At 62.2% G+C, this 56,114-nt stretch carries 53 protein-coding genes and 3 pseudogenes (2 of these 56 running past the window's edge); 26 read left to right on the top strand and 30 right to left on the bottom strand.

The genetic code is table 11. The features are described 5' to 3' along the window. Together rho and trxA are read right to left on the bottom strand one after the other, a co-directional pair. Positions 1-484: the 5' end (the start) of a transcription termination factor Rho gene (rho, locus tag AC0T4W_RS23095; protein WP_090254678.1), read on the bottom strand. It extends 776 nt beyond the left edge of the window; the window shows 484 of its 1,260 coding nt (coding positions 1-484); the start codon lies at positions 482-484; its stop codon lies off the left edge, out of view. A 256-nt stretch (positions 485-740) separates the two neighbouring features. Further along, the gene (gene trxA / locus AC0T4W_RS23090; RefSeq protein WP_296130339.1) at positions 741-1,067 is read right to left on the bottom strand and encodes a thioredoxin TrxA; all 327 of its coding nucleotides are present in this window, start codon (positions 1,065-1,067) and stop codon (positions 741-743) included. Positions 1,068-1,345: 278 nt separating this feature from the next. On the opposite strand from trxA, the gene ppx reads away from it, so the two are divergent. Further along, positions 1,346-2,848: an exopolyphosphatase gene (gene ppx, locus AC0T4W_RS23085; RefSeq protein ID WP_476323274.1), complete on the top strand. Its 1,503-nt coding sequence runs from the start codon at positions 1,346-1,348 to the stop codon at positions 2,846-2,848. Positions 2,849-2,867: 19 nt separating this feature from the next. Here the strand turns inward: ppx and ppk1 are convergent, their stop codons facing one another. The 3 genes from ppk1 to AC0T4W_RS23070 all read right to left on the bottom strand — a co-directional run bounded on the left by ppk1 (position 2,868) and on the right by AC0T4W_RS23070 (position 7,572). Next, on the bottom strand, positions 2,868-5,072 hold the full coding sequence (gene ppk1 / locus AC0T4W_RS23080) for a polyphosphate kinase 1 (RefSeq protein ID WP_476323271.1): 2,205 nt from the start codon (positions 5,070-5,072) through the stop codon (positions 2,868-2,870). Positions 5,073-5,090: 18 nt separating this feature from the next. Further along, positions 5,091-6,104, bottom strand: coding sequence for a porphobilinogen synthase (hemB, locus tag AC0T4W_RS23075; RefSeq protein ID WP_476323269.1), 1,014 nt, complete (start codon positions 6,102-6,104; stop codon positions 5,091-5,093). Between the two features lie 232 nt (positions 6,105-6,336). Further along, positions 6,337-7,572: a sterol desaturase family protein gene (locus tag AC0T4W_RS23070; RefSeq protein ID WP_476323266.1), complete on the bottom strand. Its 1,236-nt coding sequence runs from the start codon at positions 7,570-7,572 to the stop codon at positions 6,337-6,339. A 175-nt stretch (positions 7,573-7,747) separates the two neighbouring features. Between AC0T4W_RS23070 and elbB the strand changes: the two genes are divergently transcribed. From elbB to AC0T4W_RS23055, 3 genes and pseudogenes are all read left to right on the top strand, one after another. Beyond that, positions 7,748-8,410: an isoprenoid biosynthesis glyoxalase ElbB gene (elbB, locus tag AC0T4W_RS23065; protein ID WP_476323263.1), complete on the top strand. Its 663-nt coding sequence runs from the start codon at positions 7,748-7,750 to the stop codon at positions 8,408-8,410. A 194-nt stretch (positions 8,411-8,604) separates the two neighbouring features. Further along, positions 8,605-8,802 (top strand): annotated as a pseudogene (locus tag AC0T4W_RS23060) (hotdog domain-containing protein); the annotation flags it as partial. 89 nt (positions 8,803-8,891) lie between these two features. After that, complete coding sequence (locus AC0T4W_RS23055; RefSeq protein WP_476323260.1) at positions 8,892-11,015, top strand: putative bifunctional diguanylate cyclase/phosphodiesterase; 2,124 nt, start codon at positions 8,892-8,894, stop codon at positions 11,013-11,015. A gap of 74 nt (positions 11,016-11,089) precedes the next feature. Here the strand turns inward: AC0T4W_RS23055 and AC0T4W_RS23050 are convergent, their stop codons facing one another. From AC0T4W_RS23050 to AC0T4W_RS23040, 3 genes are all read right to left on the bottom strand, one after another. Continuing rightward, the gene (locus tag AC0T4W_RS23050; protein WP_476323257.1) at positions 11,090-11,989 is read right to left on the bottom strand and encodes a LysR family transcriptional regulator; all 900 of its coding nucleotides are present in this window, start codon (positions 11,987-11,989) and stop codon (positions 11,090-11,092) included. A gap of 14 nt (positions 11,990-12,003) precedes the next feature. Further along, the gene (locus AC0T4W_RS23045) at positions 12,004-12,723 is read right to left on the bottom strand and encodes a cysteine hydrolase family protein (protein WP_476323852.1); all 720 of its coding nucleotides are present in this window, start codon (positions 12,721-12,723) and stop codon (positions 12,004-12,006) included. 207 nt (positions 12,724-12,930) lie between these two features. Further along, positions 12,931-13,392: a YaiI/YqxD family protein gene (locus AC0T4W_RS23040; RefSeq protein ID WP_476323254.1), complete on the bottom strand. Its 462-nt coding sequence runs from the start codon at positions 13,390-13,392 to the stop codon at positions 12,931-12,933. 158 nt (positions 13,393-13,550) lie between these two features. Here AC0T4W_RS23040 and AC0T4W_RS23035 point away from each other — a divergent pair, with 158 nt between their 5' ends. Continuing rightward, entirely contained in the window at positions 13,551-14,324 is a 774-nt protein-coding gene (locus tag AC0T4W_RS23035) for an SDR family NAD(P)-dependent oxidoreductase (protein ID WP_476323251.1), read from the top strand. Positions 14,325-14,339: 15 nt separating this feature from the next. Here AC0T4W_RS23035 and rhtB read toward each other — a convergent pair whose 3' ends face one another. The 3 genes from rhtB to AC0T4W_RS23020 all read right to left on the bottom strand — a co-directional run bounded on the left by rhtB (position 14,340) and on the right by AC0T4W_RS23020 (position 17,552). Next, on the bottom strand, positions 14,340-14,969 hold the full coding sequence (gene rhtB / locus AC0T4W_RS23030; RefSeq protein WP_476323248.1) for a homoserine/homoserine lactone efflux protein: 630 nt from the start codon (positions 14,967-14,969) through the stop codon (positions 14,340-14,342). 67 nt (positions 14,970-15,036) lie between these two features. Beyond that, the gene (locus AC0T4W_RS23025) at positions 15,037-15,633 is read right to left on the bottom strand and encodes a mechanosensitive ion channel domain-containing protein (protein WP_476323849.1); all 597 of its coding nucleotides are present in this window, start codon (positions 15,631-15,633) and stop codon (positions 15,037-15,039) included. Positions 15,634-15,641: 8 nt separating this feature from the next. Continuing rightward, a complete protein-coding gene (locus tag AC0T4W_RS23020; protein ID WP_476323245.1) occupies positions 15,642-17,552 on the bottom strand; it encodes an ATP-binding cassette domain-containing protein in 1,911 nt (636 codons plus the stop codon). 384 nt (positions 17,553-17,936) lie between these two features. Here AC0T4W_RS23020 and AC0T4W_RS23015 point away from each other — a divergent pair, with 384 nt between their 5' ends. Next, complete coding sequence (locus tag AC0T4W_RS23015; protein WP_476323242.1) at positions 17,937-18,401, top strand: TIGR02444 family protein; 465 nt, start codon at positions 17,937-17,939, stop codon at positions 18,399-18,401. Here the strand turns inward: AC0T4W_RS23015 and AC0T4W_RS23010 are convergent. After that, entirely contained in the window at positions 18,398-19,216 is an 819-nt protein-coding gene (locus AC0T4W_RS23010) for an AlgP family protein (RefSeq protein WP_476323239.1), read from the bottom strand. The genes AC0T4W_RS23015 and AC0T4W_RS23010 overlap by 4 nt on opposite strands. A gap of 125 nt (positions 19,217-19,341) precedes the next feature. Between AC0T4W_RS23010 and AC0T4W_RS23005 the strand changes: the two genes are divergently transcribed. Continuing rightward, a complete protein-coding gene (locus AC0T4W_RS23005) occupies positions 19,342-19,986 on the top strand; it encodes an FKBP-type peptidyl-prolyl cis-trans isomerase (RefSeq protein ID WP_476323237.1) in 645 nt (214 codons plus the stop codon). 12 nt (positions 19,987-19,998) lie between these two features. Here AC0T4W_RS23005 and rsd read toward each other — a convergent pair whose 3' ends face one another. The 8 genes and pseudogenes from rsd to AC0T4W_RS22965 form a co-directional block, all read right to left on the bottom strand. Then, positions 19,999-20,472, bottom strand: coding sequence for a sigma D regulator (gene rsd / locus AC0T4W_RS23000; RefSeq protein WP_476323234.1), 474 nt, complete (start codon positions 20,470-20,472; stop codon positions 19,999-20,001). A gap of 196 nt (positions 20,473-20,668) precedes the next feature. Continuing rightward, positions 20,669-21,211 carry a DUF3833 domain-containing protein gene (locus tag AC0T4W_RS22995; RefSeq protein ID WP_476323231.1) on the bottom strand — a complete coding sequence of 181 codons (543 nt, stop codon included), beginning with the start codon at positions 21,209-21,211 and terminating at the stop codon, positions 20,669-20,671. 24 nt (positions 21,212-21,235) lie between these two features. Beyond that, positions 21,236-22,486 carry a heme biosynthesis HemY N-terminal domain-containing protein gene (locus tag AC0T4W_RS22990; protein ID WP_476323228.1) on the bottom strand — a complete coding sequence of 417 codons (1,251 nt, stop codon included), beginning with the start codon at positions 22,484-22,486 and terminating at the stop codon, positions 21,236-21,238. Beyond that, entirely contained in the window at positions 22,483-23,691 is a 1,209-nt protein-coding gene (locus AC0T4W_RS22985; RefSeq protein WP_476323846.1) for a uroporphyrinogen-III C-methyltransferase, read from the bottom strand. Before AC0T4W_RS22985 ends, AC0T4W_RS22990 begins: the two co-directional genes overlap by 4 nt. Positions 23,692-23,724: 33 nt before the next feature. After that, a pseudogene (locus tag AC0T4W_RS22980) lies at positions 23,725-24,480 on the bottom strand (uroporphyrinogen-III synthase); the annotation flags it as partial. Beyond that, positions 24,477-25,415: a hydroxymethylbilane synthase gene (gene hemC / locus AC0T4W_RS22975; RefSeq protein ID WP_476323225.1), complete on the bottom strand. Its 939-nt coding sequence runs from the start codon at positions 25,413-25,415 to the stop codon at positions 24,477-24,479. The gene hemC and the pseudogene AC0T4W_RS22980, both read right to left, overlap by 4 nt. Before the next feature lie 157 nt (positions 25,416-25,572). Further along, positions 25,573-26,319, bottom strand: a complete 747-nt coding sequence (locus AC0T4W_RS22970; RefSeq protein WP_476323222.1) for a LytR/AlgR family response regulator transcription factor — start codon at positions 26,317-26,319, stop codon at positions 25,573-25,575. Beyond that, a complete protein-coding gene (locus AC0T4W_RS22965; RefSeq protein ID WP_476323219.1) occupies positions 26,316-27,398 on the bottom strand; it encodes a sensor histidine kinase in 1,083 nt (360 codons plus the stop codon). Before AC0T4W_RS22965 ends, AC0T4W_RS22970 begins: the two co-directional genes overlap by 4 nt. Positions 27,399-27,816: 418 nt before the next feature. On the opposite strand from AC0T4W_RS22965, the gene argH reads away from it, so the two are divergent. Together argH and AC0T4W_RS22955 are read left to right on the top strand one after the other, a co-directional pair. Beyond that, the gene (argH, locus tag AC0T4W_RS22960; protein ID WP_476323216.1) at positions 27,817-29,211 is read left to right on the top strand and encodes an argininosuccinate lyase; all 1,395 of its coding nucleotides are present in this window, start codon (positions 27,817-27,819) and stop codon (positions 29,209-29,211) included. Positions 29,212-29,269: 58 nt separating this feature from the next. Next, complete coding sequence (locus AC0T4W_RS22955) at positions 29,270-30,424, top strand: NnrS family protein (RefSeq protein WP_476323214.1); 1,155 nt, start codon at positions 29,270-29,272, stop codon at positions 30,422-30,424. Positions 30,425-30,473: 49 nt separating this feature from the next. On the opposite strand, the gene AC0T4W_RS22950 is transcribed toward AC0T4W_RS22955, so the two are convergent. Then, entirely contained in the window at positions 30,474-31,187 is a 714-nt protein-coding gene (locus AC0T4W_RS22950) for a Crp/Fnr family transcriptional regulator (RefSeq protein ID WP_476323211.1), read from the bottom strand. Between the two features lie 103 nt (positions 31,188-31,290). On the opposite strand from AC0T4W_RS22950, the gene AC0T4W_RS22945 reads away from it, so the two are divergent. The 8 genes from AC0T4W_RS22945 (at position 31,291) to AC0T4W_RS22910 (ending at position 40,111) form a co-directional block, all read left to right on the top strand. Then, complete coding sequence (locus AC0T4W_RS22945; protein WP_476323208.1) at positions 31,291-32,238, top strand: ABC transporter substrate-binding protein; 948 nt, start codon at positions 31,291-31,293, stop codon at positions 32,236-32,238. After that, positions 32,235-33,008 carry an ABC transporter permease gene (locus AC0T4W_RS22940; RefSeq protein WP_476323205.1) on the top strand — a complete coding sequence of 258 codons (774 nt, stop codon included), beginning with the start codon at positions 32,235-32,237 and terminating at the stop codon, positions 33,006-33,008. The genes AC0T4W_RS22945 and AC0T4W_RS22940 overlap by 4 nt, the downstream gene beginning before the upstream one ends. Beyond that, positions 33,001-33,702 (top strand): ABC transporter ATP-binding protein, encoded by a 702-nt coding sequence (locus AC0T4W_RS22935; protein WP_476323202.1) that lies wholly within the window; start codon positions 33,001-33,003, stop codon positions 33,700-33,702. Before AC0T4W_RS22940 ends, AC0T4W_RS22935 begins: the two co-directional genes overlap by 8 nt. Beyond that, complete coding sequence (locus tag AC0T4W_RS22930) at positions 33,699-34,142, top strand: CopD family copper resistance protein (protein WP_476323200.1); 444 nt, start codon at positions 33,699-33,701, stop codon at positions 34,140-34,142. Before AC0T4W_RS22935 ends, AC0T4W_RS22930 begins: the two co-directional genes overlap by 4 nt. Positions 34,143-34,173: 31 nt before the next feature. Then, on the top strand, positions 34,174-36,276 hold the full coding sequence (locus AC0T4W_RS22925; protein WP_476323197.1) for a TonB-dependent receptor family protein: 2,103 nt from the start codon (positions 34,174-34,176) through the stop codon (positions 36,274-36,276). Between the two features lie 98 nt (positions 36,277-36,374). After that, on the top strand, positions 36,375-36,650 hold the full coding sequence (locus tag AC0T4W_RS22920) for a hypothetical protein (protein ID WP_476323194.1): 276 nt from the start codon (positions 36,375-36,377) through the stop codon (positions 36,648-36,650). Between the two features lie 167 nt (positions 36,651-36,817). Further along, positions 36,818-37,063 carry a TIGR02647 family protein gene (locus tag AC0T4W_RS22915; protein WP_090254617.1) on the top strand — a complete coding sequence of 82 codons (246 nt, stop codon included), beginning with the start codon at positions 36,818-36,820 and terminating at the stop codon, positions 37,061-37,063. 192 nt (positions 37,064-37,255) lie between these two features. Then, the gene (locus AC0T4W_RS22910; RefSeq protein WP_476323191.1) at positions 37,256-40,111 is read left to right on the top strand and encodes a class I adenylate cyclase; all 2,856 of its coding nucleotides are present in this window, start codon (positions 37,256-37,258) and stop codon (positions 40,109-40,111) included. Between the two features lie 9 nt (positions 40,112-40,120). Here AC0T4W_RS22910 and rnk read toward each other — a convergent pair whose 3' ends face one another. From rnk to AC0T4W_RS22890, 4 genes and pseudogenes are all read right to left on the bottom strand, one after another. Further along, positions 40,121-40,531: a nucleoside diphosphate kinase regulator gene (gene rnk, locus AC0T4W_RS22905; RefSeq protein WP_476323188.1), complete on the bottom strand. Its 411-nt coding sequence runs from the start codon at positions 40,529-40,531 to the stop codon at positions 40,121-40,123. Between the two features lie 117 nt (positions 40,532-40,648). After that, positions 40,649-40,855 carry a DUF1289 domain-containing protein gene (locus tag AC0T4W_RS22900; RefSeq protein WP_476323186.1) on the bottom strand — a complete coding sequence of 69 codons (207 nt, stop codon included), beginning with the start codon at positions 40,853-40,855 and terminating at the stop codon, positions 40,649-40,651. Beyond that, positions 40,836-41,168 carry an iron donor protein CyaY gene (gene cyaY / locus AC0T4W_RS22895; RefSeq protein ID WP_476323183.1) on the bottom strand — a complete coding sequence of 111 codons (333 nt, stop codon included), beginning with the start codon at positions 41,166-41,168 and terminating at the stop codon, positions 40,836-40,838. Before cyaY ends, AC0T4W_RS22900 begins: the two co-directional genes overlap by 20 nt. A gap of 75 nt (positions 41,169-41,243) precedes the next feature. Further along, positions 41,244-41,413: pseudogene (locus tag AC0T4W_RS22890) on the bottom strand (helix-turn-helix transcriptional regulator); the annotation flags it as partial. A gap of 213 nt (positions 41,414-41,626) precedes the next feature. On the opposite strand from AC0T4W_RS22890, the gene lptM reads away from it, so the two are divergent. From lptM to AC0T4W_RS22860, 6 genes are all read left to right on the top strand, one after another. Beyond that, the gene (gene lptM, locus AC0T4W_RS22885; RefSeq protein WP_476323180.1) at positions 41,627-41,752 is read left to right on the top strand and encodes an LPS translocon maturation chaperone LptM; all 126 of its coding nucleotides are present in this window, start codon (positions 41,627-41,629) and stop codon (positions 41,750-41,752) included. Between the two features lie 9 nt (positions 41,753-41,761). Next, the gene (lysA, locus tag AC0T4W_RS22880) at positions 41,762-43,015 is read left to right on the top strand and encodes a diaminopimelate decarboxylase (RefSeq protein WP_476323177.1); all 1,254 of its coding nucleotides are present in this window, start codon (positions 41,762-41,764) and stop codon (positions 43,013-43,015) included. 12 nt (positions 43,016-43,027) lie between these two features. Beyond that, a complete protein-coding gene (dapF, locus tag AC0T4W_RS22875) occupies positions 43,028-43,858 on the top strand; it encodes a diaminopimelate epimerase (protein ID WP_476323174.1) in 831 nt (276 codons plus the stop codon). Next, positions 43,855-44,550: a DUF484 family protein gene (locus tag AC0T4W_RS22870; RefSeq protein WP_476323171.1), complete on the top strand. Its 696-nt coding sequence runs from the start codon at positions 43,855-43,857 to the stop codon at positions 44,548-44,550. The genes dapF and AC0T4W_RS22870 overlap by 4 nt, the downstream gene beginning before the upstream one ends. A gap of 159 nt (positions 44,551-44,709) precedes the next feature. Further along, positions 44,710-45,606 carry a tyrosine recombinase XerC gene (gene xerC / locus AC0T4W_RS22865; protein ID WP_476323168.1) on the top strand — a complete coding sequence of 299 codons (897 nt, stop codon included), beginning with the start codon at positions 44,710-44,712 and terminating at the stop codon, positions 45,604-45,606. After that, on the top strand, positions 45,603-46,298 hold the full coding sequence (locus AC0T4W_RS22860; RefSeq protein WP_476323165.1) for an HAD family hydrolase: 696 nt from the start codon (positions 45,603-45,605) through the stop codon (positions 46,296-46,298). Before xerC ends, AC0T4W_RS22860 begins: the two co-directional genes overlap by 4 nt. A gap of 127 nt (positions 46,299-46,425) precedes the next feature. On the opposite strand, the gene AC0T4W_RS22855 is transcribed toward AC0T4W_RS22860, so the two are convergent. From AC0T4W_RS22855 to glnK, 5 genes are all read right to left on the bottom strand, one after another. Continuing rightward, entirely contained in the window at positions 46,426-48,405 is a 1,980-nt protein-coding gene (locus AC0T4W_RS22855) for a neutral/alkaline non-lysosomal ceramidase N-terminal domain-containing protein (protein WP_476323162.1), read from the bottom strand. 159 nt (positions 48,406-48,564) lie between these two features. Beyond that, complete coding sequence (gene sutA, locus AC0T4W_RS22850; RefSeq protein WP_160014953.1) at positions 48,565-48,894, bottom strand: transcriptional regulator SutA; 330 nt, start codon at positions 48,892-48,894, stop codon at positions 48,565-48,567. A 254-nt stretch (positions 48,895-49,148) separates the two neighbouring features. Further along, the gene (locus AC0T4W_RS22845) at positions 49,149-50,399 is read right to left on the bottom strand and encodes an ammonium transporter (protein ID WP_476323159.1); all 1,251 of its coding nucleotides are present in this window, start codon (positions 50,397-50,399) and stop codon (positions 49,149-49,151) included. Positions 50,400-50,477: 78 nt separating this feature from the next. After that, positions 50,478-51,791 (bottom strand): ammonium transporter, encoded by a 1,314-nt coding sequence (locus AC0T4W_RS22840; protein ID WP_476323156.1) that lies wholly within the window; start codon positions 51,789-51,791, stop codon positions 50,478-50,480. 36 nt (positions 51,792-51,827) lie between these two features. Continuing rightward, the gene (gene glnK / locus AC0T4W_RS22835; RefSeq protein WP_021700071.1) at positions 51,828-52,166 is read right to left on the bottom strand and encodes a P-II family nitrogen regulator; all 339 of its coding nucleotides are present in this window, start codon (positions 52,164-52,166) and stop codon (positions 51,828-51,830) included. A 427-nt stretch (positions 52,167-52,593) separates the two neighbouring features. On the opposite strand from glnK, the gene AC0T4W_RS22830 reads away from it, so the two are divergent. From AC0T4W_RS22830 to istA, 3 genes are all read left to right on the top strand, one after another. Next, a complete protein-coding gene (locus tag AC0T4W_RS22830; protein ID WP_411174362.1) occupies positions 52,594-52,863 on the top strand; it encodes an accessory factor UbiK family protein in 270 nt (89 codons plus the stop codon). A gap of 39 nt (positions 52,864-52,902) precedes the next feature. Next, entirely contained in the window at positions 52,903-54,402 is a 1,500-nt protein-coding gene (locus tag AC0T4W_RS22825; protein ID WP_476323152.1) for a YifB family Mg chelatase-like AAA ATPase, read from the top strand. Between the two features lie 461 nt (positions 54,403-54,863). After that, a protein-coding gene (istA, locus tag AC0T4W_RS22820) for an IS21 family transposase (RefSeq protein WP_476323149.1) crosses the window boundary here: on the top strand, positions 54,864-56,114 show its 5' portion. 270 nt of this gene lie beyond the right edge of the window; 1,251 of the gene's 1,521 nt are visible here — the first part of the coding sequence; it begins with the start codon at positions 54,864-54,866; its stop codon lies off the right edge, out of view.

Below are 56,114 nucleotides of genomic sequence, written 5' to 3'. Positions count from 1 at the left end.
TCACCCGGCCGGTGATATCCTCGGTGGAGCCGTTACCGGCCTCCATGACCAGACGCTTGGTGGGGAACAGTGGCGTCAGGTTTTCAAACAAAATCTTGTTCTTGGCGTTCTCCGGGCGGTCGTAGTTGATCGTGTCAACTTTGAGCAGCGCGAAGTAGCGCTCGCCTTCTTTCGGCGGGCGAATCTTACCGACGATGGTATCGCCGGTACGCAAGTTGAAGCGGCGGATCTGGCTCGGCGAGACATAGATGTCGTCGGGACCAGCAAGATACGAGGCATCCGCAGAGCGGAGAAAGCCGAAACCGTCCTGGAGAATCTCCAGCACGCCATCACCGGAGATTTCCTCACCGCTTTTAGCGTGTTTTTTCAACAGGGAGAAAATCACGTCCTGCTTGCGTGAACGGGCCATGTTTTCCAGGCCTTGTTGTTCAGCGAGTTCCAGCAGTTCGGTAATCGGCTTTTGCTTGAGTTCGGTCAGATTCATAGGAATGACGTAATCATGAAGGAGGGGAATAAGCTATTTAGCTTGGGAGGCCGCGCCGCTGGGAGGCGACTTGATCGCCTGCTTGTATATCGAAAGATTCGAATAGGAAGGCGTCGGCGACGGCTTGCAGGGGGCTGCATAGGAAATGCAGCGAGGCCGAATGTAACACCGGTTTTATTCATACGTCCAGCGCCCAGACAGAAAAAAGCCCCGCAGTGTGCGGGGCTTTCAGGGTTTGTTGCCGTGTTAGCGCAGTTTAGATGTTGCTGTCGAGGAAAGCCGCCAGCTGCGATTTGGACAGCGCGCCAACCTTGGTAGCTTCTACGTTGCCGTTCTTGAACAGCATCAGCGTCGGGATACCACGCACACCGAACTTCGGCGGGGTCTCTTGGTTTTCGTCGATGTTCAACTTGCAAACTTTCAGTTTGCCTTGGTAGGTCTGGGCGATCTCATCCAGAACCGGCGCGATCATTTTGCATGGGCCGCACCACTCAGCCCAATAGTCGACCAGCACCGGCCCCTCGGCCTGGAGAACATCCTGGTCGAAACTGGCATCGCTGACATTGGTGATGAATTCGCTCATGGAAAGTCTCCGAGTTCGTAAGCAAAAGATGGGCGACATCATAGCCCGGCTTTCCCCACACAGGAAGGCGACGGCAATTGAGCTTCTCTATGGCCTGCCACAAGCCAGCCACGCGCACGCCTGCACCACAACGTATTCAGACAGCCGGTAAGCCCCGGTCAGCCGCAGCGCGAACTGCAGCGCAGCGCGTTTAGCCTGTACCTGCGACATCAGTATGCGTTGGCGGGGCCTGGCTATCGTGGCACGATGGCGCGGTTATGTATTGAGATGCTTCCGCCATGCCGCATACCCCTGCCGAGTCTTTCCCTTTGATTGCAGCTATCGACCTGGGCTCCAACAGCTTCCATATGGTGCTGGCCAAAGCCGACCACGGCGAGATCCGCATCCTCGAACGCCTCGGCGACAAGGTGCAACTGGCCGCCGGCATAGACGAGCAACGCCTGCTCAGCGAAGAGTCTATGCAACGCGGGCTCGATTGCCTGCGCCGTTTCGCCCAGCTGACTGCCAGCCTGCCGGAAGGTGCGGTGCGCGTGGTGGGCACCAATGCCTTGCGTGAGGCGCGCAACCGTGGCGAATTTATCCGTCGTGCCGAGGAAATCCTCGGCCACCCGGTAGAAGTCATTTCCGGGCGCGAAGAAGCGCGACTGATCTACCTCGGTGTATCGCACAGCATTGCCGATACCCCCGGCAAACGCCTGGTCGCCGACATTGGCGGCGGCAGCACCGAATTTATCATCGGCCAGCGCTTCGAGCCGCTGCTGCGCGAAAGCCTGCAGATGGGCTGCGTCAGCTTTACCCAGCGCTTTTTCAAGGACGGCAAGATCACCCCGGCGCGCTACGCCCAGGCCTACACCGCCGCACGGTTGGAGATCATGGGCATCGAGCACGCACTGCGCCGCCTCGGCTGGGAAGACGCCGTGGGCGCATCCGGCACCATCAAGGCCATCGGCCTGACCATTCAAGCGGCCGGCCTGGGCGCGGGCGAGGTCAACGCACAGGGTTTGGCCTGGCTGAAACGCAAAGTATTCAAGGCCGGCGAGGTGGAAAAACTCGACCTCGACGGCATCAAACCGGATCGCCGGGGAATTTTCCCGGCCGGCCTGGCGATTCTTGAAGCGATCTTCGATGCCTGCGACATCCAGCGCATGAGCCATTCCGAAGGTGCCCTGCGCGAAGGCGTGCTGTATGACCTACTGGGCCGCCATCAGCATGAGGACGTGCGTGAGCGCACCCTAAGCTCGCTTATGGAGCGTTATCACGTCGACCTGGAGCAGGCCGCGCGGGTCGAGAGCAAGGCGCTCTCGGCGCTGGAGAAGGTCGCCAACGATTGGCAATTGGAAGATGACTGGCACCGCGAGCTGCTCAGCTGGGCGGCCAAGGTGCATGAAGTGGGCCTGGACATCGCCCACTACCAGTACCACAAGCACGGCGCCTATCTGGTCGAGCACTCGGATCTGTCCGGCTTCTCGCGCCAGGACCAGCAGATGCTCGCGCTCTTGGTGCGCGGCCATCGGCGCAATATCCCCAAGGACAAGTTCGCCGACTTCGGCGCCGAAGGCGTCAAGCTGATACGCCTGTGCGTGCTGTTGCGCTTCGCCATCCTGTTCCACCACATCCGTGGCACCCAGGAAATGCCCAACGTGCAGCTCAAGGCCGCCGAGCAGCGCCTGGAGATTCAGTTCCCCGAAGGCTGGCTGGAGAACAACCCGCTGACCCAGGCGGACTTCACCCAGGAAGCGGAGTGGCTCAAGCGTATCGGGATCGAACTGAGCGTGAGCTGAGGCTCACACCCCTCCCTGTTTATCGTGCGATGACCAACGGCACGGTGAGTTTGTCCAGCAAGCCGGCCTGCGCACTGCGCGGGTTCTGGTTGCCGCTCGGGCTGGTACGCAGGTAGCGCCCATCTGACTGCAGCACCCAGGCCTGGGTGTTGTCGGTCAGGTAGCTTTCCAGCTCCTTCTTGACCCGCAGAATCAGCTTCTTGCCTTCCACCGGGAAGCAGGTCTCGACGCGCTTGTCGAGGTTGCGTTCCATCCAGTCGGCGCTGGACAGGTAGATCTTCTCCTCGCCGCCATTGGAGAAATAGAACACCCGCGTGTGCTCCAGGAAACGACCGATGATCGAGCGCACCTGAATATTGTGCGAGACCCCGGCAATGCCTGGGCGCAGGCAGCACATGCCGCGCACCACCAGGTCGATCCTCACTCCGGTCTGGCTGGCTTTGTACAGCGCGCGGATGATCTTCGGGTCGGTCAGCGAGTTGAACTTGGCGATGATATGCGCCGGCTTGCCCTCGGCCGCCAGGGCGGTCTCTTTGGCAATCATGTCGAGCAGGGTCTTTTTCAGAGTAAAGGGCGCGTGCAGGAGCTTCTTCATGCGCAGGGTCTTGCCCATGCCAATCAGCTGGCTGAACAGCTTGGACACGTCCTCACACAGCGCCATATCGGCGGTGAGCAGGCTGTAGTCGGTGTACAGCTTGGCGTTGCCGGCGTGGTAGTTACCGGTACCCAGATGCGCGTAACGGACGATATCGCCGCTCTCGCGACGTAAAATCAGCATCATCTTGGCGTGGGTCTTGTAGCCGACCACACCGTAGATCACTACCGCACCGGCGGCTTGCAGGCGGCTGGCCAGTAGCAGGTTGGACTCTTCATCGAAGCGCGCACGCAGTTCGATTACTGCGGTAACTTCCTTGCCGTTACGCGCAGCTTCCACCAGCGCATCAACGATTTCCGAGTTGGCCCCGCTGCGGTAAAGCGTCTGCTTGATCGCCAGCACGTGTGGGTCTTTCGCCGCCTGACGTAGCAGATCGACCACCGGGGTAAAAGACTCGAAGGGGTGCAGCAGGAGGATGTCCTGTTTGCTGACCACACTGAAAATGTTCTCGGCGTTCTGCAGCAGCTTAGGGATCACCGGAGTAAAAGGCTTGTACTGCAGCTCCGGGTGGCTTTCCAGGCCGGTGATGCTGAACAGTCGGGTCAGGTTGACCGGGCCGTTAACCCGGTACAGCTCGCTCTCGCTGAGGTTGAACTGCTTGAGCAGGTAATCGAGCAGCGGCCGTGGGCAAGTGTCCACCACTTCCAGACGCACCGCATCGCCATAGCGCCGTGAAAACAGCTCACCGCGCAGGGCGCGGGCCAGGTCTTCGACGTCTTCGGTGTCCACCGACAGGTCGGCGTTGCGGGTCAGGCGGAACTGGTAGCAACCCTTGACCTTCATGCCCTGAAACAGATCATCCGCGTGGGCATGGATCATCGAGGAGAGGAACACGAAGTTGGCACCAGGGCCGCCGACATCCTCCGGCACTTTGATGATGCGCGGCAGCAGACGCGGCGCCGGGATGATCGCCAGACCAGAGTCGCGGCCAAAGGCGTCGATGCCTTCCAGCTCGACGATAAAGTTCAGGCTCTTGTTCACCAGCAGCGGGAACGGATGCGTCGGGTCGAGGCCGATCGGGGTGATGATCGGCGCGATCTCGTCGCGGAAATAGCGGCGCACCCAGGCCTTGTGCTTGGCCGTCCAGAAGCGCCGGCGAATAAAGTTGACGTTGTGCTTGGCCAGCGCCGGGAACAGGTTGTCGTTGAGGATGGCGTACTGGCGGTCCACCTGTTCGTGCACCAGCTCGGCAATCCGCGCCAGCGCCTGGTGCGGCTGCAGGCCGTCGGCGCCGGCCTGCTCGCGGGCGAAGTTGATCTGCTTCTTCAGCCCGGCAACGCGGATCTCGAAGAACTCATCCAGGTTGCTGGAGAAGATCAGCAGAAATTTCAGGCGCTCCAGCAACGGATAGGACTCATCCAGCGCCTGTTCCAGCACGCGGATATTGAATTGCAGCTGCGACAACTCGCGGTGGATATACAGACTGCTGTCATCCAGATTGTGAATAACCACAGGCGCAGGTGCTGCTGGCGCTGGGGCCTCGATGACAGGGGTTTCCACTACTACAACCTCGTCGACGACCGGCTGGGCGTCTTGCAATTCAGGGGTACTGAGTCCTTCGGTGTTCATTACAAAGTCCTGGCGGGGCTATTGCCCCTGCTTCAACAGTTCTGCCGCGCGCACGGCGAAATAAGTCAGGATGCCATCGGCACCCGCACGTTTAAAGGCGGTCAGTGATTCGAGAATTACCGCCTCGCCCAACCAACCATTTTCAATAGCCGCCATATGCATGGCGTACTCACCGCTGACCTGATAGACAAAGGTCGGCACCTTGAATTCCGTTTTAACCCGCCAGAGGATGTCCAGATAGGGCATGCCCGGTTTGACCATAACCATGTCCGCACCTTCGGCCAGATCGGCGGCCACTTCGTGCAGCGCTTCGTCACCATTGGCCGGGTCCATCTGATAACTGGCCTTGTTGGCCTTACCCAGATTGGCCGCCGAACCCACCGCATCGCGGAACGGTCCGTAGTAGGCGCTGGCGTACTTGGCCGAGTAGGCCATGATGCGCACGTTGCTGTGGTCAGCCAGCTCCAGCGCCTCGCGGATCGCCTGCACGCGGCCATCCATCATGTCCGACGGTGCGACCACCTGGGCACCGGCGTCGGCATGGGAAAGCGCCTGCTTGACCAGGGCATCAACGGTAACGTCGTTCTGCACATAGCCGGACTCATCGAGGATACCGTCCTGACCGTGGGTGGTGAACGGGTCCAGCGCCACATCGCTGATCACCCCCAGCTCGGGGAACTTGGCGCGCAGGGCACGAATGGCGCGCTGGGCAATACCGTCTGGGTTCCAGGCTTCTTCAGCCAGCAGGGATTTCTTCTCCAGCGGTGTCACCGGGAACAGCGCCAGCGCCGGAATACCCAGGGCCACCCAGTGTTCGGCTTCCTTGAGCAGCAGGTCGATGGACAGACGCTCGACGCCGGGCATCGAGGCAATCGCTTCGCGGCGGTTTTCGCCATCAAGAACGAACACCGGCAGGATCAGGTCATCGACGCTCAAGCGGTTTTCCCGCACCAGGCGCCGGGAAAAATCATCACGACGGTTGCGACGCAGGCGAGTGGCGGGAAACAGGCGATTGGCGGGGGTAAAACTCACGGCAGACTCCGAAGCCCGTAGCGACGGGCAAGTGTGACAGTTATAAGCGGTCATTATGACCAAAGTATGACAACGCAAGACAGCGCTGCGACCGCTTGCCGCAAGCCCAACAAGCATAGCGCCGCAACTATGGCGAAGATATGTTGCACGCGCATGGCTCCAGTGCGTTTTCTCGAACCGTTGCTGTTAGCCCAGCTGTCGATTGTTGGGCTTCGCTGCGCTCAGCACCAACCTACGCAGGTACGGCGCCCTCTGCGCGCGGGGTCCAGAACACTGCGCCCAGGCTGAGCAGGCTGTAACCCAACAGCAGCGCCCAGAGCAGCGGCTGGGCCGGCAACAGGCCCAACTGCAGGGCCAACCAGGCCAACGGCAGGTTGAGCAGCAGGCGCACGACTTCCAGGTGCTTGGCGCGGGACCGGTTTTCCAGCCAGCTGCCGATGATGGTCAACCCCACCGCCATCCAGGCCACGCCCAGCAACGTCTGCGCCAGGCTCAGCTCGTCGCCCATGCCCAGCAGCAGCGTGCCGCCCGCCACATACAGGCTGAACTGCACGCCGGCGTAGAGTTTTTGCGCCAGGCTCAGCGGCACGTCGAATTTGACGAACTGGCTGAGGTCCGGCTTGCTCTGCGGATACTTGGCCGCGACATCGGCCGGGCGCCAGCCGGTGCGCATAAACCAGATACGCAGTTTGTCCCACCAGGACTCGGCGCGCACCGCGTCACGCCACAGCGCCACATAGAACTGCGCATTGGCCCACAGCGGGTTCCAGCTGGCCAGCGGCGTGGTCACGCCGAACACCACCGGGTGTTCATCCAGCTCTTCCTGGAAGGTGCCGAATAGGCGATCCCAAAGAATGAACACACCGCCGTAATTGCGATCCATATACACAGCATTCTGCGCATGGTGCACACGGTGGTTGGAAGGCGTGATAAACGCCCACTCAAACCAGCCCAGCTTGGGGATATGCCGGGTGTGCACCCAAAACTGATAAAGCAGATTCAACGCCGCCACGGTCAGAAACACCAGCGGCGGCACACCGGCCACGGCCATTGGCAGGTAGAAGATCCAGCCGAAGATAAACCCGGTGCTGGTCTGGCGCAGCGCGGTAGAGAGGTTGTAGTCCTCACTCTGGTGATGCACCGAATGCGCGGCCCACAGCACGTTACGCTCGTGGCCCAGGCGATGGTTCCAGTAATAGCAGAAATCGTAGAAGACAAAGGCGAACAGCCAAACCCACAGGCCGCTCGCCGACAACTCGAACATCCCTAGGTGCTGCCACGCCAGGGTGTAGGTGAGCAGACCGACGGCTTTGGTCAGCAGGCCCACGGTGGTCGACAGCACCCCGGCGCTGAGGCTGTTGACGGCATCGGAGAAGCGGTAAGTGCTGATCCCGCGCCAGCGGTCGAACAGCAGCTCCAGAACTATCAAGGCAAAGAAGAAGGGTACGGCATAGAGAATGTAATTCATGGTTTCACCGGTTGCATAGAACCGCCATATCACTGCACGCAGCTAACGGCTAGGATTGCTCAATAAATTCTAGCCCAGTGCCGCATCCGGCTCGCGGCGCACCATGCCAACCTGGGTGGCATATGGCGACATAACACGACTCAATTCGGTACAGCTGGCAATTCAGGAGAACTTGATGAACAAGAAAGTCGCGGTGATTCTTTCCGGCTGTGGCGTCTATGACGGCGCGGAAATCCATGAAAGCGTGATCACCCTGCTACGCCTCGATCAGCGCGGCGCGCAAGTACAGTGCTTTGCCCCTAACGTGCCGCAACTGCATGTGGTCGATCACTACAGTGGCGATGAGATGGACGGCACACGCAACGTACTGGTGGAGTCGGCGCGTATCGCGCGCGGCAAGATCAAGGACGTCAAGGAGCTGCATGTCGGCGACTTCGATGCGCTGATCATGCCCGGCGGTTTTGGCGTGGCGAAAAACCTCTCCGACTTCGCCATCAGCGGCGCTGGCTGCACGGTGCAAGCCGATGTACTGAGCGCCACCCAGGCCTTTGTTGCAGCGGGTAAGCCAGTCGGTCTGATCTGCATCGCCCCGGCGCTGGCAGCGAAGATCTTCGGCGCGGGCGTGATCTGCACCATCGGCAAGGACCATGAAACCGCCGCCACCCTGGTGCAAATGGGCGCAGAGCACCATGAGTGCGAGGTCAGCGAGATTGTCGAAGACGCCGAGCGCAAGCTGGTGACCACCCCGGCCTACATGCTCGCTCAGACGATCAGCGAAGCGGCTGCCGGGATCAACAAATTGGTGGATCGGGTGCTCGAACTCAGCCACCCCGTCTGAACCGGCGGCTTGATCAGCCTCCTATCAGGCTGATAGCACGCCAATGCGCGCGGCACTCCAGCCGCGCCACTGGCCAGATTTGCCAAAGTGCGGCAGGTTGATCATTCCCCTCCCCTGGCGCGCCTCCATGAGCAACCCACCTTTCGAGCTAACCGCCGAGCTACAGCAAGCGGTGAGCAGCTTCTTCCAACACCGAACGCATGGCGCGGCTGTCCAAGCTCGGCACCATCGACCTGCGCATTGACTACCTGCGCCCTGGCCGTGGCCAGCGCTTTACCGCCACCGCTGTGCTGCTGCGCACCGGCAACAAGGTGGCGGTGGTACGCAGTGAGCTACACAGCGACGACGGCACTCTGGTGGCGGTCGGCACCGGCACTTATCTGTGCGGCTAACCCCAGCACAGATGGGCATTCGCCTAGCGCAGGCTTACACTGCTTGGCAAATCCAATGGTTGCATAAGCACCTGTAGTTGGAGCCTTGAATGTTTTCACTGCCCTTTTTCAGCCCGCCTGCAGCGGACCAGATGGTCCTGCTCGACTGCAGTCATGACCCGCTACTGGTGCTGCTGTCCTACCTGATCGCCAGCGCTGCAGGCTTTACCGCACTGAATATGGCTGAACGGGTCAGCCGCGAGCAGAGCCGCGAACTCTGGCGCTGGGTCGGGGCTTGGGCCTTGGGCGGTGGTATCTGGTCGATGCACTTCGTCGCCATGCTGGCCTTTTCCGCACCGCTGTCGCTCAGCTACGACATCAACATCACCTTCTTCTCCCTGTTTATCGCCATCGCCGTGTCCTATGTAGTGATGCGGGTAATCGGCCATAAGCGGCTGCGCCTCTGGCAAAGCGTGGCGGCTGCAATCGTCGCTGGCAGCGGCATCGCCACCATGCACTACACCGGCATGGCGGCTATCCGCTCGACGGCCAGCCAGCACTACGACCCTGGCCTGTTTCTGTGGTCAATCCTGGTCGCCATCGTCGCCTCGCTCGCGGCTCTGCTGCTGGCCGGTTATTTTCGCGGGCAAAGCGGCCGCCGCGCCAACTGGCTGCGCCTGCTGGCCAGCCTGATCATGGGCGGCGCAATTGCCTCCATGCACTTCACCGGCATGGCCGCGCTGACCCTCAGCGTGCCGCTGGATCAGCCGCTGCAAACGGCGGCCAGCCAGGAAGGCCATCAACTGCTGGGGGCGGCAATTGCCCTGATCGCCTTGCTGATCATCCTGATTGGCGCGCTGGCCGGCTGGGCCGATCAGCGCCTGCGCCAGGAGCGCCGGCAGTTGCTTCAGCTGGCCCAGCAATTGGACACCCTGACCCATTACGACGGCCTGACCGGCCTACTCAACGGCCAGGCTTTCAGCCAGATACTCGACACCACCCTGGCCACCACGCCACCGCACGGCGCTACCTTGCTGTTTATTGACCTAGACAACTTCAAACGGATCAACGATAGCCTCGGGCACGGCCGGGGCGATGAACTGCTGAAGCAGGTCGGCGCGCGCATCCGCAGCGTCCTCGGTCGCGAAGACTTGCTCGCGCGTTTTTCCGGTGACGAATTCTGCGCCTTTGCCCTCAACGTACCCCTGCAGCAGGGCAGCCAACTGGCCGAGCGCATCCTGGCGCAGATCCGCCAACCCTTCAGCCTGGAAAGCGGCAAACTCAGCCTGAGCGCCAGTATCGGCATCAGCCGTTATCCGCAGGATGCCAACGACGCCGGCCAACTGCTAAAACAAGCCGGTATCGCCCTTGGCCACTGCAAGCGCCAGGGGCGCAATCACTGCCTGGGCTTCAGCACCCAGCTGGAACACGACGCGCAGCAAGAACTCAGCCTGGAACAGGAACTGCGCCTGGCGCTGAACCGCGACATGCTGCAGGTGTATTACCAACCCATTCTGTCAGCGCGCGGCGATCAGGTAGTCGCCCTGGAAGCTCTGGTGCGCTGGCAGCACAGCGAGCTGGGAGTGATCAGCCCGGAACGCTTCGTACGGATTGCCGAGCAACACGGCTTTATCCATGAGCTGGATATCTGGGTGCTCAAGCGCGCCTGCCGCGACCTCAAGTGGCTGCACAACAATGGCCACCGACAGATGCACCTGGGGGTCAACTGCTCGGCCCTGAGCCTGCTGCAACCGCACCTGGTCAAAGCCCTGGAAATCGAACTGCAACGCGCCGACCTGCCGCTTAGCTCGCTGACCCTGGAGGTCACGGAAAACGCTCTGATGCACGACCTTAGCGCCGCACAGACGCAACTCGACAAGGTTCGCGCTCTGGGCATGACCATCAGCATTGATGACTTCGGTACCGGCTATTCATCGCTGCAGTACCTTAGCCGCCTGCCTGTAGACAGCCTGAAGATCGACCGCAGCTTTATTCACGAAATCCCCGGTTCCGACAGCGCCATGGCGATCACCTCAGCGATCATCGCCATGGCGCACAAGCTCAATCTACGGGTGGTCGCAGAAGGCGTGGAGAACGTCGAGCAACTGGTGTTTTTGCAGGAGCAGCAGTGCGACCTGCTGCAAGGTTACTTGTTCAGCCAACCACTGCCGCTGGGCGAACTGCATAGCTGGCTGGATGGCGGGCATTACCGCCAGCGTTACGCGCCAGTCTAAGAGCCCGCCCAACGTCCGCTGCATCCGGCCCGCTGGGCACCCACCGAGCCAACTGCGACCGCATGGCTATGCCCCTAACGCAATGGCGCGGCCATGGCACGGTAATGCTCGGCCATGAACGTAACGAACACCTGAACTTTCAGCGCCACATGCCGGGCGTGAGGGTACAACGCATAATAATGCCGCTGGCCAAGGCTGTAATTGGGCAGAATCTGCACCAAAGCCCCACGCAGTAGATCCTCTTGCACAGTAATTTGGGTGAACGCGGCGACGCCTGCGCCGGCAAGCGCTGCGGCGTGCAACGAGCTGATCGAATCAGTTTTGAAACGCCCTTGCACTGGCACACGCGTGGTACCACCGCGAGCATCGACCAGCGACCAGTCACTATTCGCAGCGAATGCCAGTAATTGATGCTCGCTTAACTCCCGCACCTGACGCACCAGCCCATTGCGCACCACATAAGCCGGCGAGGCCACCAATAGTAGCGGAGAGACGGCAAGCAGACGCGCCACCAGCGAGGAATCCGCTAGAGGTCCGCTGATCCGCAATGCCACATCGAAACCCTCAGCAATCAGATCGACAAAGCCGTCATTACAAGAGAGCTCAACCTGAATCTCCGGGTAACGCTGCTGAAACAGCGGCAGCCAGCTAGCCAGCTCCAGCGTTCCAATTACCATCGGCACACTGATTCGCAATAAACCGCTGGGGCTGTCATGAGCCTCGCCCGCCGCCAACGCGGCTTGGTCGATACGTTCAAGAATATCAACGCAGGCGGCGTAGTACTTTTCTCCCGCAGTTGTCAGGCTGAAGCGGCGAGTATTGCGGTTGATCAAGCGCGTACCAAGCGCCGTCTCCAGCTGCTGCAACTGCCGGGAAACCGTTGAATGAGTCGTGTCCAGCCGCTCGGCGGCGGCAGTAAAACCACGGAACTCGACGATACAACGGAATGCCCGCATGGCCAGCAGTTGATTCACCGGAGCCTCGCTACTCAGTTGTATGGCAGGCGGACAATCTGCTCCGTGGTCATGACGTCACCGAAGGTGTCCTCGATTTCTGTCAGTGCAGCACGGTGCAGGTTGTCCTTATCGATCGTTTCACCATTGGCGCGGGTAATTGCCCGAGTCGCCGAAGCATCGGATGCTACCACGACCTGATACCCCAACGGCGCAGCATCCCGAGCACCACCGGCGACGCAGGCGTGGGTCATCAATCCGGCAAAAATGATGGTCTTGATCCCGGCCTGTTTGAGTTGCTTATCCAGGTCAGTACTGGCGAACACACTGACCGTGGATTTTTGCAGAACATAATCCTGAGCACGCGGCTGCATTTTCGGGTGGAACTTGACCGTCTCGCCATCCAGTGCAAAAACCGGCGATCCTGCGGGAGCCACATGCTGTACGTGGAATACCGGCATCTTCGCCTGGTCAGCAAACTTGATCAGCTCGCGAGCCTTGTTCATGGCTGCAATGCCATCAGGAATCGGCATGCGCCCACTGAAATATTCGTTCTGAAAATCAATCACTACCAAAGCGGTGCTATCCGGATTAAGTCGCTCAATCTGTACTGCCCCAGACATTGCGCGGATAGTCGGATGGGCTGGCTGATCAGCCACTGTGCTGGCCATCGCATTACTGACGGCAACGAGGCTGAAACTGGCGAGAATGCTTTTCAGCAAAGAAACGAAACGGGGTGATTCAACTAGGGTCATGGTGCAGCTCCTGTACAACGTCAATGAATTGGAGCCCAGTCTAGAAAGCACGATCACCAGAGACAACGCGGCTTTACGCACATCATCTGTGCAAAAAACACACAAATAGAGCAAATCTTAAGCGCCTCAACGCAGATGATATTTCTGCCGGAGTGACCGCGCGGCTCGCAGCAGGATTACCTGTTTGGCAAACTATTACCGCCAGCGTTACGCGCCAGTCTGACGCTGCAAGCGGGTCAAGATACGATCCAGTGAATTGGCGAACGCCTGCTTGTCACGCTCGCCATAAGGTGGCTGGCCGCCGCCGACCTGGCCTAGCTCGCGCAGCTCAGTAAATAGGTTACGCACCGCCAGCTTGTCGCCCATATTGCGCTCATCAAACTCGCGGCCACGCGGGTCGAGGGCGGCCACACCCTTCTTCACCAGGCGAGCGGCCAGCGGCACGTCGCTGCAGATCACCAGCTCTCCCGGCAGGGCGTGCTCCACCAGGTAATCATCGGCGGCATCCGGGCCGCTGGGCACCACGATCAGCCGCACACAGCTGTACGCCGGCTTAACTTGCGCCTGACCGGCCACCAACAGCACTTCAAAACGCCGTTTCAGGGCGAACTTCACCACCTGATCCTTAGCCGGTTTGGGGCAGGCATCGGCATCAATCCAGACTCGCATCAGTGCGTATTCTCCGTATGTAAACAAGCATTAAGATCAGCACGCGCGCATCGTGACTGTAATCGCTCGCGAGCACATTTCAGAAGCGCTAGGCTCAGCCCCGCGAGCACAGTTCAATCGCAGTAACGGCAGGCCACGCACCGCAAAGGAGTAACCCTATGAGTTTTTGGCAACGCCTGGAAGAACCGGCACATGTCGTGGTCTGTGGCGCCAGCCGGGGCATTGGCCTGGCACTGACCACACAATTGCTGGCCCGCGCCGATGTCGCCGGGGTCTGGGCTATCGCTCGCCGGGCCAGTCAGGCGCCCGGCCTACTTGAGCTGACAGCGCAATATGGCCAACGCCTGCAATGCCTGGATGTGGATGTATGCGATGAACAAGCGCTGAGCGAGCTGGCCGCGCATCTGCGCACCGTCATCCCGCGCCTACATCTGCTGCTGTGCACCGTTGGCGTGCTGCAGGATGGCGCAGCGAAAGCCGAGAAGGGTTTGGCGCAGATCAGCCTTGAGGGGCTGCAGGCAACCTTTCTGCGCAACAGCTTTGCACCAATCCTGTTGCTCAAGCACCTGCTTCCGCTGCTACGCGGCCAGCATGCCTGCACGGTGGCGGCGCTGTCGGCGCGGGTCGGGTCGATTGGCGACAACCGCCTCGGCGGTTGGTACAGCTACCGCGCCAGCAAGGCCGCGCTGAACCAACTGCTGCACACTGCAAGCATCGAGCTGAGCCGGCTTAACCCCAACAGCTGCGTGCTCAGTCTGCACCCCGGCACCACCGACACCGAACTGTCGAAACCCTTCCAGGCCAATGTGCCGGCAGACAAACTGTTTAGTCCAAGCTACTCAGCCGAGTGCCTGCTGGCGCAGATCGAACAGCACGGCCCGGCGCAGACTGGCACGTTCTGGGCCTGGGACGGCCAGCCGATTCCTTGGTAGCTATATCTGCGCAGCTCAGACCGGCGCGCGGCGCACGCTGGCCAGCAACGCCGCAGCGCCGACAAACAGCGCGCCAAAAGTACGGTTCATCAGCTTCTGCTGGCGGGGCGAACGCAGCGCGCCCAGCACCCGCGCCGCCAGGCCGGTGTAGCCGGCCATCACGATCAGGTCGACGCAGATCATGGTCACGCCCATCACCAGGTACTGGCTCAGCAGCGGGGCCTGCGGATTAAGGAACTGCGGCAACACCGCAAGCATAAAGACGATTGCCTTGGGGTTGCTGAAGTTGACCAGAAAACCGCGCAGCACCAGGGTCAGCGGCCGGCCGATGGGCCGTTCGGTTTGCGCCGTCATATCACTGGGTAGCGCCTGCCACTGGCGATAACCGAGGTACACCAGATAGACCACGCCAAACCACTTGATCAGGCTAAAGGCCAACTCCGAGGCTGCCAGAATCGCCCCGACACCGGCGGCCACAATCACAATCTGCAAGGCCAGGCCGAGCTGCAGACCCAAGGCATTCCAATAGCCACGCAGAAAACCGTATTGCAGCCCGGCAGACATCGAGGCAATCGCTCCGGCGCCCGGCGACAGACTGATGACCCAACAGGCTACAAAGAACGCAAGCCAGGTTTCCAGTGCCATGGTGATACCTCAAACAGGTCGGTAAAGAGATCGAAAAGGTCGGCCAGCTAGCCTAACCCTTGCGGGCTTACTCGCCCAGCCCGCTAGGTTGTGCCTCGGCTTTTTGCACAGTGGGGATGTCGCCACTGCGCCAGCGGCGCACGGCTTTTTGGAAAAACAGACTATTGGGGATCTGCACCCAGGCACCGGGCGCATCGCCGCTGAGGTCTTCCAGGGTGGTATAGAACAGGTTGATTGCCACCACTCGCCCACGCACGCCGGGCTTGTCGGCGCTTTCCAGCACCTCGACGCATTCGCCGATGCGAAAGGGCCCCATGGCGAAGATCAGCAACGCGCAGAACATGTTGGACAACACGCTCCAGATCGCGAAAAAGGCCACTGCCGCGACGGCGGTAAAGCCGGTAAGCGCGGCCCACAGCACCTGCGCCGAAACACCCAGGCGTTCCAGCACCAGCATGAATGCGCTACCCACGATCAACCAGCGCAGCAGGCCGCGCAGGGGCATCAGCAATTCGGCCGGCAACTGCGGGTAGCGGTTGCCGAGGCGGGTGATGCCGCGGGTGATAATGCGCTGGAACAGCCATGCCAGCAGCACAATCAGAATAATCTGACCCGTGCGCAGCAACGGCTCTTGCCAGGTCGTCAGCCATTCCAGGGTCGGCAGGGTGATGTTCAACTGGCGGCCTCCAGCTCGGCTTGCAGGGCTTCGAGGGTTTCCAGCGCGAGCATCCAGCGCTCTTCCAGATCGGCTTCGCGAACCTTCAGCTTGGCCTGCTCGGCCAGGGCATCACGCAGCTCATCCTTGCGCGCGGCTTCGTAGATGTCGCTGTCACCCAAACGGGCTTCGACGGCGGCGAGCTTCTGGTGCAACTGGCCCAGCTCTTTTTCCAGTTTGTCGGCTTCGCGCTTGTGTGGCGCCAGCTGCTGACGCAAAGCCGCTGCGGCCTGGCGCTGCACGCGCTTGTCGGTTTTATCCGGGCTGCTTTCGCCACTGCTCGTCGGCGCCTGCCGGGTGCGGTAATCCACCAGCCAGCGAGCGTAGTCTTCCAGATCACCATCAAACGGTTGCACCAAACCATCGGCGATCAGCAGGAACTCGTCGGTGGTGCTTTTCAGCAGATGCCGGTCGTGGGACACCACCACCACTGCGCCACTGAACTCCTGTAACGCCATGGTCAGCGCCAAGCGCATTTCCAGGTCGAGGTGGTTGGTCGGCTCATCGAGCAGCAACAGGTTGGGTTTGCCCCAGGCAATCAGCGCCAGAGCCAGGCGGGCTTTCTCACCGCCGGAGAAATTCAGCACCGGCTCATCGCAACGCGGGCCACGGAAGTCAAAACCACCGAGAAAATCGCGCAGGGTCTGCTCGCGCTCGGTTGGCGCCAGGCGCTGGAAGTGCAGCAGCGGGCTGGCTTTGTCGTCCAGGGCATCGAGCTGATGCTGGGCAAAGTAGCCAACCACAAGGTTCTCGCCGCGCTGCAGATGGCCGCTGATCGGTTGCAACTCGTTCGACAGGTTCTTGATCAGGGTCGACTTGCCCGCGCCGTTCGGCCCGAGCAGGCCTAGGCGCGCGCCAGGGGCAAGGTTCAGTTTGACCTTCTCCAGCACCACCTTGTCGCCATAACCGAGGCGGCCTTCGCTAAGGCTGAGCAGCGGGCTGGATATCTTGTCAGCCTCACGGAAGCTGAAGTCGAAGGGCGAATCGACATGCGCCGCCGACAGTTCTTCCATGCGCTCCAGCGCCTTGATCCGGCTCTGCGCCTGGCGCGCCTTGGTGGCCTGAGCTTTGAAGCGGGCGATGTACTTTTCCATGTGTGCGCGCTGCACCTGCTGCTTCTCGTACGCCTGCTGCTGCTGCGCCAGACGCTCAGCACGGGTGCGTTCGAACGCCGAATAACAGCCGCGATACAGGGTCAGCTTCTGCTGATCGAGGTGGGCAACGTGGTCCACTACGGCATCCAGGAAATCGCGGTCATGGGAGATCAGCAGCAAGGTGCCGGGGTAACCTTTCAGCCAGCTTTCCAGCCAGAGGATCGCGTCGAGGTCGAGGTGGTTGGTCGGCTCGTCGAGCAGCAGCAAGTCGGACGGACACATCAGCGCCTGGGCCAGGTTTAGGCGCATGCGCCAGCCACCGGAGAAGTCGCCGACGCGGCGGTCCATCTGCCCGCTGTCAAAACCCAGACCAGCGAGCAGCTTGCGCGCGCGGGCATCGGCGCTGTAGCCATCAAGGGTGTCGAGTTCAGTGTGCAAGCGCGCCACGGCAGCGCCGTCATGGGCGGCTTCGGCCACGGCCAGTTCGGCCTGCACCTTGCGCAGCTGCAGGTCGCCATCGAGCACATAGTCCACCGCCTGGCGTTCGACCGCGTCGATCTCCTGGCGCATATGTGCCACGCGCCAATCGGCGGGGATCAGGCAGTCGCCCGCGTCCGCACTCAGCTCACCACGAAACAGGGCAAACAGGCTGGATTTGCCGGCGCCGTTGGCGCCGATCAGGCCGGCTTTGTGGCCGGGGTGCAGGGTCATCTCGGCGTCTTCTAGCAGACGCTGAGGGCCACGCTGTAAAGTCAGGTTCAGGAGTCGGATCATAATGGCGGCGGAGTCTACCAGAGTCCCTTTAGGGTCTGTTCCCGTTTCATCGCGAGCCGCGTTGCCGCGAGAAATGGCCCCCGGTTAGGCGCAGGACGCAGGTAATGGTCATTCCCTTGCCAAGTCCTGCAACAACAGCGGGGGCCATTTCCCGCGCAACCCAAAGGGCCGGGCCTGTTTTTTGCGCGATACTGCGTTTCTCGACACTCATTTGGAACAACCACAAAAACGCCGGGAGCGTTTTTGCGCGCCAGCCCCGAAGGGGTGAAGCACATGGATGTGCTGAACAAAATTCGTGTCTCGTGCCTTGCCTCGCGCAAAAACAGGCTCCGGCGCGGCCGTGAATGAAACGGCAACAGACCCTAGTGAAACCCGGAAAGCACCATGCCTACTGACCTGTGGCGATTCGCCGAAGCACTGTATCAACGCCCTGGCGTCGAGGCCGCGTGCCTGCTGCTGCAGACGCAAGGGGCAGACGTGTGCCTGCTGCTCTGCGCCGCCTGGCTGGAAACCCGCAAGATCGCCTGTACCGATGAGCGCGCCGAAGCGCTGCGCACTATCGCGCAGCCCTGGCAACAGCAGGTGGTGGTGCCGCTGCGCCACCTGCGCCAGAACTGGCGTGAGCAAGCGCAGAGCGATAGCGCTCTGAGGCAGTTACGTGAACAGATCAAACAGCTCGAACTGGAAGCCGAACGCGAACAGCTGGAACGCCTGGCAGCCCGCACCCAGAACTGGCCAAGCGGCGAAGCGGAGGGGCCGCAGAGCTGGCTGGAACGCCTAGCGCCCCAGCCCGGCAATCACCATGCGCTGCAAACGCTGCGCATCGCGGCGGCACACTTTAGCGCTTAAACAGCGCTTGGCGGGGTGCTGCCATTGCTGCCGGCAGGTGCAGCGGGCGCTGCGACAACCGGCGCTTTAGCAACGGCTGGCTTGGCGGCAACAGGTTTAGCGGCTGACTTGGCCGCTGGCTTTCGCGCAACAGGCTTCGCAACGGGTTTGGCGACTGCCTTGCTGGCAGGCTGTGCAGCCGGCTTACTCGCGGCGGGTTTGGCGCTGCTGGCAGCGGCGGGTTTCTTCACCGCAGGTTTTGCTGCAGCGGGAGCTTTGCTGGCGGTCTTGGCCGGTGCTTTGGCAGCGGGCTTGACGGGTGCTTTAGCTGGGGCTTTGGCGGCCGGTTTGCTGGCAGCAGGCTTGGTCGGAGCTTTAGCCGCAGCGGGCTTGGCAGCAGGTTTGACGGCAGCCGCCTTGGCCGAACGGCTGTCCAGCGCTTTGCTTACGGCTTCTTTAACCTTGCCAACGCCCTGAGCCAGTTTCAGGCTTTCCTGCGCATCGCGCTTGAGCCCTGCGATATAGGTGCGGGTTTCGCTCTGGCGGTCTTTAAGGGTATCGAGCAGTTGCTCCAGTTCGGCCACTGCCTCTTTACTTTTGGCCTGGGCCTTGGCTTTGCCGGCTACCGCTGCATCCTGCATTTTGCTACGGGCTTTATGCAGTTTTTCCTGAGCCTTGCCGCGTTGCTTTTCCAGCTTGGCGAGCAGCTTCTCGGCATCAACCAACGCGCGGGTGCAGGCATCTTCAAGATACTCAAGCAAACTGCTGGAAAGTTGCTGCAACAGGTGCAGCGGGGTACTTACTGATTTCTTCTTTGCATTCTTTGTAGCCGGCATGACGCGCCTCCTGGCGGATGAAGATGGCGTCATACTAGTCCTCCTTTTGCCCGCCTTGCCACCTCGCGCATTGAGCTTGCGAGCCTGGCTGGCATAATCGGCGCATCTTAGGCCGGAGAACACCCATGCCACGTTTCGCCTTGCTACTGCTCTGCCTGCTCGCCCCCTTGGCTCAAGCGGACAACCACTCGCACGACCTAGCCTATAGCCTGGGGGTAAAACTCGGTGAGCGGCTGCGCGACGAGGTGCCGGATCTGGAGCTGCAAGCCCTGCTCGATGGCCTGCGTCAGGCCTACCGCAATGAGCCGCTGACCCTGGATGCCAAACGCATCGAAAGCCTGCTGGCCGAGCATGAAGCGCAGCTGGCCAACGCACCGGAGCGCATCGAAAAAGCCAAGACAGCCGAGCAGCGTTTTCTTGCCACGGAAAAAGCCAAGGCCGGCGTGCGTGTACTGCAGGATGGCGTGCTGATGCAGGAACTGCGTGCCGGCAGCGGCCGTAAACCCGGCCCGAAGGATCGCATTCAGGTGCGCTATATCGGCTTTCTGGCAGACGGCAGCCAGTTCGACGAAAGTCAGACCGCGCAGTGGTTTCGCCTGGACAGCGTAATTGCCGGATGGCGCAGTGCGCTGCAGCACATGCCGGTGGGTGCGCAGTGGCGCTTGGTGATTCCGTCGGCTCAGGCGTATGGCGAAGAAGGCGCGGGAGATTTGATTGCGCCCTACTCGCCCTTGGTGTTCGAGCTGGAGTTGCTCGACACCAAGGAGTAACGCGTCAGCGCATTAGAGGGCAGGCGCGGCCTGCTCCTGATGGGCGTTGTGCAGGACTTCAATGAGGCAGTCCTCCAGCTCGAAACGCTCGTGCAGTAACTGCCCCAAACGTTTCAGCTCATCAAGCAACGAAACCGAGTCATGGCAATCGCCATTGTCGCAGCGATCATTGAAGGCCAGCGCCACTTCGGTGATCACCTCGATGCGCGGGTAGATCTGCTTGGCCAGATCGATACCACGCTGATCACCAAAGGCCTTGGCTTCGCTGGTCAACTGTTCGTAGACCTCGAAGTGGCCGGCTGATACGTAATCAACGAGGATTTCGCAGAAGCGCTGCAGAGCTTCGGCATTGGCGCTCGGCGCTTGCGGCGAGCTGTTGATGGCGGCATAGGCATGCACCAACTCTTTGCGCTCTTGCAGCCAGCGGTCAATCAGTAGGTGAACCCCACCCCAACGTTCCTGGGCGTTCTGACAACTCTCGAGCATGATGACCTCTACTTCCCTATTGCTATTAGTGTTGTATGCCCGCATCGAGACAGATTTTTGTCAGTCCGTGCAAGGTCTGGGAAGACAACCGTGAAGCGGCAACTTTCCGGCGGTATCTGTGAGCCAGATTATTCCCGCTGGCCTAGGCCTTCAAGGTAGCGCTGGAGAAAATTTCATACAAGCGTTTAACCGACAGCTACTCAGTCCGATCAACCGCCACAGGCCTGTAAAAGCTCAGCGTTACCTGGCCTAGATCAACGCCCCACTTCGACATGCGCGCCCGGTTGAGCATCACTTGACCGTCCATCAGAAACATCCAGTCATCAAAATCAACCACGTAGGTTGAGTCATCAACCTTCAAACGCAGCTTGTATCGCCAGTGCAAGGCATTGCCGGCGACCTGGCCAACCGCCTCCCCGACCACGTCATCCGCAGTGCCACGCCAACTGCCATCGGCCTGCTTGGTAAGCGTCCAAACGCGCCGTTCTGTGCTGCCATCGCTGTAGGTAAAGCGCTCGTCGAGCACGCCCACATCGCCATCCCAGGTACCGGTCATGGCCACATGGAAACGTTTGATCACCTCGCCGGAACGGTTCTGGAACATGCCCCAGGCCTGCAAGTCGCCATTGAAGTAATCGCTCAGCTCCAGACGCGGCTGCTCGCTGGCATAATCATTCACCTGCGGGCCGGCACAACCCGCCAGCAGCGCCACCAGACAACAGATCAACAGCGTTCGCATAAGCACCTCAATAAACGGGCTAAATCAACTCGCAGCAGGCAAAACCGGCGTACAAAGGCGTGCATCAAGCAGGCGCAGGCCTTCTTGATACAGACTGTTGCTGCGCTCCAGGTCACCCAGTTGCGCCAGTAGGCGCGCCAGCTCAGCACAAGTCTCCGGGTGACGCTGAAAGGCCAGACTGCTTTCCAGGTAATCCTTAGCCTTACCCCACAACTGGCTATGCAGGCACAACCGACCCAGCGTCAGGAGCAAACCAGCATCCTGCGGATGCTGCTTCAACCAACCCTCGGCCGCTTGCAGCTGTTTACCCAGATCGCGCCCACGCAGCAAACCGTAGAGACGCATCAGGGCGGTGTCGTAGTGCTGTTTCAAGAAGTGGCGCAGCAGCTCCTCCGCCTCGGCTTCAGCACCCAGATGACGCAGTTGCTCGGCATACACCGCCAGCAGTTCGGGCTCCTGATGCTGCGCTGTCGACATCGCCTGCCAGGTTTTTTGCACTGCCAGCAGCGCCGCCTGTGTATCACCTTCAGCTTGTCGCCCTGCCTGCAGCAAACGTCCACGCCAGGCCTGACGCTCAAGCTCACTCAGTTCGGCATTGCCCAGGGCTTTTTCCTTGCGCAGATCAGGTATCAGCCCGAGTAAAGCCGGCCAATCGCCTGACTGCAGGTACAGTTGCTGCAGTTGACGCAACACCAGGTGATGGTGCGGATGACGCGAACGCATCACCTGCAGGGTCTCCAGCGCGGCATCGGTCTGCCCGCGCGCCAGTTGCAGCTCGGCATGTTGCAAGGCAATCGCCAGCTCGGCTTGCGGTTGGCGATTGAGGGCCTGCTCCAGCAGATCGTCGCTGTCGCTGTAATGCCCCAACTGATGCGCGGCGCGAGCAGCGCCCAGGTAATAACTCAACGGTTGCGGCGCATCGACGGCGGCGCGCTGCAGATGACGCAGGGCACGGGCCCAGCGACCCTCGGCGAGATCAAGAAAGCCCTGTTCGGACGCCAGCCGTACGCGACGACGGTTATGCAAGCGCGACCAAGGGTTGAGCAGGCCACCCGAGGTGACCAGCAGTCGTACGCTCAAGCGCACTAGATAGATCAGCAGCCAGAGCGCCAGCACCAGGGCAACAAAGGCCCACAGGCTGGACTCATAGCGAAAGCCCTGGAAGGCAATCAGCACATAGCCCTTGTGTTCTGCCAGTGGCAGACCGAACAACACCAGGCTGGCGACGCCGACAACCACCGCCAGAATCAGCAGCAACCAATAGAGGCGCTTCATTGCAGCGCCTCCTCGACATCATCGCTGGCCGCTGCGGCGGGCTCAGCCTCGACTTTCTGCTGGCTGCGAGCGGCCTGCTTGGCTTGTATGTATGCCTGCACGGCATTCAGCGTCGCGCTGAGATCCGGCGGCGTCACCGCAATCGGGCGATCGGCCAGCTCATCAATGCGCGCACGCAGGGCGCGACTATTGGGGTTGTCCACATCAAAATGTCCATCCAGCACTTCACGCGCCTGCTGCAAGGCCTGGCGATAGACGTTGCTTTGGCCATGCAATGCGCCCCACTGGGCCTGTTCCAACGCAAGGCTGAGGGCCAGGCGTACCTGAGTCAGGCTTTGGCCGGCGAGTATCGGGCGGATATTGCGGTCGGCGTTGAAATCGATACGAAAGTATTCCGACAAGGTCTGCAGGCCACGCTGCCACCACTGCGGTTCCATCACACCTTCGGCAGCCAGCTCGCTAAGCACACCACCCTCGCCGCTGAAGCTCGGGGCCAGGGCATTGAGCTGCGCCACCTGCTCACGCAAGGCGCCGAGTTGCAGAAACAGCCCGGTACGGTCCGGGTTGGCGGTCGAGCGCAGTGCTTGCAGGCTTTTGGCCAGCTGCTCGCGGGCGGCGAAGGCGGCGGGGTCATCCTGCTCATGGAGGATTTCATCGGCTGCCTGCACCAGCGCGGTGGCGCTGTTGATGTCCTGCAACGCGGACAGGCGCAGGCTGGCCAGACGCAGCAGATGCTCGGCCTCGGCCAGGCGCCAGTCCTGACGGCTGGCACCCAGCACGGTTTCCAGGCGCTGGTTGAGCAATTGCTGATCGCCCTGCAGCCGGGTCAGCAAACGGCGACGGGTTTCCAGGTCCTCGACGCTGGGCAGCTGATCGAGCCGCGCCTCCAACTTCTGGCCAGTCTGCGTAAGGTTCTGCGCCAAGTTCTGCGCTTCGTTACGCGCCTCCTGCAGCTGGCCTTGCTGTTGTTGCTCACGAGCGTCCAGCGCCTGCAACTGCCAAAGCCCCCAACCACCTGCGCCGGCGCCAGCAGCAGCGATCAACAAGGCCAGCAGCGCCAGACCGTTGCCACCCGAAGCCGGTTTGCCCGCAGCAGGTGTTGGCGTAACCGGCTTCGCAGCGACGGCATCCACCTGCGCCGGCTCCTGCGGTTTCAGGTCGCGATCATTCGGGGCTTGCTCTTTCGGAGTAGTTGCTTCGCTCACGTATCCATCCTTTGCGTCAGAGATCGGGGCAGGTTGCGCCTGCAAGGCTGCCAGCAACGCCGCAGCACTCGCGCCACGGCAGTCCACAACAAATTGTGCACCCGCCGCGCGGGCCATTTCGGCAACTCGCGGGCTAGGTACAAACAAGGGTAGCCGGGCCAGTTCGGCCCAGGCGTCAGCGGCCAGCTCGCGCAAATGCACAAAGCCCTGCCCACTGCTGACCACCAGAGCGTTCAGGCGTTCAGCCTGGACCCGCTCAATCAGCGCCGCCGGAGGGTAATCCGGCAGCACTCGACGATACAGTGGCAGATAGTCCACCTGCACGCCTTGGCCGCGCAAGCGCTCGGCCAATAACTCTCGGCCACCCTCGCCACGCAGGATCAGCACCTGCGGGCTGGCGGCTGCTGCCAGCGCCTGCTGCAACTGCGGCACAGCCAGCAGGGCTTCGCTGTCATCAGCGTGCTCGGGGTAATGCACCTGCAGGCCATGCTCACGGATAATCTGCGCCGTGGCCGCACCAACGCTGAACCAGGGCTGCTCGGCAGGCGCCGATGTTTGATAACGATCCAGCAGGTCGAGGCCCAAGCGCGCGGCCGGTTTGCTCACCACGATTACCGCGCAGTAGCGCTGCAAATCGGCAAGCTTGGCCCGCTGTTCGGCACTTTCGCTCAACGCCTCGATGGCCAGCAGCGGCAAGCTATTGCTGTAGATGCCCTGCTCGGCCAGGGTTGCTGCCAGCACGGCCGATTCTTGAGCCGGTCGCGTCAGCAGTACACGCCATCCACTCACTCGGCGGCGGCCTCGCCGTAAACGGCTTGCAGAATGGCCGCAGCACCCTGGGCCAGCAGCGCTTCGGCTACCTGCACACCCAGCTGTTCAGCCTGGGCCAGCGGAGCACGGCTTTGCGCCCGCAGCAGCAAGCCGCCATCCGGCTGACCGACTAGGCCGCGCAACCACAGCTGCTCGCCTTCCAGCACCGCATAACAGGCGATTGGCACTTGGCAACCGCCATTCAAGTGCTTGTTCAGTGCGCGCTCGGCAGTTACCCGCAGCGCGGTATCACGGTGATGCAGGGGTGCCAACAGTGCATGGATTTCGCTGTCAGCAGTGCGGCACTCAATGCCCACCGCGCCCTGGCCGCCTGCTGGCAGGCTGTCTTCAGCGCTGATCGAGGAACGGATGCGCTCCTCAAAACCCAGTCGAATCAGGCCGGCTGCAGCAAGGATAATGGCGTCGTACTCGCCGGCATCCAGTTTGGCCAAGCGGGTGTTGACGTTACCACGCAGGAACTGGATTTTCAGATCCGGCCGGCGCGCCAGCAGCTGGGCCTGGCGGCGCAGGCTGGAAGTACCGACCACGCTACCAGCGGGCAAGGCATCGAGGTTGGCATAGGTGTTGGAAACAAAGGCATCGCGCGGATCTTCACGCTCGCAGATGCAGTACAGGCCCAGGCCTTCGGGGAAGTCCATCGGCACATCCTTCATCGAATGCACGGCGATGTCGGCCTGATTCTCCAGCATCGCGGTTTCCAGCTCTTTGACAAACAAACCCTTGCCGCCAATCTTCGCCAGCGGCGCATCGAGTAGCTTGTCGCCACGGCTGACCATGGGCACCAGGCTGACCTTGAGGCCAGGATGCGCCTGCTCCAGCCGGGCTTTGACATGTTCGGCCTGCCAGAGGGCCAGGGCACTTTTACGGGTGGCGATGCGAATTTCGCGAGACATGGGCAATTCCAGAAAACGAACTGCCGAGGATAATAACAGGCTGGCCCACATCAGGCCTGCGACCCAAGCAGCTAAAGCTCCTTAGCAACCAGTACCGGATCTTGCGAGCCTGTTTCCAACGCAGGATCGCCGACGCGCAGCAGATCCAGCCAGAACGCTAAAGGTTGTGCATTAGTTTGCGCACCCCGGCCACATGCCGGCGGCTGACAATCAATGCTTCCTCGTTCATGCCCTTGAGGAACAGCTGAAAATGACCGAGCGGCGTGCGCTGCAGGCGCTCGATACGTTCACGGGCCACCAGGGCATTGCGGTGGATGCGCACAAAGCGATCACCAAATTCGTCTTCCAATGCCTTCAGCGGTTCATCCAGCAGCACTTCGCCGCCAGCGTGGCGCAGGGTCACGTATTTGTGGTCGGCGATAAAGTAGATCACATGATCCAACGGGATCAGCTCAATGCCTTTACGGGTACGCGCACTGATATGGCTGCGCGGGCCGCCACCGCCGTCTAGCGCAGGACGGGTCAGGGCGGCCAGCTGCACGCGGTTGGGTCGTTCGGCTTTCTTCAGCGCTTCACTGAGGCTTTCCGCGCGCACCGGTTTGACGAGGTAGCCGACGGCGCTGACCTGAAAGGCTTCCAGGGCAAATTCATCATGGGCGGTGCAGAAAATCACCGCCGGTGGCGCCTCGCGCTCACACAGCTTGGCCGCCACCTGCAGACCGTCCAGGCCCGGCATGCGGATATCCAGTAACACCACATCCGGCTTCAGGCTGTCGATCAGACTCAGGGCCTCCTCGCCGTTGCTGGCTGCGGGTTCAAGCACACGGTAGCCCTCGAGTTCGCCCACCATACGGCTCAGGCGCTCTCGGGCCAAGGGTTCATCATCGACAATCAGGACATTCATAATGCACGGGCTTCCTGCTTGGGTCTCGCACAAGGATAGCGTAGACAAGTGAAGTGGCGTCCGTCACGGCGCTCTACGCTGAGACTGGCACGCGGCCCGAAAAGTGCCACCAGTCGTGCGTCTATATTGTTCAGCGCCTGATGGGTGCCGCGCGATGGCGGCTGCTCGCCTAGTTGTTCGTATGGGTTGCTCACGCACAGCTGGAATACCCCCTCGTGATAACTCGCCTCGACCCGCACCAGACCGCCCTCGATGCGCGGTGCAACACCGTAGATCAAGGCGTTTTCCAGTAAGGGCTGCAACGTCAGTTGTGGAATCGGCAGATCATCCGGCACATCGACAATCTCCCACTGCAACTGTAGACGCTCGCCGAGCCGATAGCGCTCAATCGACAAATATCGCTGCGCCAGTTCCAGCTCCTCGCGCCAGGGCACCAGGCTGCCGGGTTTGGCCAGGCTGGCGCGGAACAGATCGGAGAGATCCAGCACCGCCTGCTCGGCCTTGTACGGGTCGATCACCACCAGGCTGGCGATACTGTTCAGGCTGTTGAACAGAAAGTGTGGGCGAATGCGCGCCTGCAGCGACTCGATGCGCGCGCGCAGCTCGGCTTGCTCCTGCTTACGCCACTGGCTTTGCAGGTAGAAGTAACGCAGCAGCAACGCCGACATGATCAGGCTGATCAAGGCATGGCGCAGATACAGGTTGACCTCGCCGGTACGCGGCAACGGCCCGCCCAGCTCGTAATAGTCCGCCACGGCGGTACAGATCAAACTCAGAGCGACCACAATCGCGCAGCACAAGGCACCGGCCGTGGCCGCAGGCATGCGCGCCATCAGCGGGCGCAGGCGACACAGTACGGCGGCCGAGAGCAGCACGATCCACTGCACAAACAGCGACGTCAGCGCCAGGCGTACCCAATCGAAGCCCGGCTGCATCGGCTCGGACAACACCAACACCAACACCAGCAACTCGGCCAACAGCACCATGCTCAGCAGGGCTTCTGGCTGGCAAAGCTCGGGCACGAAGAAGTCATCGACCAGCGGTGGTTGTTTTTCTAATAGAGCGCTTTTTATTTTCATCCTCGCAGTTTCCGCGTGAGCCGCGCCAGCAGCAAGTTAGACAGCTGCGACCGGGCAAAATAAAGCACCGAAATGCGCCCGCCGCGCGAAAACTGTGACCGGCGCAACATTGCTCTACTGCAGCCTAGGAGCCTGTCGGACTTGACACTGTTCTACTGCGGAAAAGCCGGACTCGGCCATTTTTGCTGCTCTTTCTCGTTAAATAGCTCGCTATTCGCCTCGAAAGACCAACAAAACTGACTCGATCCGGACTTTCCCTCGCTACGAACGGTCAAGCCCGACAGGCTCCTAGCTGGGGCCACCGACAAAGCGACGCGGCGAATTTGTCGGCCAGCCTGTTATTATCGGCACACTTTTCCGTCTTGCCGGCCGCCCCAGTGCGGCCAGCCCGTTTTAGCGCACCAGCCGAGCGAAGCCCATGAGCACTGAAAAAACCAACCAATCCTGGGGCGGCCGCTTCAGCGAGCCAGTCGATGCCTTTGTTGCCCGCTTTACCGCCTCCGTCGAATTCGACAAGCGCCTGTATCGCCACGACATCATGGGCTCCATCGCCCACGCCACCATGCTGGCCAAGGTCGGTGTGCTGACTGATGCCGAGCGCGACAGCATCATCGACGGCCTGCAGACCATCCAGGGCGAGATCGAAGCCGGCCAGTTCGACTGGCGCGTCGACCTGGAAGACGTGCACATGAACATCGAAGCGCGCCTGACTGACCGCATCGGCGTCACCGGCAAAAAGCTGCACACCGGCCGTAGCCGTAACGACCAGGTGGCTACCGATATCCGCCTGTGGCTGCGCGACGAGATCGACCTGATCCTCGCCGAAATCACCCGCCTGCAGCAGGGCCTGCTGGAGCAGGCCGAGCGTGAAGCCGAAACCATCATGCCCGGCTTTACCCACTTGCAAACCGCACAGCCAGTGACCTTCGGCCACCACCTGCTGGCCTGGTTCGAAATGCTTAGCCGCGACTACGAACGCCTGATCGATTGCCGCAAGCGCACCAACCGTATGCCACTCGGCAGCGCAGCGCTGGCCGGCACCACTTACCCGATTCAACGCGAAGTCACCGCGCAGCTGCTGGGTTTCGACTCCGTGGGCGGTAACTCGCTGGACGGCGTGTCGGATCGCGACTTCGCCATCGAATTCTGCGCCGCCGCCTCCATCGCCATGATGCACCTGTCGCGCTTCTCCGAAGAGCTGGTGTTGTGGACGTCTGCGCAGTTCCAGTTTATCGACCTGCCAGATCGCTTCTGCACAGGTAGCTCGATCATGCCGCAGAAGAAAAACCCCGACGTACCCGAGCTGGTGCGTGGCAAGACTGGCCGCGTATTCGGCGCACTGATGGGCCTGCTGACCCTGATGAAAGGCCAGCCACTGGCCTACAACAAGGACAACCAGGAAGACAAAGAACCGCTGTTCGACGCCGCCGACACCCTGCGCGACTCGCTGCGCGCCTTTGCCGACATGATCCCGGCGATCAAGCCCAAGCACGCCATCATGCGTGAAGCGGCCCTGCGCGGCTTCTCCACCGCTACCGATCTGGCCGACTACCTGGTGCGCAAGGGCCTGCCGTTTCGCGATTGCCATGAGATCGTCGGCCATGCGGTGAAGTACGGGGTGGACAGCGGCAAAGATCTGGCCGAGATGAGCCTGGACGAGCTGCGCCAGTTCAGCGAGCAGATCGAGCAGAACGTATTTGCCGTGCTGACCCTGGAAGGCTCGGTGAATGCCCGTGACCATATCGGCGGTACCGCACCGAATCAGGTGCGTGCAGCTGTCGTGCGCGGCCGCGAGCTGCTCGCCGGCCGCTGACTGCTGCTGTTCGGTGACGAGGCGCTAGCCCCGTCCCGCTTCCTGCCGGAGGTGCGCAATGCACCCGCGCAAACCGCGCCTTCCTTTCGCCAACGCCTGGTTTTTTCCCGCAGCCGCGCTCTATGCGGCGCTGCTGCTGCCCTGGTCGGTGTTGAGCATGCTCGGCCTGGTCCCCGTGCTGCCCGGGCTGGCCGCCCCTGCCGGACATGCCCATGAAATGCTCTTCGGTTTCGCCCTGGCGGTAATTGCCGGCTACCTGCTCGGCCCGCAGCCATTGCGCCTGACCCTCGCCCTGCTCGGCTGCTGGCTGCTGGCGCGCCTCGGCTTTCTGCTCTGGCCGGGATCCTGGCTGACACTGCTGAGCGCCGCGCTGTTCGGCGCCGGGCTGGCCTGGAAGGTCGTGCCGCGCTTTCTCGGCGCCGCGAAGAAATGGCGCAACCAGATCGTCGCCCCGGTCGTCGCCGGCCTGAGTCTGCTCAGCGCCGTCGCCAGCAGCGGCTTCAGCCAGCTCCTCGCCCTGCCCCTGCTGAGTGAAGCCCTGCTGCTGATCACCGTGCTGCTGTTCTTCATGGGGGGGAGGATCATCGCTCCGGCGCTTGCCGGGCATGCGCAGAGCGAGGGACGTCAGCTGGCGGCACGCGTACAACCGCAGCTCGAAGGCGCCGGGTTGATCCTGCTGTTGCTCGCTCTGCTGTTCAATCTGCTGCCCTGGCCACTGCTCGAACCTCTGGTTGGCGGACTGCTGGTCGCCGCCAGCATACTCGCGGCGATCCGCCTGCTGCGCTGGCAACCCTGGCATTGCGACAAACGTGCGGACCTGCTGGTGCTGCTGCTCGGCTACGCCTGGCTCGCCATCGGTCTGCTGCTGTTCGGGCTGAGCAGGCTGCTGCCAGCGCTGCCGGTGACGACAACGCTGCACGCCCTAAGCATCGGCGCGCTGGGCAGCCTGACCTTTGGGGTAATGGCGCGCACACGGCTGATCTATCGCTTCCGCGATGCCAATGCCAGGCGCTGGATCCATCCGCTGGTCCTGCTGCTCAGCCTGGCCGCACTGGCCCGGGTGCTGCCGCCACTGCTGGGCCTGGAGCAGCAGGGCTGGTTGCTGTTCGCCGCGACTTGCTGGGCGCTGGCCTATCTGGCACTCGCAGTTTTGCTCTGGCAGAGCCGCGATGCCCACCCCGCCAGCCCGCGCAGCAGCTTGGCGGATCGCTGAGGCAACGCGGCTTGCGCTGAAACAGCAACACCCCCCAGCCAGCACGGACTCAGAAGGTGCGAGTGGCGGCTTGCGCCAATTGCTGCAGGTAGCCGAGGTCGCATAGTTCCCAGGCACGCTGACGTCCCCGTACCAGGCCACGCTGCTGCCATTCGGAGAACAACCGGCTCAACGACTCCGCGCGTATGCCCAGGTGGGCGGCCAATTGGCGCTGGCTGATAGGCAAGCCGATGGCATCGCCCTGATGTTCCTGCAGCCTCAACAGGTAGGCTGCCAGCCGCTGCGAGGCGGAGCTGGTGGTCAGCCAGTCGACCTCGTTGACGTGGCGGTAGAGGCGCTGGCTGAAACTTTCCAGCAGGCGCAGGGCCAGCGGCGGATGCTGCTCGCAGGCGCCGCGCAAGGCGGTACGGCTGAGGAGCTGAACCAGGGTGCTGGTTTGTGCCCTGGCGTTCATCGGATAGCGGCCGTGGGCCATGAACATCGCCGCATCGCCGACCAGTTGGCCGCTGCCGAACAGATGGAAGACTCGCTCCTCGCCATCGGCGGTGTACCTGAACATCTCGATGCAGCCCTGCTGCACCAGCAGGAAGTGCTCGGCCCTTTCGCCTTCGTGGAACAGGAGTTCGCCGGCCGCTGCCTCTTTCCTACCGCGTGGGCTGAGCAGCGGTACCAAGAGCTCTTCGGGCAAATCGGCAAATAGCACATGGGCGCGCAACATTTGCACAGCATTGAGCCGATTTGCCGGTGACTTGATATTTGTCATGTGCGAATCCCGTGACGGCTGCGACTATTTGCGAATGAAGATAAGTCTAGTTCGTATTACTATAAATTGCATTCAGCGCCTGGCCCTGGTGGTCATAGGGCTGATGCTCGCCTCCCTCAGCCTGCACGGCAGCGCCGCGCAGCAGCGCGAAACATTGGTGCGCCTGGCCGGCCCCGCCGCAGTGGTGAGCTTCCCCTTGCTGCACATGATCGACAGCGGTGCGCTGGGCGAATATGCCGAGCGCGTCGAGTTCCGTCTCTGGCAGAACCCGGACCAGTTGCGCGTGCTGCTGGCAAACGAGGAGATCGATTTCACTGCGGCGCCGAGCAACCTGCCGGCGCTGCTGGCCAATCGCGGCCAGCCGGTGCGCCTGCTGAGCATCTCGGTGTGGGGCATTCTCTGGCTGGTCAGCCGCGATCCGCAGGTCAAAGGCTTCGCCGATCTGGCCGGCAAGGAACTGCTGCTGCCCTATCAGCGCGACTTGCCGGCGCTGCTGGTCAACGAACTACTGCGTGCTCATGGCCTGCAGGCCGGTCGTGACCTGCGCCTGCGCCATGTGCGCGACAGCCAGGATGCCCAGGCGCTGCTGCTGGCCGGGCAGGTCGACCACGTGCTGTTGGTCGAGCCGGCGGTGTCGCTGCTGCTGTGGCGTAACCAGCAACAGGGCGGTGCGCCCTTGTACCGCGCGCAGAGCCTGGAGGCGGCCTGGAGGCAGGCGTTTGCTGGGCAGCCGGAACTGCCCCAGGCGGGCCTGATGGCCAGCGCCAGCGCCGCGCGCAAGCACGAGCTAAGCCATGCAGTTGAGCGCGCCTACGCCCATTCGGCACGCTGGTGCGCAGCCGACCCGCGAGCCTGTGCCGAACTGGTGCACCGGCATCTGCCGCACCTGCCGGTAGCGGCCATCGACGCCTCGATCCGCTCCACTCGCCTGGAGAGCCGCCCTGCCCATGAAGTGCGGGCGCAGCTCGAAGCTCTCTATCGCTTGCTCGCTGAGCATAACCCGCAGGCCATCGGCGGCCGCCTGCCCGACGCGCAGTTCTACGGCCCATGAACCTGCGGATACAAGGCCCCACCTCGCGCTGCTGGGCGGCGCTCGGCGTGTTGCTGTTGCTGCTCGCCTGGCAGATCGCCGCACAACGCCTCGGTTCGCTGCTGATGGCCACGCCCTGGCAGACCCTGCAGGCGCTGGTGCAACTGCTTGGCAACGAGGAGTTTCACCAGCATGGGCTGGTCACTCTGGGCCGCATCGGTCTGGGCGTCGGCCTGGGCTGCGCGTTAGGTTTCTGCCTCGGCGTGCTGGCCGGTTTGGATGCGCGCTTGCGCGGCCTGCTGGAACCCTTGCGCTGGCTGCTAATGGCGATCCCTCCGGTGGTGGTGGTGGTGCTGGCCATGCTCTGGTTCGGCCTGGGTTCGGCGATGGTGGTGTTCATCACGGTGCTGATGCTGGCGCCGGGGATGTACGTGAATACGGTCAAGGGCATGTTGCTGGTGGATCGTGGTTTGATCGAGATGGCCCATGTCTATCGCCTCGGTCCCTGGCAGCGGCTGCGCCATCTGTATGTACCGGCGCTGGCAGCGCCCCTTACCGCAGCCCTGTTGATCGCCGCCTGCGGCGGGGTGCGCCTGGTGGTGATGGCCGAGGTGCTGGGCGCCGACAGCGGTGCCGGCTTCGCCCTGGCCAACGCCCGCAGCACCTTCGACAGCGCCGGGCTGTACGCCTGGACCCTGCTGCTGCTGCTGCTGGTGGCCGGGCTGGAGTTCAGCCTGCTGCAGCCCTTGCAGCGTTACCTGAGCCGCTGGCAGGTGGCGGCCCATGCTTGATTATCGCGACGTCCATCTGCAGCTCGGCGGTCGGCCGGTGCTGGACGGTTTCGACCTGCGCCTGGACGCCGGCGAGCGGGTCGGCATTCTCGGCCCCAGCGGCTCCGGCAAGAGCAGCCTGTTGAAGCTGATCGCCGGGCTGCTGTCGGCACAGGGCGGGCAGTGCCACAGCGACTTCCGCCATGCGGTGCTGGTGTTCCAGGAGCCGCGCCTGCTGCCTTGGTGCCGGGTCGGCGAGAACCTGGAGATCCCGTTGCGGGCGATCGGTCATGGTGCCGCGCCGGCGCGCCGGCTGGCCCTCGACTGGCTGCAGCGGGTCGGCCTGGGGCAGTACGCTCAGGCTTGGCCAGGGCAGCTGTCGGGCGGTATGGCGCAGCGCGTGGCGCTGGCCCGGGCCTTTGCCGTGCAGCCGGATTTGCTGCTGCTCGATGAGCCGTTCAGCGCCCTCGACCCGGCGCTGCGCGGCAGCCTGGCGCGATTGTGCCGCGAAGGCTTGGAACACACCGGTGCGGCGCTGCTGTGCGTCAGCCATCACCCCCACGAATTGACCGAATTGGTGGATCGCTGCGTGCTGCTCGACAGCGGCCGGGGGCGCTGCTTCGGCATCGCCGCACCGGTCGATGCCGAGGCGCGCCGCGCTACCGCCAACAACCTGCAAACCGCCCTGATGAACCTGGAGTCGAGCCCGTCGTGAGTTATCCGATCCTGCACACCCTGCACCTGTTTGCCGCGCTGATCTTCATCGGCACGGTGTTCTTCGAGGTACTGATCCTGGAAAGCGTGCGCAAGCACGTGCCGGCCGAGGTGATGCGGCTGGTCGAGCAGGGCATCGGTCGACGTGCCCGGCGGCTGATGCCCTGGGTCTTGCTGGTGCTATTCGCCGCCGGTCTGGGCATGGCCTGGTTGCGCTACTGGCCGGCCTTGAGCGCGCCCCTGGCGTCCTCCTTCGCCACCCTATTGACCTTGAAGATCATCATCGCCGGCAGCGTACTGGGGCACTTCTTCACCGCCATGTTCCTGTTGCGGCGCGGGCGCATGAACTCGCGTTATTTCCGTCGCATTCACCTCAGCGTGTTCAGTCATATGGTCGGCATCGTTCTGCTGGCCAAGGGTATGTTCTACCTGAGTTGGTGATTCCTCCTTCTATCTACTTCTGGAGTCCTCCATGTCCCATTCTTTCTTGCCCAGAACCGCGCTCAGTCTGGCCGTGTCCGCGCTGTTGCCATGCACGACGCTGGCCGCCGATGTCACGGTACTGGACAGCGTGACCGTCAGTGGTCAGCGGCTGGCACCGCTCGGCGCCTCGCTTGAGCAGCAGCGTCAACGTTTGGCGCGGGTACCGGGCGGCACCAACCTGGTCGAGCCGCAGCGGGAAACCCGTCTGGCTACCCTACGCGATGCCCTGGATTACCAGCCGGGCATTATCATCCAAGACTTCTTCGGCGCCACCGACCAGCCGCGCCTGAATATCCGCGGCTCGGGCATCCAGAGCAATCCGGTCAACCGTGGCGTGCTGTTGCTACAGGACGGCCTGCCGCTCAACGAGGCCGATGGCTCTTTCGTCATCGGTCTGCTGGAGCCGCGCAACAGCGCCCTGATCAGCGTTCGTCGCGGCGCCAATGCGACCAGTCCCGGCGCCACCACCCTGGGCGGCGAGCTGGACCTGCAGTCGCTGACCGGTGCCGACGAAAGCGCCCGGTTGCGCCTGGACGCCGGCAGCTTCGGTCGTTATGGCCTGCAGGTCGCAGCCGGTGTGCAGCAGGGCGACCTGGATGGGCGGGTCAGTGTCAGCCAGGATCAATACGAGGGTTACCGTCACCACTCCGCCTCGCATCGCACAAGCGTGCAGAGCAACTTCGGCCTGCGCCTTGCCGATGGCGTCGAGAACCGCAGCTACCTATCCTGGAGCGATCTGACCTTCGAGATTCCCAACGTCCTCCCCAAGGCACGTATGGAGGACGATCCGCGCAGCGTCCTGGGCGACGGCAAAACGCCGCAAGACCGACTGCTCAACATCTATAGGCGCGATCCGCACCGCGACACCCAGCAACTGCGCATCGCCAACCGCACTCAATGGGGTGACGAGCAGCTACGCCAGGGCTTTGGCGTCTATGCCCAGCACACCGACGACGACTTCACCAATCCGCTCAGCCATACCCTGACCGCCAGCGATACCCTGGGGGCGCAATGGCAGCTCAACGGCAGCTGGCAGGCGCTGGACTACCGCTTGGGCCTCGCCTGGTCGCACAGCGACATGGGCCGCGAGCTGTACGCCAACAGCCCGCAAGACGGTCGACGCCTGCAGCGTTACGGCGATTTCGATCTGAATGCGGAGAACCGCGACCTGCTCGCCGGGCTGGACTGGCACCTGGCACCTGACTGGACCCTGGTCGCCGAGGGCAAATGGAGCGACGTGCGCCGCGACGCACGTTCGCGTCAAGGCGGCGCGCGCCTGGATCAGGACTGGAACTACTTCACTCCCAAGCTTGGAGTGAACTGGACGCCGAGCCCGGACCAGCGCTGGTACGTCAACATCAGCCGCAGCCACGAGGCCCCGACCTTCTGGGAAATCGTCAGCGGTACTGTGTCACCGGTCAATCCGGCCATGGCCCGCGCCGAACTGGTGACGCTCGATGTGCAGCGTGCCACCACCGTCGAGGTCGGCGGCCAGGGCCGTATCGGCGACAGCGCCTGGAGCCTGGCGCTGTACCGCAGCGAGGTCGACGATGAGTTGATTTCCACCAGCGACAGCCTGGGCGTCAAGGTGGGCACCTACAACTACGCCAGCCGCACCCGCCACCAGGGCATCGAATTCGGCCTGAGCGGTGCATTGCCGGGCCTGAGTCTGCCGGCGCTGGGCGGCGAGTTCGCCTATCGCCTGGCCTGGACCCTGAGCGACTTCCGCTTCCGTGGCGGCGAGTTCGCCGGCAACCGCATCGCCGGCGTGCCGCTTCAGGTGCTCGGTGGTGAACTGCTCTACCGCAGCGGTGCCTGGAGCGCCGGACCGAACCTTCGCTGGATTCCCCGGGACACGCCGACCGACCATAGCAATACGGCCGACAACTATCAGGACGCCTACGCACTGTGGGGCTTCAAGGTCGATTACCGGGTCGATGAACAGCTGAGTCTCTATCTGCAGGGGGAGAACCTCAGCGACGAGGTCTATGCCAGCAGTTTCGTGATTCGCAATCGCGCCAACGCCAGCCAGCCGACCTTCCTCGCCGGCAATGGGCGCAGCCTCGGCGTGGGCCTCAATTACAGCTTCTGAGCCGGCACCAGGGCCTGCTCGCACGGCAGGCCCTTTTCCAACAGCGCCCCGGAGCATGGCACACTGGTCGCCTGTTTACCTTTCTCAGCGGACCGCCCATGAGCAAACACGACGACAGCGAAGAAGACTTTGCCGAACAGACCCTGATCCAGGCCATCGAGAACCAGCTGGAAGCCGGCGAGCCGGCCTTCGTACAGGCGGTGCTGAACAAGCTCAGCCTGGTCGGCTACGAACGCGAAGAGATCATCGAGCTGATGGCCCTGGTGCTGGCCGATGAAATCGACGTCATGCTGCGCGACGACCGCCCCTTCGATCTCGCCCGCTACGAGCAGGGCCTGCGCGCCTTGCCCGAGCTGCCCGAACAGGCGCCATAAATCGCGCGGAAAAATTTACCCCACAACACGCCAACTTCTGGCAGCATCAGGTCACAGCAGACTGCCTGGGGCTTCACTACACTGCCTTCGCAGACTGCCGCCGATTTACCGCAGCGGGTGCTGCTGCCGCCGGCCGCAGCTCACTAAAACGAGAAGCTGGAGTACTTATGGCCTTTACCCCTGAATTGATTGCCGAACTGGAAATCCTCGCGCTGTTCAACCTGGGCACCACCCAGGAAGGAATCAAGGTTCACCACACTGCTACACCCTCGGCGATTGCCGCAGCTCAACGCCTGCACGACAAAGGCCTGATCAATCAACCCGACGGCGGCTACCTGACCAGCTTGGGCCTCGACGCCGCCGAACACGCGCAAGTTCTGCTGACCATCCTCAATGTGACCGAAGCGGCCTAAAGAAGCGGTCTTAAAGAAGCGCCCGCAAATCTCGCCAACTAAAGCGCGATCGAAACCGCTCCCAAGCCACCCCAGCCTGCGTTGCAGCGACTTGTTCAAGCTGCCCGCGACGCAGGCGATAACCCTGTATCCGCAGCCGTCCGCCAGCTACATGGCAAGGCATGATCACGCACCGCCCTGCAGAGCCTGAGCATGAGTCGTACCGAAGAAATTCGCCCAGACATCGACGACGGTATCGACCGCAAGGTACTGACGCAGCTGCGTGCGCGCTTTCTCAAACTCAACCAGAGCCGCCTGCAACGCGCCATGCAGGCGCTGTCGACGCGCCAGCAACTGGTGCTCAAGCTGTTACCGCTGCTGTTCCACGTCAACCACCCGTTGCTGCCAGGCTATGTTTCCGGGCTGACGCCAGCAGGCCTTAGCGGCTTCGCGCCGGATGACGAACTGCTGTCCGAAGTGCAGCGCCTGACCCGCTCATTCGCCTACAAGCCCTATCGCGGCAACCAGGCGCTGCCGATCCACGGCCTGTTTCTGATGGGCAGCCTGGGCACTGTGGCCCAGGCCGAGCAGAGCGATATGGACCTATGGGTGTGCCACGCCAGCGATCTGAGCCCGCAGCAGCTGCATGAGCTGAAAAAAAAGTGCGCGATGCTGGAAAGCTGGGCGGCCACCTTCGGCGCCGAAGCGCATTTCTTTCTGATCGACCCGGCCCGCTTCACCCAGGGCGAACGCGAGGCGCAACTGACCTCGGATGACTGCGGCACCACCCAGCATTACCTGCTGCTCGACGAGTTCTACCGCACCGCCATCTGGCTCGGCGGACGTACGCCGCTATGGTGGCTGGTGCCGGTGTATGAAGAGCAGCGCTATCAGCATTACACCAGCACCTTGCTGGCCAAACGCTTTATCCGCGCCGAGGACGTGCTCGACCTCGGTCACCTGGCGCGTATTCCACCGGAGGAGTTTATCGGCGCCGGCATGTGGCAGCTGTTCAAGGGTATCGAGTCACCGTACAAGTCGGTGCTCAAACTGCTGCTGACCGAGGTCTACGCCAGCGAGCATCCCAAGGTCGAATGCCTGTCGCTGCGCTTCAAGCAGGCGGTGTTCGCCAATCGCCTGGACGTCGATGAGCTCGACCCCTATATCGTGGTCTACCGGCGCCTGGAGGAATACCTCAAGGCCCGTGGCGAGCATGAGCGCCTAGAGCTGATCCGCCGCTGCCTGTACCTCAAGGTCGACAAGAAGCTCAGCCGCCCGCCGGGCAACCACCGCAAAAGCTGGCAGCGCCTGCTGCTGGAACGCCTGACCCGCGACTGGAACTGGGACAGCCGCCAACTGGCGATACTCGACAGCCGCAGCCAGTGGAAAGTGCGTCAGGTCAGCGCCGAGCGGCGTATGCTGGTCAACGAGCTGACCTACAGCTATCGCTTTCTTTCGGAATTTGCCCGCAGCGAACATGCCGGCAGCTCGCTCAACAGCCGCGATCTGGGCATCCTCGGCCGCCGCCTGTACGCTGCCTTCGAACGCAAAGCCGGGAAGATCGAATTTATCAACCCGGGCATCGCCCCAGACCTTGCCGAAGACACCCTGACCCTGGCGCAGAGTCCCAGCCCGGACGAACCCAATGAAACCCTGTGGGCGCTCTACAGCGGCAGCGTCAACGCTCAAGATCTAGAGGACTTCTCACCGCTCAAGCGCTCGCGCGAGCTGATCGAGCTGCTCGCCTGGTGCCAGCGTAACGGGGTGATCGATAACAGCACGCGGCTGTCGCTGCACCCAGGTGCCAGCGACCTGACCGAGTACGAGCTGTCCAACCTGCTCAGCAGCCTGCAGCAGGTGGTGCCGCTACCTTTGCCGGCGGTCGATGAAGCCGCCCTGCTCAGCGCCAGCGTGCCCAGCGAGGTACTGCTGCTGGTCAACGTCGGCATCGACCCGCTCAAACAGTTCAGCCAGATGAACATGCACATGACCACCGAGCGCACCGATGCGCTGGGCTATTCCGGGGTGCGCGAGAACCTGATTCTGACCATCGACCAGGTCACCCTGAACAGCTGGAACGAGCTACTGGTCAGCCGCTATGACGGCCCGCATGCGCTGCTCGACTGCCTGCGCGACTTCCTCAATGCCCTGCCCGCGAGCGGCCGCAAGCCCAACCTGCGCGTGCGCTGCTTCTGCCGTAATCGCGCCACAGCCATTGCCGAGCGGGTTGAAGAGCTATTCTGCGAAACCCTCGGCAGTTTCAGCAGCGAACAGGCCAACCGCTATCTGCTACAGATCAAACAGCAGTATCACCTGCTCGAACTGAAGCCCGGTCACGTCAGCCATACCAGCCTGAAAGACCTGCCCATGCTGATCGAACACCTGGGCGAGGAGCTGCCCGGCTACAGCGAGCTGCATGTGGATCGTAGCGCCCTGGAAGGTGAAGACCTGGCGTTGATACTGCCGCTGGGCCGACCGCAGTGCATTCAGGTGTTCTACCGCCTAAGCGAAACCGACGCAACGGCGGAGCTGAGTGTGCTCGACGAGCACAACGCGTTGTGGCGCCAGCAGATGCTGTTCCGTGATGAACAGAGCCTGCTGACGCCGCTGCAACGTTTTTTGCAGTCGGTGCTGTACCGGCGCAACGCCCTGCTGCCGCTGGATAATCTGCCGGCGCATCAGCCGCTGGAAATTCTCTATTACCAAGTGCTGCCGGATGCACCGCTACGCGCCCAGCGCCTGGAACGCCGGCCGCCGCCGCTGTCACCGATCAGCCACCCGTTCTATGACGTACAGGCCATCGTCGAGCCGGCCGATGGTAAGCGCTCGCACGTCACCCTGTACTGTAATCACCGCGAATTCTCCGAGCTGGAATACGCCGGCGATCTGTTCGCCGCCGTCGCCCAGCACATCCTCGCGCAACGCCGCGATGGCGCGCGCTACCCCTGCTATATCACCGATCTGGACTTGTCAGCGGTACTCGGTGACGGACATATGCAGAGCGTGCACTACCTGCGCTACAAGAGCCGCCTGGAAGCGGCGCTTAATCAGGCGCTGCAGAAAGCCTGAGCGGGGAACTCAGGCACGGCTGTATTCGCCCGCCGCTTCCGGCTGATACTCCACCGCCAGCAGGGTCAGTTTGAGCACCTTGCCGCCGGGCGCAGCCCAGTCGATATGCTGACCTACGGACAGGCCCAGCAGCGCCGTGCCGACCGGCGCCAGCACCGACACACAACCTTCGCCGCCGGCATCCTGTGGGTAGACCAGGGTCAGGTGGTAATCCTTGCCGCTGCTGTCTTCACGGCAATGCACCCGCGAATTCATGGTCACTACTCCGGCCGGCACCTCGTCGTGACCGACGACGTCGGCACGATCCAGTTCGGCCTGCAACGCGATGGCACTGGGACCGAAGTCATCCAGGCTGTCGAGCAGATGCTCCAGGCGCTGCAGGTCAAGACGGGTGATGGTGAGCGAAGGTGCGCTGGTCATGGTGCGGGTATATCCCCTTTACGGATCGTGAAAAAAGCAAAACCCCATCACGAAGACGGGGTTTTGCAGGCTTAGGCCGACCGTATCACAGCCACTTAAATAAACAAGACCGCCCGGTCAAGGTATCCGATGACGCTGCTGCAAGCGTGCATCGGCAGCCGCGCAAATGGTGCGCTTGCCAGGCATGTCGGCTTTGCCCCAATCGAGAATTTCCTGCAGCGTGCGACCGCAGCCCAGGCAGATGTCCTGATTATCCAGACAGCACTGGCGGCGACAGGGCGAGGCGACCTCTTGGCCCGCGCCTTCAGAGTTCTTCGAACTCAAGGTCGGCACCGGACTGTTCCAGGGTGATACGCACCAGCATCTCGCCCAGCTGCTCGTCGCTGCTGTCGCAAATCCAACGCTCGCTGGCTTGGTCGTAATCGAAATGGAAACCGCCGGAGCGCGCCGCCAGCCACAGTTGGCGCAGTGGCTCCTGACGACTGAAAATCAGCTGGGTGCCGTTTTCAAAGCGCACTGTCAGCACGCCGGCGGAGTTTTCCAGGTCAACATCCAGGTCGCTGTCATCGAAAATATCTTCCACCGCCTGCTGGGTGGCATCGACCAGATCGTGAAAGCGGGCTTCGGTCAAACTCATTACGACTTACCTCAAAAAATTCAGCGACTGCAAAAGTCTTGGACTGCAGTGATTAATGCTTTTTCAAACCACGGTGATTTCCGCCAGCGCCAGGTCGCGCAACACCAACTGCTGGCGCCTTTCCTCCACCAACGGCTAAAGGATAACCCGGCTTCGCGCAAACGCCGCTGCAGGGTACGCGGACTGAGCGTCAAACGCGCGGCGATTTGCTGCAGCTCAGCGCTGTCGACACCCTGGCGCGCCAGGTAGTCGAGCAAACCTTGCAGGTAGGCAACAGAAACCGAGCTGCTCACGGGTACGAGGCTGTCCATCCAGTCTCCTGAACGCTGACGATGGGCGTAAAGATTGCCGCAAAGATACAGGCAAAGCCCCGCCCGACGGGAATCTCGGCGCATAGGCAAGGCGTCAGGGGGTCGGTATACTCCGGCGCAATCATGCTTTATTACAAGGATTCCACCATGAAGCGGTTGTTCACTGCCCTTATCGCGATGCTTGCCGTCAGCGCCCTGCTCGCTGGCTGTGGCCAGAAAGGCCCGCTGTTCCTCCCGGAAGAAAGCAAGCCCGCGCCTGCACAAACCGAATAAGGACAGCTTATGAACGCCTTCAACTACCGTGACGGTGCGCTGTTCGCGGAAGGCGTGGCGTTGTCCGCCATCGCCCAACGCTTTGGTACGCCGACCTACGTCTACTCGCGTGCACACATCGAGGCGCAGTATCGCGCCTATGCCGATGCCCTGCAGGGTATGCCGCACCTGGTGTGTTTTGCGGTGAAAGCCAACTCCAACCTCGGCGTGCTGAATGTGCTGGCGCGCCTCGGCGCCGGCTTCGACATCGTCTCGCGCGGCGAACTGGAGCGTGTGCTGGCCGCTGGCGGCAGCGCTGACAAAGTGGTCTTCTCCGGCGTCGGCAAGAGCCGCGAAGACATGCGCCGCGCCCTGGAAGCGGGTGTGCATTGCTTTAACGTCGAGTCCACCGACGAGCTGGAGCGCCTGCAAGTGGTCGCCGCCGAACTGGGCAAAACGGCGGCGATCTCGCTGCGGGTCAACCCGGACGTCGACGCCGGCACCCATCCGTATATCTCCACGGGTCTTAAAGAAAACAAGTTCGGCATCGCCATTGCTGATGCGCCGGCCGTGTACGCCCGCGCCGCTGCATTGCCGAACCTGCAGATCGTCGGGGTCGATTGCCATATCGGCTCGCAGCTGACCACCTTGCCGCCGTTCCTCGACGCCCTCGACCGCCTGCTGGCGCTGATCGACCAGCTCGCCGCTGCCGGCATTCGCATCAAACACCTGGACCTGGGTGGCGGCCTTGGCGTGCAGTACCGCGACGAGCAGCCACCCTTGGCCGGCGACTACATCAAGGCCGTGCGTGAGCGCATTGCCGGCCGCGACCTGGCCCTGATGTTCGAACCGGGCCGGTTTATCGTTGCCAACGCGGGCGTACTGCTGACCCAGGTCGAGTACCTCAAGCACACCGAACACAAAGACTTCGCCATCGTCGATGCGGCGATGAACGACCTGATCCGTCCGGCTCTGTACCAAGCCTGGATGGAAGTAGTGCCGGTGCAGCCGCGTGACAGCGCACCGCGCCAGTACGACATCGTCGGGCCGATCTGCGAAACCGGCGACTTCCTCGCCAAAGATCGTCAGCTGGCCTTGGCTGAAGGCGATCTGCTGGCCGTGCGCTCGGCCGGTGCCTACGGTTTCGTTATGAGTTCCAACTACAACACCCGCGGCCGCGCCGCCGAGGTGATGGTGGATGGCGATCAGGCCTTCGAAGTGCGGCGCCGTGAGACGCTCAGCGAACTCTTTGCGGGCGAAAGCTGCCTGCCGCCCGCGAGTTAAAAGGACAAGGCGATGTTATTGCGCTTTACCAAGATGCACGGCCTCGGCAACGACTTTATGGTCCTCGACCTGGTCAGCCAGCACGCGCACATCCAGCCGAAGAACGCCAAGGCCTGGGGCGATCGCCACACTGGCGTGGGTTTCGATCAGCTGCTGCTGGTCGAGCCGCCGAGCAACCCGGACGTGGATTTCCGCTACCGCATCTTCAATGCCGACGGTTCGGAAGTGGAGCAGTGCGGCAACGGCGCGCGCTGCTTCGCCCGCTTCGTGCTAGACAAGCGTCTGACGGTAAAGCGGCAGATGCGCGTGGAAACCAAGGGCGGCATCATCGAGCTGGACGTGCGCAACGACGGGCAGATCAGCGTCAACATGGGCGCGCCGCGTCTGGTGCCGGCGGACATCCCGTTCCAGGCCGAACAGCAGGCGCTGAGCTACAGCGTGGCCGTCGACGGTCAGAGCGTTGAGCTGGCCGCTGTGTCCATGGGCAACCCGCATGCCGTGCTGCGCGTCGACAGCGTCGATAACGCGCCGGTGCACAGCCTGGGGCCGAAGCTTGAGCACCATTCGCGCTTTACGCAGCGGGTCAATGTTGGTTTTCTGCAAGTGGTCGACCGCAAGCAGGCCAAGCTGCGCGTCTGGGAACGCGGCGCAGGGGAAACCCAGGCCTGCGGCACTGGTGCCTGCGCAGCAGCGGTAGCGGCGATCAGCCAGGGCTGGATGGATTCACCGCTGCAGATCGAGCTACCGGGCGGCAAACTGAGCATCGAGTGGGCAGGCCCCGGTCAGCCCGTTATGATGACCGGCCCCGCTGTACGGGTGTACGAAGGACAGGTTCGTTTATGACCGACAAGCAGGATTCACCCAAGCCATTGGATTCAGAAACGGTTGCCGCTTATCTGCGTCTGCATCCGGAATTCTTTATCGACCACGACGAGCTGATCCCCGAGCTGCGCATTCCGCACCAGCGCGGCGATACCGTGTCGCTGGTCGAGCGTCAGGTGAAACTGCTGCGCGAGCGCAATATCGAGATGCGTCACCGCCTCTCACAACTGATGGACGTGGCCCGCGACAACGACCGCCTGTTCGACAAGACCCGCCGCCTGGTGCTCGACCTGCTCGATGCCAGCAGCCTGGAAGAAGTGGTCAGCTGCGTCGAAGACAGCCTGCGCCGCGAGTTTCAGGTGCCCTTCGTCAGCCTGATTCTGTTCAGCGAAGCACCGCTGCCGGTCGGCCGCTCGGTCAGTAGCGCCGAAGCGCATCAAACCATCGGCGGCCTGCTGGCCGGCGGCAAAACCATCTGCGGCGTACTGCGTGAGCATGAGCTGAACTTCCTGTTCGGCGCAGAAGGTTCCCAGGTCGGCTCGGCGGCGGTAGTCAGCATCAGCCACCAGGGCCTGCATGGCGTGCTGGCGATTGGCAGCGCTGACCCGCAGCATTACAAAAGCTCGCTGGGCACGCTATTCCTCGGTTATATCGCCGAAGTGCTGGCGCGCGTTGTACCCGGCTTTGCCACACCACTGCGCTCGGTACGCTAACAGGCGCTACAAGCCTGTAGCACGCGCAGGATGGGTTAACGACGCAGAGCATGGATTCCAGGCATCAGGCGATATTAGCGCGGCGCGTAACCCATCAGACGACCTATTGAGCAATGATGGGTATCGCTTCGCTCAACCCATCCTCCGCAGGGAGCTTCCATGCAAGATCTTCTGGACGCCTACCTCGAACACCTGCGCAGCGAGCGCCAGCTTTCCTCCCATACCCTAATCGGCTACCGCCACGACCTGAGTACGCTGTTGGTGTTCTGTACCCAGGAGCAGATCGACAGCTGGGCCGCGCTCGACCCCGCGCGCCTGCGCCGTATGATCGGCCGCCTGAATATGCAGGGCCAGTCCAGCCGCAGCTTGGCACGCCTGCTCTCCGCTACCCGAGGCCTATACCGTTACCTTATCCGCGAAGGCCACTGCCAGAGCGATCCAGCCAGCGGCCTGATGCCGCCCAAGGGCGAGCGTCGCCTACCGAAGACCCTGGACGCCGACCGCACCGCGCAGCTGCTCGACGGCGCGCTGGAAGATGACTTTATCGCCCGCCGCGACCAAGCCATGCTGGAGTTGTTCTATTCATCAGGCTTGCGCCTGTCGGAGTTGGTGGGCCTTAACCTGGATGGCCTTGATCTGCCCGCCGGGCTGGTACGTGTGATCGGCAAAGGCAACAAGACCCGCGAACTGCCGCTTGGGCGCATGGCACGCGAGGCCATGCAGCAATGGCTGCCACTGCGCGCGCTGGCTAACCCGGCTGACGGCGCGGTGTTTATCAGCCAGCAAGGTCGGCGTATCGGCCCACGCGCGGTGCAGTTGCGGGTACGTCAGGCCGGCGTGCGTGAGCTGGGCCAGCACCTGCATCCGCATATGCTGCGCCATAGCTTCGCTAGCCATATGCTCGAATCGTCCCAGGACCTGCGCGCGGTGCAGGAGCTGCTCGGCCACGCCGACATCGCCACCACCCAGGTCTACACCCACTTAGACTTCCAGCACCTGGCCACGGTCTATGACCAGGCGCACCCTAGGGCCAAGCGCAAAGGCAGTACAGAATGAGTATTCAGCTGATCACTTTCGACCTCGACGACACCCTGTGGGATGTCACTCCGGTGATGCAAGACGCCGAGGCGGCGCTGCGCAACTGGCTGGCTATGCATGCGCCGCGCCTCGGTGCGGTGCCGGTGGAGCATCTGTGGTCGATCCGCGCCACCTTGTTGCAGGCAGAGCCGATGCTCAAGCATCGCCTGAGCGAGTTGCGCCGGCGCATTCTTTTCCACGCGCTGGAAGACGCCGGTTACCCGCACAGCGATGCGCGGGCGCTGGCCGAAGCCGGCTTTCAGGTATTTCTTGCCGCGCGCCATCAGGTCGAGCTGTTTGCCGAGGTGCATCCAACGCTGGAAGCCTTGGCCAACCGCTTCCAGCTCGGGGTGATCACCAACGGCAATGCCGACGTGCGCCGCCTGGGCCTGGCCGACTACTTTCAGTTCGCCCTGTGCGCCGAGGAATTGGGCGTCGGTAAACCCGACCCTAAACCGTTTACCGAAGCGCTGAAGCTTGCGGGAATTGCGGCCGAGCACGCCGTGCATATCGGCGACCACCCCAGCGACGACATTGCCGGGGCGCAGGCCGCCGGCCTACGCGCCATCTGGTTCAACCCCCAAGGCAAAGCCTGGGAGGCCGACAACACCCCGGACGGGCAGATCCGCAGCCTGGCCGAGCTGCCCGCGCTGCTGCATAGCTGGCACTGATCGCCCTGATCGCCCGCCACGCTCTGCAACTCCACGCCATGCGCGGGTGACGCTCTTCAACGCTGAGCTCGGTATAAGACACAGGGGCAGCACCGTACCGGCTAACAAGCCTGATGCCTCTGGCGCTTTACCTAAACTCGGCCCGCAACTCCCGCTGCCCGGCCCGGGGAGCAATGTGCAGACGATAGGTCGCGTCATCCGTCGGCGGGTTGTACCAGCGCGCCTCGTAGCGGTTGCCGCCAAGCCAGCGCACGGCCAAGTCGAACCCCTGATCGTCTTCCAAGCGACCGGCGCGGCTGAAGGGCTGCCAGACACCCTGCTGGAAAATTTCTACCCGCAACAGCGGCTGATCGAAGGCCATGGCGGCCGGCGCCTGATCTTGCCACCGCAGGCGCCAATAAGGTTCCTCCCCGTCGGTGATCAGTTCAGGCAGCTGCAGCAATTGACGCGACTGGGCCTGGGGTTGCTCCGGTGGCCAGAACTGGCCCAATTGCAGGTCGAAATCCCGGCGGTGCGGTAGGTCGGCAAAGCTGCCACGGGCCAGCATCTCACCCAGCAGCCGAGCGCTGTGGGCCGCCAGAAAGGGCGCAGTCTGCGGGCCATAGAGGGTATGGCCGCCTTCGTAGAACTGCAGCGCGTATTCACTCGGCGTGGTGACGTAGCCGCTGTAGCCATTGGCCACGCTGCTGACCACTAGCGGCCCAACGGGACGACCAGCGCGCTGCAGGCTCTGGCGCAACTGCGCCTCGATCAGCTGACCGCTCATCACTGTCACCTCGAACGGCAGCATGACCCAATAGCTGTTGTCGATCTGCAGGGTCTGGATCAGCAGGCGATGGGGAAACTCTTCCGGCGGCAGAATCAGCGGCTGCAACCAACGCGTACCGAGCCAGTGCTTGGCACCCTGGCAATCGTCGGCGAACCAGGTTTTCGGCTGCCCAGGACGAATAAACGGCAGCCGCCAGATCAGTGGCGACAAATGCTCACTGGCCCCCGCCGCCAGCGCGGCACCCACCGCCGGCTGACACAATGTGATGCTGCCAATACGCGGCTGTTGCAGCACGTCCACTTCGCGCAGGGCGCTGTGCAGTTGCACCTGATCATGCAGCTGGCCGTCCAACTCGCGGAACAAGGCAAAGGCCTGCTCGCCGATGTTACTGCCTACCCGGCGCGCCTCGGCATAGCCGAGTTGGCCGGGTTTCTCGTTAGGCGCCACATCGCCATGGCTGGCCTCGAAGGCGCCGTGAATCGGTTTCTCCGCCAGCCCGTATTGCTGTTGCACACGCCAGGCCAACTCATTGGCGATATAAGCCCAAACATCGGCGTGGTAGAAACCGCTGTCCGAACCGATACCGGTGCCGTGGATGGAGAAACTGGAGAAGGCCCCACGCGGCCGGTACTGGCCGTCGGCATCCTGTAGGTCGATACGCACCATTGTCAGGGTCGGGTTGATCGCCTGGAATACCCGCTCTGGACGGGCGTCCTTGTTGGTGATCTCGGGGTTATTCAGGTAGGCAAGCAGCGAGCGGTTGCGCGTTTGCCCCCAAATGTCCGTCTGCCCCACCGCCAGTTTGGCCGGCCGCAGCTGGCCACGAGCCTGCACAATCGCGCCTTCGACACGCTGTGCCAGGAAGTTGAACCAGCGCTGATCGAAGCCTGCGGCATTACTGGCGTGCTTATTGTAAAAGTCGCTGCCGAAGTACTGCCCTGGCGCAGCGTGGGTGTGATTAGCGGTGATCACCAGGTTCTGCGGGGCAATCTCCGTGACTGCCGCCAGCCGCTGGCTGAGGGCCGCATGCAAAATTGCCGAACCGGCCAGCAGGTCGGTCTGTACCAGCACCAGCGGCTCACCCCCCTTGGGCCGCAGGTAGAACACCCGCGCCTTGAGCCGCGTGCGAAAGCCATCGCCATACATAGCCCAGGTGGAAAACCCGGCCTTGGGAAGGCCCGGCGGCGGGCTAATATCCACTTCCACCGCCGCGCCCAGCAGGGCTGCAGTTTGCTCTGCGACCGGCTGCGGCGCAGCTTGGGCAAACTCATAGTGCTGGCTGATTGGCTGACAAGCCGTCAGCAACAGGCCCAATAGGCCAGCGAGGACGAAACGCATCGAGCACACTCCAGGCTCTTGGGAAGCGTCACCCTAGCGCAAACCTGGTACGTCGGTACAAGGTGAATACGGCCAGATTAGCGGCAAAAATGGCCATTCAACATAAAAAAACCCACAGGCTTTTGGCTTGCAGGCTTTTTTGTTTATGGCTGCTGCCGCTTAAATGGGGCGGCTGCCGTACTTGCTGTCCGGCTTTTTGGGCGGGTCGGAAACCACATTCGGCTCGACCTCCTGCACCTTGCCACCCCGGGAGAGGAACTCTTCCATGGCGCGGGCCAATGCATCACGCTCTTTCTGCTTGGCTTCGATACTAGGCAGTTCTTCTACGTCGACGGCAGCTTTGGCTTTTTTGCCTTTGCTGGCGGGTACGACTTCGTCGTCACCGTCGCCATCGTCGCTGCTGTCACCGTCATCGGCGGCAGCCAGCTCTTCGCCTTCGTCTTCGTCAGCGCCTTCTAATTCGTCGTGTTCCAGATCTTCGTCGCTCATGTTCCAACCTCATGACTTGCGAAAAGCAGAGTAGTTATAGCCCAGCTGCGTCAGCTTTCTAACGTCGCTGATAAAAATTCCAGTGGCCTTGCGTTGGGCTGGGCGCCGCACATCGGCGAACTGCGCTCAACGGCGCGCATTCTAGGGTCTGTTGCCGCTCCATCACAACCGCGCACATGCTGAAAAATCACAACCGTTAACCGGCTTTCAGAAAAAAGGGCGCCCTTGGGCGCCCTTGTTGAAACCAGCGGAAATCAACGCTTGGTGAATTCCGGATAGGCTTCCATACCGCATTCGGCAATGTCCACGCCTTCGTATTCTTCTTCCTCGGTAACGCGCAGGCCGATCACCAGTTTGATGATGGACCAGACGATCAGGCTGGCCACGAAGACCCAGGCGAAGATCGAGCCGATACCCAGCAACTGTGCGCCGAGAGTCGCGTCGCTATTGGTCAGGCAGACCGCCAGCAGGCCCCAGACACCGACCACACCGTGAACGGAGATGGCACCGACTGGGTCGTCGAGCTTGAGCTTGTCCAGACCGAGGATCGAGAACACCACCAGCACGCCACCCACGCCACCGATCAGGGTTGCTTGCAGGGCAGTCGGGGTCAGCGGTTCGGCAGTGATTGCAACCAGGCCAGCCAGGGCACCGTTGAGGGCCATGGTCAGGTCAGCCTTGCCAAACAGGATACGTGCCACGATCAGCGCCGCGATCAAGCCACCGGCAGCCGCCATATTGGTGTTAACAAACACGTTGGCTACGGCGTTGGCGTCTTCGATGGTGCTCATCTTGAGCTGCGAGCCACCGTTGAAGCCGAACCAGCCCATCCACAGGATGAAGGTACCCAGCGCTGCCATTGGCAGGTTGGCACCCGGAATGGCGTTGACCTGGCCATTTGGGCCGTACTTGCCTTTACGTGCGCCGAGCAGCAGTACGCCAGCCAGAGCAGCAGAAGCGCCGGCCATGTGCACCACGCCGGAACCTGCGAAGTCGAGGAAGCCGGCTTCGTTGAGAAAGCCCGAACCCCACTTCCAGAAGCCCTGTACCGGGTAGATGAAACCGGTCATGACCACGGCGAACGCCAGGAAGGCAAACAGCTTCATGCGCTCAGCAACAGCACCGGAGACGATCGACATGCAGGTCGCGGCGAACACCACCTGGAAGAAGAAGTCCGAACGCGCCGAGTAGTAAGGGGCATCGTCGCCGCCGGCCAGAACCGACTCAACGCTGTTCTCGTCACCGATCAGGAAACCCAGGCTTGGCAGGATGCCGCCTTCCGGGCTGGAGTACATGATGTGGTAACCGATCACCAGGTACATGATGCTCGCCACTGCGTACAGAGCGATGTTCTTGGTGAGAATTTCAGTGGTGTTCTTGGCTCGCACCAGACCGGATTCGAGCATGGCAAAACCCGCTGCCATCCACATTACCAGGGCGCCGCAAACCAAAAAGTAGAAGGTATCAAAACCGTACTGCAGTGCAGTCAATGCTGTGTTGTCCATGGTTCACCTCTTGCCGTTGCGCTTTTTAGCGCTATTCGGTTAAGACGTCCGGGTTGGCTCCGGACGCGCTCCGTGTGCTTACAGGTTGTAGCCGCGCTCGTTATGCAGGGCGAGATCGAGACCGATGGTCTCTTCCTCTTCGCTGACACGCAGGCCCATTACTAGGTCGATCACTTTCAGAATCACGAAGGTCACCAGCGCGGTGTACACCACGGTGAAGGCCACCCCCTCGAACTGGATCCACAACTGCGCCGGAATGTCTTCCACCGTGCCGAAGCCGCCCAGCGCCGGTGCGGCGAACGCCCCGGTGAGAATGGCGCCGACAATGCCGCCCACAGCGTGGACGCCGAACACGTCGAGGGAATCGTCATAACCCAGCTTGCGTTTCAGGCTAGTGGCGCAGAAGAAGCAGATCGCCCCGCTGGCCAGACCAATCGCCAGAGCCCCCATTGGCCCCGCGGTACCAGATGCCGGAGTGATCGCCACCAGGCCCGCCACAGCACCCGAGGCAATGCCTAGGACACTTGGTTTGCGGTGAGTGATCCACTCGGCGAACATCCAGCTCAGCGCCGCTGTAGCGGTGGCAATCTGGGTCACCAGCATGGCCATACCAGCGCTGCCGTTGGCTGCCAGCGCAGAACCTGCGTTGAAGCCGAACCAGCCAACCCAGAGCATGCTTGCGCCGATCAGGGTGTAGCCGAGGTTGTGCGGCGGCATGGCCGTTGTTGGAAAGCCCTTGCGTTTGCCCAGTACCAGGCAGGCCACCAGACCGGCGATACCGGCGTTGATGTGCACCACGGTGCCACCCGCGAAGTCGAGCACGCCCCAGTCCCACATCAGTGCCCCGTCGCCGCCCCAGACCATGTGCGCGATGGGCGCATAAACCAGGGTGAACCACACCGCCATAAAGATCAGCATGGCCGAGAACTTCATGCGCTCGGCAAAGGCACCAACGATCAGCGCCGGAGTGATGATGGCGAAGGTCATCTGGAAGGTGATGAACACACTTTCCGGAACACCAGCCACCAGGCTGTCCAGGGTCAAACCAGAAAGGAAGGCTTTGGAGAAACCGCCGACGAAGGAGTTGAAGTTGACGACTCCCTGCTCCATGCCGGTGCTGTCAAAGGCCAGGCTGTAGCCGTAAACGACCCACAGAATGCTGATCAACCCGGTTACCGCAAAACACTGCATCAACACCGACAGCACGTTCTTGGAACGCACCATGCCGGCGTAAAACAGCGCCAGACCAGGGATGGTCATAAACAGCACCAGTACAGTGGCGACCAACATCCAAGCGGTGTCGCCGCTGTTCAGGCTTGCCTCTTCGGCCATGGCAAAGCCAGGAACGAGAGACAAAAGGGCTCCTAGCCCTGCGATTTTTCGCAGAGTCATGGTTTAACTCCTGGGGCGTGGGGTTCGTTCGGAGGCTTAAACTGCGTCGGTGCCGGTTTCGCCGGTACGGATGCGGATCGCCTGTTCCAGGTTTACAACGAAAATCTTGCCGTCACCGATCTTGCCGGTGTTAGCAGCCTTGGTGATGGCTTCGATCACGCGATCGAGTTGGTCGTCAGCGATGGCCACGTCGATTTTCACTTTTGGTAAGAAATCGACCACGTATTCAGCACCGCGATACAGCTCGGTATGGCCCTTCTGGCGACCAAAGCCTTTGACTTCTGTGACAGTGATACCCTGCACGCCGATCTCCGACAGTGACTCACGGACGTCGTCCAGCTTGAACGGCTTGATGATGGCAGTGACTAGCTTCATGTAACTTTCTCCCGTGTATGGTGGACTTGCCCCAGGAATTACGAACCCGGCCCAAGTCTAAGCGCAGTGCCTGGCTTTTGTAATGCATCGCAGCCCTGACCCAGCGGCACCGATGCTCACCAACCGCTCCCGACGAAACACTTCCCCGCTTCGCCTAACGCACCGGAACTGCATCGGTGCATGCGTCGCAGGAGACAAAGCAGAAAGCTTGCCAGATCAGACAAAACCTATTTATTTCATGTATTTACCCGACAAACAGGCGTTTTAGCCCGGTAATACCCCACAGCCAGCGCACAACAACAGTGCAGCAGCCTGCCAAGCAACGCGCGAAAACTGTGCAGGCCGCGCCAATCCTGCGCCGGACACACCCGGCAAGCCTGGCAAAGCTGCGTGCTACACTGCCGCCATCTGCAAACGGAACCTCACCATGCTGCCACCTAAAGCACTGCTAGACGCCCTGACCACCCACGCCTCGCGCTTGTTCAACGGTGATGCGCCCTTGCCGCGCGGCGAGTTCGAAGCGCAGTTCAAGGTGCTGCTGCAAAGCGCCTTCAGCAAACTCGACCTGGTCAGCCGCGACGAGTTCGACAGCCAGATGGTCGTCCTGGCCCGCACTCGTGCTCGCCTGGAAGCCCTCGAAGCCAAAGTGGCCGAGATGGAAGCGCGCAGCGCAGACGCCCCAGCCACCAGCGAGTAACGCTCACCGCGGATGCATCAGCCGATCAAGGAGTGATCGATGTCCCTGGCCATAGTCCACAGCCGCGCCCAAGTGGGGGTTGAAGCCCCAGCCGTTACCGTCGAAGCCCATCTGGCCAACGGCCTGCCCTCCCTGGCACTGGTCGGCTTGCCGGAAACCGCAGTCAAGGAAAGCAAGGACCGCGTGCGCAGCGCCATCCTCAACTGCGCCTTCGATTTTCCGCCCAGGCGGATCACCCTCAATCTGGCACCTGCGGATTTACCCAAAGACGGCGGCCGTTTCGACCTGGCGATTGCACTCGGCATTCTCGCCGCCAGCGGCCAGGTGCCGGCCAGCGCACTGGAAAATCTTGAGTGCCTGGGCGAGCTGGCGCTGTCCGGGGCGATTCGCCCGGTACAGGGCGTCTTACCCGCTGCGCTGGCCGCCCGCGCCGCCGGACGCACCTTAGTGGTGCCCAAGGCCAATGCCGAAGAAGCCAGCCTGGCGTCAGGACTAACGGTGATTGCCGTCGAACACCTACTGGAAGTCGCCGCCCACCTCAACGGCCAAGCGCCAATTGCGCCGTATCAGGCCCAGGGTCTGCTGCGCCAGATCCTGCCCTACCCTGACCTAGCCGAAGTGCAGGGGCAGATTGCCGCCAAACGTGCGCTGCTGGTGGCGGCGGCCGGCTCACATAACCTGCTGTTTACCGGGCCGCCCGGCACCGGCAAAACCCTGCTGGCCAGTCGCCTGCCGGGCCTACTGCCACCGCTGGACGAAGCAGAAGCGCTGGAAGTGGCCGCGATTCATTCCGTGGCCAGCCACACGCCGCTAAGTGCCTGGCCGCAAAGACCTTTTAGAACGCCTCATCACAGTGCATCCGGCCCGGCGTTGGTCGGCGGTGGCAGTCGCCCACAACCTGGCGAAATAACCTTGGCCCATCACGGCGTGCTTTTTTTGGACGAACTTCCCGAATTCGATAGAAAAGTGTTGGAAGTTTTACGTGAGCCTCTGGAGAGCGGGCAAATCGTGATTGCCCGCGCCCGCGACAAGGTGCGCTTTCCCGCGCGCTTTCAGCTGGTGGCAGCAATGAACCCCTGCCCTTGTGGGCACCTGGGCGATCCGTCCGGGCGCTGCCGCTGTTCCACCGAGCAGATCCAGCGCTACCGCAGCAAACTCTCCGGCCCGCTGCTCGACCGCATCGACCTGCACCTCAATGTGCCACGGGAAACCACTCGACTTAACGCCGACGCAGAGCCCGGCCCCAGCAGCGCCAAACTGGCTGCCCAGGTGGTGCAGGCGCGCCAGCAGCAACTGGCACGCCAGGGCTGCGCCAACGCCCATCTGGACCTGGCCGGCGTGCAACAACACTGCAGCCTGCCGAGCGAAGACCGCCATTGGCTGGAAAATGCCTGCGAGCGCTTAGGCCTGAGCCTGCGTGCGGCACATCGGGTATTAAAAGTAGCGCGTACCCTGGCTGACCTGGACGGCGCAACAGATATAAGCCGCAGCCACCTGGGTGAAGCCTTGCAATACCGTCCCAGCAACAGCAGCGCCTGAATCGCGCCCATTAAAGAAGGCTATGTAGCCGTTATGTGTTGAATCGCCACGAACGGCGACACGGTGCATGACGACGCGGTAATCCGTAGGGTGGGCGAGGTGCGAATCGGATCAAGCAAACAACTTCAACGCCCAATGCGCCGTAACCCACCATGGCGGTCTACCGAAAACCGCGATGGTGGGTTACGGGCCGCTCGGGTTGCGTGGAGATCCTCATACCAGTCTCAGCGCCGCTAACCCACCCAAAAGCGGCCTGCAGTGCGGATTCCGCGCTGACTCGGACACCCATTCCACGCACATCCGGACAGTGATTCCACGCTGATCCGGACACCCATTCCACGAGCATCCGGACACTGATTCCACAGCCATCCGGACACTTTCTGGCAGGCAGCTACGCAGGATTTATTCACTACCATTGGCCTCTTTTTCGAAGCAGAGAGGTCGTCGTGGAGCGTTTATCCATGCGTAAAATCCGTGAAGTGTTGCGCCTCAAGTTCGATTGCGGGCTGTCTGTCCGTAAGATCTCCCGCAGTCTGGGCATAGGTCACAGCAGTGCCGGTGATTACCTTTGCCGATTCACGGCCTGCGGCCTCTCCTGGCCGCTCCCTACTGAGTTGTCCGACGCCGAGCTGGAGCGGCGCCTGTTCCCGCCACCGCCGGAGATCCCCTCTGAGCAACGACCAACTCCCGACTGGGCCTGGGTGCATGCCGAGCTGCGCCGACCAGGCGTGACCCTGGCGCTGCTCTGGCAGGAGTATCGGCTGGGCCAGCCACAGGGCTTCCAGTACAGCTGGTTCTGCGAGCACTACCGGGCCTGGGCCGGCAAGGTCGATGTGGTGATGCGCCAGGAGCACCGCGTCGGCGAGAAGCTGTTCGTCGACTATGCCGGCCAGACGGTGCCGGTGATCGACCGGCACAGCGGCGAGATCCGTCAGGCGCAGGTGTTCGTCGCGGTGCTCGGTGCCTCCAGCTACACCTTCGCCGAGGCCACCTGGTCGCAGCAGTTGCCCGACTGGCTGGGCTCCCATGCCCGCTGCTTCGCCTTCCTCGGCGGGGTACCGGAGATCGTGGTGCCGGACAACCTGCGCAGTGCGGTGAGCAAGGCCCATCGCTACGAACCGGACATCAACCCCAGTTACCGCGATCTGGCCGAGCACTATGGTGTGGCGGTGGTGCCGGCGCGGGCCCGTAAGCCGCGCGACAAGGCCAAGGCCGAGGTCGGCGTGCAGGTGGTCGAGCGCTGGATCCTCGCCGCCTTGCGCCATCGCCAGTTCTTCTCCCTGGACGAACTCAACCGGGCCATCGCCGTGCTGCTGGAGCGACTCAACCAACGGCCGTTCAAGAAGCTACCGGGCTCCCGCCAGGCGGCTTTCGCCAGCCTGGATCGCCCGGCTCTGCGCCCGTTGCCGGAGCAGCCCTACGTCTATGCCGAGTGGAAGAAGGCGCGGGTGCATATCGACTACCACGTCGAGGTCGATGGGCATTACTACTCGGTGCCCTACCAGTTGGTGAAGAAGCAGCTGGAGGTGCGTCTGACGGCCCGCACCGTGGAGTGCTTCCACGCCAACCAGCGGGTGGCCAGCCACGTACGCTCCCTGCACAAAGGCCGGCACAGCACGCAGACCGAGCACATGCCCAAGAGCCATCGCGAGCATGCCGAGTGGACGCCTCAACGGCTGATCCGCTGGGCCGAGCAGACCGGCCCGAACACC

Source organism: Pseudomonas sp. C7.1 (genome assembly GCF_056312395.1).
The sequence above is the reverse complement of the archived record's forward strand: the minus strand, read 5'-3'. Positions and strand labels throughout refer to the sequence as shown.

Coding starts and splice junctions, on each gene's coding strand:
- trxA (WP_296130339.1), bottom strand. CDS start 1,067: ATGAGCGAATTCATCACCAATGTCAGCGATGCCAGTTTCGACCAGGAT.
- ppx (WP_476323274.1), top strand. CDS start 1,346: ATGCCGCATACCCCTGCCGAGTCTTTCCCTTTGATTGCAGCTATCGAC.
- ppk1 (WP_476323271.1), bottom strand. CDS start 5,072: ATGAACACCGAAGGACTCAGTACCCCTGAATTGCAAGACGCCCAGCCG.
- AC0T4W_RS23070 (WP_476323266.1), bottom strand. CDS start 7,572: ATGAATTACATTCTCTATGCCGTACCCTTCTTCTTTGCCTTGATAGTT.
- elbB (WP_476323263.1), top strand. CDS start 7,748: ATGAACAAGAAAGTCGCGGTGATTCTTTCCGGCTGTGGCGTCTATGAC.
- AC0T4W_RS23055 (WP_476323260.1), top strand. CDS start 8,892: ATGTTTTCACTGCCCTTTTTCAGCCCGCCTGCAGCGGACCAGATGGTC.
- AC0T4W_RS23045 (WP_476323852.1), bottom strand. CDS start 12,723: ATGACCCTAGTTGAATCACCCCGTTTCGTTTCTTTGCTGAAAAGCATT.
- AC0T4W_RS23040 (WP_476323254.1), bottom strand. CDS start 13,392: ATGCGAGTCTGGATTGATGCCGATGCCTGCCCCAAACCGGCTAAGGAT.
- AC0T4W_RS23035 (WP_476323251.1), top strand. CDS start 13,551: ATGAGTTTTTGGCAACGCCTGGAAGAACCGGCACATGTCGTGGTCTGT.
- rhtB (WP_476323248.1), bottom strand. CDS start 14,969: ATGGCACTGGAAACCTGGCTTGCGTTCTTTGTAGCCTGTTGGGTCATC.
- AC0T4W_RS23020 (WP_476323245.1), bottom strand. CDS start 17,552: ATGATCCGACTCCTGAACCTGACTTTACAGCGTGGCCCTCAGCGTCTG.
- AC0T4W_RS23015 (WP_476323242.1), top strand. CDS start 17,937: ATGCCTACTGACCTGTGGCGATTCGCCGAAGCACTGTATCAACGCCCT.
- AC0T4W_RS23010 (WP_476323239.1), bottom strand. CDS start 19,216: ATGCCGGCTACAAAGAATGCAAAGAAGAAATCAGTAAGTACCCCGCTG.
- AC0T4W_RS23005 (WP_476323237.1), top strand. CDS start 19,342: ATGCCACGTTTCGCCTTGCTACTGCTCTGCCTGCTCGCCCCCTTGGCT.
- rsd (WP_476323234.1), bottom strand. CDS start 20,472: ATGCTCGAGAGTTGTCAGAACGCCCAGGAACGTTGGGGTGGGGTTCAC.
- AC0T4W_RS22995 (WP_476323231.1), bottom strand. CDS start 21,211: ATGCGAACGCTGTTGATCTGTTGTCTGGTGGCGCTGCTGGCGGGTTGT.
- AC0T4W_RS22990 (WP_476323228.1), bottom strand. CDS start 22,486: ATGAAGCGCCTCTATTGGTTGCTGCTGATTCTGGCGGTGGTTGTCGGC.
- hemC (WP_476323225.1), bottom strand. CDS start 25,415: ATGTCTCGCGAAATTCGCATCGCCACCCGTAAAAGTGCCCTGGCCCTC.
- AC0T4W_RS22970 (WP_476323222.1), bottom strand. CDS start 26,319: ATGAATGTCCTGATTGTCGATGATGAACCCTTGGCCCGAGAGCGCCTG.
- AC0T4W_RS22965 (WP_476323219.1), bottom strand. CDS start 27,398: ATGAAAATAAAAAGCGCTCTATTAGAAAAACAACCACCGCTGGTCGAT.
- argH (WP_476323216.1), top strand. CDS start 27,817: ATGAGCACTGAAAAAACCAACCAATCCTGGGGCGGCCGCTTCAGCGAG.
- AC0T4W_RS22955 (WP_476323214.1), top strand. CDS start 29,270: ATGCACCCGCGCAAACCGCGCCTTCCTTTCGCCAACGCCTGGTTTTTT.
- AC0T4W_RS22950 (WP_476323211.1), bottom strand. CDS start 31,187: ATGACAAATATCAAGTCACCGGCAAATCGGCTCAATGCTGTGCAAATG.
- AC0T4W_RS22945 (WP_476323208.1), top strand. CDS start 31,291: ATGCTCGCCTCCCTCAGCCTGCACGGCAGCGCCGCGCAGCAGCGCGAA.
- AC0T4W_RS22940 (WP_476323205.1), top strand. CDS start 32,235: ATGAACCTGCGGATACAAGGCCCCACCTCGCGCTGCTGGGCGGCGCTC.
- AC0T4W_RS22935 (WP_476323202.1), top strand. CDS start 33,001: ATGCTTGATTATCGCGACGTCCATCTGCAGCTCGGCGGTCGGCCGGTG.
- AC0T4W_RS22925 (WP_476323197.1), top strand. CDS start 34,174: ATGTCCCATTCTTTCTTGCCCAGAACCGCGCTCAGTCTGGCCGTGTCC.
- AC0T4W_RS22920 (WP_476323194.1), top strand. CDS start 36,375: ATGAGCAAACACGACGACAGCGAAGAAGACTTTGCCGAACAGACCCTG.
- AC0T4W_RS22915 (WP_090254617.1), top strand. CDS start 36,818: ATGGCCTTTACCCCTGAATTGATTGCCGAACTGGAAATCCTCGCGCTG.
- AC0T4W_RS22910 (WP_476323191.1), top strand. CDS start 37,256: ATGAGTCGTACCGAAGAAATTCGCCCAGACATCGACGACGGTATCGAC.
- rnk (WP_476323188.1), bottom strand. CDS start 40,531: ATGACCAGCGCACCTTCGCTCACCATCACCCGTCTTGACCTGCAGCGC.
- cyaY (WP_476323183.1), bottom strand. CDS start 41,168: ATGAGTTTGACCGAAGCCCGCTTTCACGATCTGGTCGATGCCACCCAG.
- lptM (WP_476323180.1), top strand. CDS start 41,627: ATGAAGCGGTTGTTCACTGCCCTTATCGCGATGCTTGCCGTCAGCGCC.
- lysA (WP_476323177.1), top strand. CDS start 41,762: ATGAACGCCTTCAACTACCGTGACGGTGCGCTGTTCGCGGAAGGCGTG.
- dapF (WP_476323174.1), top strand. CDS start 43,028: ATGTTATTGCGCTTTACCAAGATGCACGGCCTCGGCAACGACTTTATG.
- AC0T4W_RS22870 (WP_476323171.1), top strand. CDS start 43,855: ATGACCGACAAGCAGGATTCACCCAAGCCATTGGATTCAGAAACGGTT.
- xerC (WP_476323168.1), top strand. CDS start 44,710: ATGCAAGATCTTCTGGACGCCTACCTCGAACACCTGCGCAGCGAGCGC.
- AC0T4W_RS22860 (WP_476323165.1), top strand. CDS start 45,603: ATGAGTATTCAGCTGATCACTTTCGACCTCGACGACACCCTGTGGGAT.
- AC0T4W_RS22855 (WP_476323162.1), bottom strand. CDS start 48,405: ATGCGTTTCGTCCTCGCTGGCCTATTGGGCCTGTTGCTGACGGCTTGT.
- sutA (WP_160014953.1), bottom strand. CDS start 48,894: ATGAGCGACGAAGATCTGGAACACGACGAATTAGAAGGCGCTGACGAA.
- AC0T4W_RS22845 (WP_476323159.1), bottom strand. CDS start 50,399: ATGGACAACACAGCATTGACTGCACTGCAGTACGGTTTTGATACCTTC.
- AC0T4W_RS22840 (WP_476323156.1), bottom strand. CDS start 51,791: ATGACTCTGCGAAAAATCGCAGGGCTAGGAGCCCTTTTGTCTCTCGTT.
- glnK (WP_021700071.1), bottom strand. CDS start 52,166: ATGAAGCTAGTCACTGCCATCATCAAGCCGTTCAAGCTGGACGACGTC.
- AC0T4W_RS22830 (WP_411174362.1), top strand. CDS start 52,594: ATGCTGCCACCTAAAGCACTGCTAGACGCCCTGACCACCCACGCCTCG.
- AC0T4W_RS22825 (WP_476323152.1), top strand. CDS start 52,903: ATGTCCCTGGCCATAGTCCACAGCCGCGCCCAAGTGGGGGTTGAAGCC.